General features: G+C 44.5%; 57 protein-coding genes and 1 pseudogene (2 of these 58 only partly in view). 39 read left to right on the top strand and 19 right to left on the bottom strand.

What is annotated here, in order from left to right; genetic code table 11:
• Both murQ (MHB63_01765) and nagE read left to right on the top strand, forming a co-directional pair.
• Positions 1-539 carry the 3' portion of an N-acetylmuramic acid 6-phosphate etherase gene (gene murQ, locus MHB63_01765; protein ID MEK3805314.1) on the top strand. 370 nt of this gene lie to the left of the window's left edge, so the window shows 539 of its 909 coding nt (coding positions 371-909); the start codon falls outside the window, past its left edge; it ends in the stop codon at positions 537-539.
• A 12-nt stretch (positions 540-551) separates the two neighbouring features.
• Positions 552-1925 (top strand): N-acetylglucosamine-specific PTS transporter subunit IIBC, encoded by a 1374-nt coding sequence (gene nagE, locus MHB63_01760; GenBank protein ID MEK3805313.1) that lies wholly within the window; start codon positions 552-554, stop codon positions 1923-1925.
• Between the two features lie 27 nt (positions 1926-1952).
• Here the strand turns inward: nagE and MHB63_01755 are convergent, their stop codons facing one another.
• Complete coding sequence (locus MHB63_01755; GenBank protein ID MEK3805312.1) at positions 1953-2768, bottom strand: alpha/beta hydrolase; 816 nt, start codon at positions 2766-2768, stop codon at positions 1953-1955.
• A gap of 345 nt (positions 2769-3113) precedes the next feature.
• Here MHB63_01755 and MHB63_01750 point away from each other — a divergent pair, with 345 nt between their 5' ends.
• Entirely contained in the window at positions 3114-3311 is a 198-nt protein-coding gene (locus MHB63_01750; GenBank protein MEK3805311.1) for a cold shock domain-containing protein, read from the top strand.
• Between the two features lie 937 nt (positions 3312-4248).
• On the opposite strand, the gene MHB63_01745 is transcribed toward MHB63_01750, so the two are convergent.
• Positions 4249-5784 carry an FAD-dependent oxidoreductase gene (locus MHB63_01745; protein ID MEK3805310.1) on the bottom strand — a complete coding sequence of 512 codons (1536 nt, stop codon included), beginning with the start codon at positions 5782-5784 and terminating at the stop codon, positions 4249-4251.
• A 133-nt stretch (positions 5785-5917) separates the two neighbouring features.
• Here MHB63_01745 and MHB63_01740 point away from each other — a divergent pair, with 133 nt between their 5' ends.
• Together MHB63_01740 and abc-f are read left to right on the top strand one after the other, a co-directional pair.
• Positions 5918-6052 carry an RAxF-45 family protein gene (locus MHB63_01740; GenBank protein MEK3805309.1) on the top strand — a complete coding sequence of 45 codons (135 nt, stop codon included), beginning with the start codon at positions 5918-5920 and terminating at the stop codon, positions 6050-6052.
• A 149-nt stretch (positions 6053-6201) separates the two neighbouring features.
• Positions 6202-8070, top strand: coding sequence for an ABC-F type ribosomal protection protein (gene abc-f / locus MHB63_01735; GenBank protein MEK3805308.1), 1869 nt, complete (start codon positions 6202-6204; stop codon positions 8068-8070).
• A 59-nt stretch (positions 8071-8129) separates the two neighbouring features.
• Here abc-f and MHB63_01730 read toward each other — a convergent pair whose 3' ends face one another.
• From MHB63_01730 to MHB63_01715, 4 genes are all read right to left on the bottom strand, one after another.
• Positions 8130-8486 (bottom strand): hydrolase, encoded by a 357-nt coding sequence (locus MHB63_01730; GenBank protein ID MEK3805307.1) that lies wholly within the window; start codon positions 8484-8486, stop codon positions 8130-8132.
• 64 nt (positions 8487-8550) lie between these two features.
• Positions 8551-9345, bottom strand: a complete 795-nt coding sequence (locus tag MHB63_01725; GenBank protein ID MEK3805306.1) for an ABC transporter ATP-binding protein — start codon at positions 9343-9345, stop codon at positions 8551-8553.
• Positions 9338-10315, bottom strand: a complete 978-nt coding sequence (locus tag MHB63_01720) for an ABC transporter permease (GenBank protein ID MEK3805305.1) — start codon at positions 10313-10315, stop codon at positions 9338-9340. Before MHB63_01720 ends, MHB63_01725 begins: the two co-directional genes overlap by 8 nt.
• A 12-nt stretch (positions 10316-10327) precedes the next feature.
• The gene (locus MHB63_01715) at positions 10328-11302 is read right to left on the bottom strand and encodes an ABC transporter substrate-binding protein (protein ID MEK3805304.1); all 975 of its coding nucleotides are present in this window, start codon (positions 11300-11302) and stop codon (positions 10328-10330) included.
• Positions 11303-11486: 184 nt separating this feature from the next.
• Here MHB63_01715 and MHB63_01710 point away from each other — a divergent pair.
• The 3 genes and pseudogenes from MHB63_01710 (at position 11487) to MHB63_01700 (ending at position 14780) form a co-directional block, all read left to right on the top strand.
• A pseudogene (locus tag MHB63_01710) lies at positions 11487-12897 on the top strand (sucrose-specific PTS transporter subunit IIBC).
• Positions 12898-13023: 126 nt separating this feature from the next.
• Complete coding sequence (locus MHB63_01705; protein ID MEK3805303.1) at positions 13024-13404, top strand: hypothetical protein; 381 nt, start codon at positions 13024-13026, stop codon at positions 13402-13404.
• 131 nt (positions 13405-13535) lie between these two features.
• Positions 13536-14780, top strand: coding sequence for a helix-turn-helix domain-containing protein (locus MHB63_01700; GenBank protein ID MEK3805302.1), 1245 nt, complete (start codon positions 13536-13538; stop codon positions 14778-14780).
• A gap of 72 nt (positions 14781-14852) precedes the next feature.
• On the opposite strand, the gene MHB63_01695 is transcribed toward MHB63_01700, so the two are convergent.
• A complete protein-coding gene (locus MHB63_01695) occupies positions 14853-15794 on the bottom strand; it encodes a S8 family peptidase (GenBank protein ID MEK3805301.1) in 942 nt (313 codons plus the stop codon).
• A gap of 189 nt (positions 15795-15983) precedes the next feature.
• Between MHB63_01695 and MHB63_01690 the strand changes: the two genes are divergently transcribed.
• The gene (locus MHB63_01690; GenBank protein ID MEK3805300.1) at positions 15984-16724 is read left to right on the top strand and encodes a TspO/MBR family protein; all 741 of its coding nucleotides are present in this window, start codon (positions 15984-15986) and stop codon (positions 16722-16724) included.
• 306 nt (positions 16725-17030) lie between these two features.
• Here MHB63_01690 and MHB63_01685 read toward each other — a convergent pair whose 3' ends face one another.
• Positions 17031-17498 carry a hypothetical protein gene (locus MHB63_01685; GenBank protein MEK3805299.1) on the bottom strand — a complete coding sequence of 156 codons (468 nt, stop codon included), beginning with the start codon at positions 17496-17498 and terminating at the stop codon, positions 17031-17033.
• An 85-nt stretch (positions 17499-17583) separates the two neighbouring features.
• A complete protein-coding gene (aldA, locus tag MHB63_01680) occupies positions 17584-19032 on the bottom strand; it encodes an aldehyde dehydrogenase (GenBank protein MEK3805298.1) in 1449 nt (482 codons plus the stop codon).
• 175 nt (positions 19033-19207) lie between these two features.
• Here aldA and MHB63_01675 point away from each other — a divergent pair, with 175 nt between their 5' ends.
• The 11 genes from MHB63_01675 (at position 19208) to MHB63_01625 (ending at position 31518) form a co-directional block, all read left to right on the top strand.
• On the top strand, positions 19208-19786 hold the full coding sequence (locus MHB63_01675; protein ID MEK3805297.1) for a TerD family protein: 579 nt from the start codon (positions 19208-19210) through the stop codon (positions 19784-19786).
• A 14-nt stretch (positions 19787-19800) separates the two neighbouring features.
• Positions 19801-20466, top strand: coding sequence for a VWA domain-containing protein (locus MHB63_01670; protein MEK3805296.1), 666 nt, complete (start codon positions 19801-19803; stop codon positions 20464-20466).
• 325 nt (positions 20467-20791) lie between these two features.
• Positions 20792-21700 carry an N-acetylmuramic acid 6-phosphate etherase gene (murQ, locus tag MHB63_01665; GenBank protein MEK3805295.1) on the top strand — a complete coding sequence of 303 codons (909 nt, stop codon included), beginning with the start codon at positions 20792-20794 and terminating at the stop codon, positions 21698-21700.
• A 12-nt stretch (positions 21701-21712) separates the two neighbouring features.
• A complete protein-coding gene (locus tag MHB63_01660) occupies positions 21713-22570 on the top strand; it encodes a MurR/RpiR family transcriptional regulator (GenBank protein MEK3805294.1) in 858 nt (285 codons plus the stop codon).
• A 24-nt stretch (positions 22571-22594) separates the two neighbouring features.
• Positions 22595-23965, top strand: coding sequence for a PTS transporter subunit EIIC (locus tag MHB63_01655; protein ID MEK3805293.1), 1371 nt, complete (start codon positions 22595-22597; stop codon positions 23963-23965).
• Positions 23962-24972 (top strand): MupG family TIM beta-alpha barrel fold protein, encoded by a 1011-nt coding sequence (locus MHB63_01650; protein MEK3805292.1) that lies wholly within the window; start codon positions 23962-23964, stop codon positions 24970-24972. Before MHB63_01655 ends, MHB63_01650 begins: the two co-directional genes overlap by 4 nt.
• Before the next feature lie 28 nt (positions 24973-25000).
• Positions 25001-26359: a penicillin binding protein PBP4B gene (gene pbp4b / locus MHB63_01645; protein ID MEK3805291.1), complete on the top strand. Its 1359-nt coding sequence runs from the start codon at positions 25001-25003 to the stop codon at positions 26357-26359.
• Between the two features lie 19 nt (positions 26360-26378).
• Positions 26379-28298, top strand: coding sequence for a glycoside hydrolase family 3 protein (locus MHB63_01640; protein ID MEK3805290.1), 1920 nt, complete (start codon positions 26379-26381; stop codon positions 28296-28298).
• A 56-nt stretch (positions 28299-28354) separates the two neighbouring features.
• Positions 28355-29563: a DUF1343 domain-containing protein gene (locus MHB63_01635; GenBank protein ID MEK3805289.1), complete on the top strand. Its 1209-nt coding sequence runs from the start codon at positions 28355-28357 to the stop codon at positions 29561-29563.
• Between the two features lie 797 nt (positions 29564-30360).
• Positions 30361-30879 carry a GNAT family N-acetyltransferase gene (locus tag MHB63_01630; GenBank protein ID MEK3805288.1) on the top strand — a complete coding sequence of 173 codons (519 nt, stop codon included), beginning with the start codon at positions 30361-30363 and terminating at the stop codon, positions 30877-30879.
• Positions 30880-30912: 33 nt separating this feature from the next.
• Positions 30913-31518: a chorismate mutase gene (locus MHB63_01625; GenBank protein ID MEK3805287.1), complete on the top strand. Its 606-nt coding sequence runs from the start codon at positions 30913-30915 to the stop codon at positions 31516-31518.
• Positions 31519-31807: 289 nt separating this feature from the next.
• Here the strand turns inward: MHB63_01625 and MHB63_01620 are convergent, their stop codons facing one another.
• A complete protein-coding gene (locus MHB63_01620; protein MEK3805286.1) occupies positions 31808-32437 on the bottom strand; it encodes a YitT family protein in 630 nt (209 codons plus the stop codon).
• A gap of 237 nt (positions 32438-32674) precedes the next feature.
• Between MHB63_01620 and MHB63_01615 the strand changes: the two genes are divergently transcribed.
• Positions 32675-33535 carry an STAS domain-containing protein gene (locus tag MHB63_01615; GenBank protein MEK3805285.1) on the top strand — a complete coding sequence of 287 codons (861 nt, stop codon included), beginning with the start codon at positions 32675-32677 and terminating at the stop codon, positions 33533-33535.
• A gap of 30 nt (positions 33536-33565) precedes the next feature.
• On the opposite strand, the gene MHB63_01610 is transcribed toward MHB63_01615, so the two are convergent.
• Positions 33566-34387 (bottom strand): glycerophosphodiester phosphodiesterase family protein, encoded by an 822-nt coding sequence (locus MHB63_01610; GenBank protein ID MEK3805284.1) that lies wholly within the window; start codon positions 34385-34387, stop codon positions 33566-33568.
• Between the two features lie 127 nt (positions 34388-34514).
• Between MHB63_01610 and MHB63_01605 the strand changes: the two genes are divergently transcribed.
• From MHB63_01605 to MHB63_01585, 5 genes are all read left to right on the top strand, one after another.
• On the top strand, positions 34515-35207 hold the full coding sequence (locus MHB63_01605; GenBank protein MEK3805283.1) for a response regulator transcription factor: 693 nt from the start codon (positions 34515-34517) through the stop codon (positions 35205-35207).
• Positions 35204-36562: an ATP-binding protein gene (locus tag MHB63_01600; GenBank protein ID MEK3805282.1), complete on the top strand. Its 1359-nt coding sequence runs from the start codon at positions 35204-35206 to the stop codon at positions 36560-36562. Before MHB63_01605 ends, MHB63_01600 begins: the two co-directional genes overlap by 4 nt.
• A 54-nt stretch (positions 36563-36616) precedes the next feature.
• Positions 36617-37306: a PepSY domain-containing protein gene (locus MHB63_01595; GenBank protein ID MEK3805281.1), complete on the top strand. Its 690-nt coding sequence runs from the start codon at positions 36617-36619 to the stop codon at positions 37304-37306.
• Positions 37307-37464: 158 nt separating this feature from the next.
• On the top strand, positions 37465-38010 hold the full coding sequence (locus MHB63_01590) for a PepSY domain-containing protein (protein MEK3805280.1): 546 nt from the start codon (positions 37465-37467) through the stop codon (positions 38008-38010).
• Positions 38011-38143: 133 nt separating this feature from the next.
• Positions 38144-38236 carry a YjcZ family sporulation protein gene (locus MHB63_01585; GenBank protein ID MEK3805279.1) on the top strand — a complete coding sequence of 31 codons (93 nt, stop codon included), beginning with the start codon at positions 38144-38146 and terminating at the stop codon, positions 38234-38236.
• 283 nt (positions 38237-38519) lie between these two features.
• On the opposite strand, the gene MHB63_01580 is transcribed toward MHB63_01585, so the two are convergent.
• Together MHB63_01580 and MHB63_01575 are read right to left on the bottom strand one after the other, a co-directional pair.
• Positions 38520-40040, bottom strand: coding sequence for a flotillin family protein (locus MHB63_01580; protein ID MEK3805278.1), 1521 nt, complete (start codon positions 40038-40040; stop codon positions 38520-38522).
• Between the two features lie 11 nt (positions 40041-40051).
• The gene (locus tag MHB63_01575; protein MEK3805277.1) at positions 40052-40588 is read right to left on the bottom strand and encodes a hypothetical protein; all 537 of its coding nucleotides are present in this window, start codon (positions 40586-40588) and stop codon (positions 40052-40054) included.
• 139 nt (positions 40589-40727) lie between these two features.
• On the opposite strand from MHB63_01575, the gene MHB63_01570 reads away from it, so the two are divergent.
• From MHB63_01570 to MHB63_01555, 4 genes are all read left to right on the top strand, one after another.
• Positions 40728-41810 (top strand): sugar diacid recognition domain-containing protein, encoded by a 1083-nt coding sequence (locus MHB63_01570; GenBank protein ID MEK3805276.1) that lies wholly within the window; start codon positions 40728-40730, stop codon positions 41808-41810.
• Positions 41811-41932: 122 nt separating this feature from the next.
• On the top strand, positions 41933-43201 hold the full coding sequence (locus MHB63_01565; GenBank protein ID MEK3805275.1) for a GntP family permease: 1269 nt from the start codon (positions 41933-41935) through the stop codon (positions 43199-43201).
• 12 nt (positions 43202-43213) lie between these two features.
• Positions 43214-44347, top strand: a complete 1134-nt coding sequence (locus tag MHB63_01560; protein MEK3805274.1) for a glycerate kinase — start codon at positions 43214-43216, stop codon at positions 44345-44347.
• Positions 44348-44532: 185 nt separating this feature from the next.
• On the top strand, positions 44533-45258 hold the full coding sequence (locus MHB63_01555) for a Bax inhibitor-1/YccA family protein (GenBank protein ID MEK3805273.1): 726 nt from the start codon (positions 44533-44535) through the stop codon (positions 45256-45258).
• Positions 45259-45587: 329 nt separating this feature from the next.
• On the opposite strand, the gene MHB63_01550 is transcribed toward MHB63_01555, so the two are convergent.
• Together MHB63_01550 and MHB63_01545 are read right to left on the bottom strand one after the other, a co-directional pair.
• Entirely contained in the window at positions 45588-46913 is a 1326-nt protein-coding gene (locus MHB63_01550; GenBank protein ID MEK3805272.1) for a DUF4179 domain-containing protein, read from the bottom strand.
• Complete coding sequence (locus MHB63_01545) at positions 46906-47427, bottom strand: RNA polymerase sigma factor (GenBank protein MEK3805271.1); 522 nt, start codon at positions 47425-47427, stop codon at positions 46906-46908. Before MHB63_01545 ends, MHB63_01550 begins: the two co-directional genes overlap by 8 nt.
• Positions 47428-47819: 392 nt before the next feature.
• Here MHB63_01545 and MHB63_01540 point away from each other — a divergent pair, with 392 nt between their 5' ends.
• From MHB63_01540 to MHB63_01510, 7 genes are all read left to right on the top strand, one after another.
• The gene (locus tag MHB63_01540) at positions 47820-48908 is read left to right on the top strand and encodes a Gfo/Idh/MocA family oxidoreductase (protein MEK3805270.1); all 1089 of its coding nucleotides are present in this window, start codon (positions 47820-47822) and stop codon (positions 48906-48908) included.
• 57 nt (positions 48909-48965) lie between these two features.
• Positions 48966-49988: a Gfo/Idh/MocA family oxidoreductase gene (locus MHB63_01535; GenBank protein MEK3805269.1), complete on the top strand. Its 1023-nt coding sequence runs from the start codon at positions 48966-48968 to the stop codon at positions 49986-49988.
• Between the two features lie 19 nt (positions 49989-50007).
• Positions 50008-50766, top strand: coding sequence for a sugar phosphate isomerase/epimerase family protein (locus MHB63_01530; protein MEK3805268.1), 759 nt, complete (start codon positions 50008-50010; stop codon positions 50764-50766).
• A 14-nt stretch (positions 50767-50780) separates the two neighbouring features.
• The gene (locus tag MHB63_01525; protein MEK3805267.1) at positions 50781-51749 is read left to right on the top strand and encodes a sugar phosphate isomerase/epimerase; all 969 of its coding nucleotides are present in this window, start codon (positions 50781-50783) and stop codon (positions 51747-51749) included.
• Between the two features lie 159 nt (positions 51750-51908).
• Positions 51909-52904, top strand: a complete 996-nt coding sequence (locus tag MHB63_01520) for a LacI family DNA-binding transcriptional regulator (protein ID MEK3805266.1) — start codon at positions 51909-51911, stop codon at positions 52902-52904.
• A gap of 70 nt (positions 52905-52974) precedes the next feature.
• The gene (locus MHB63_01515) at positions 52975-53307 is read left to right on the top strand and encodes a hypothetical protein (GenBank protein MEK3805265.1); all 333 of its coding nucleotides are present in this window, start codon (positions 52975-52977) and stop codon (positions 53305-53307) included.
• Between the two features lie 40 nt (positions 53308-53347).
• Positions 53348-53746, top strand: a complete 399-nt coding sequence (locus MHB63_01510; GenBank protein MEK3805264.1) for a hypothetical protein — start codon at positions 53348-53350, stop codon at positions 53744-53746.
• Between the two features lie 75 nt (positions 53747-53821).
• Here the strand turns inward: MHB63_01510 and MHB63_01505 are convergent, their stop codons facing one another.
• The 3 genes from MHB63_01505 to MHB63_01495 all read right to left on the bottom strand — a co-directional run bounded on the left by MHB63_01505 (position 53822) and on the right by MHB63_01495 (position 55415).
• Positions 53822-54517, bottom strand: coding sequence for a hypothetical protein (locus MHB63_01505; GenBank protein ID MEK3805263.1), 696 nt, complete (start codon positions 54515-54517; stop codon positions 53822-53824).
• A 233-nt stretch (positions 54518-54750) separates the two neighbouring features.
• Positions 54751-54906 (bottom strand): aspartyl-phosphate phosphatase Spo0E family protein, encoded by a 156-nt coding sequence (locus MHB63_01500; protein MEK3805262.1) that lies wholly within the window; start codon positions 54904-54906, stop codon positions 54751-54753.
• Positions 54907-54965: 59 nt separating this feature from the next.
• Complete coding sequence (locus MHB63_01495) at positions 54966-55415, bottom strand: MarR family transcriptional regulator (GenBank protein ID MEK3805261.1); 450 nt, start codon at positions 55413-55415, stop codon at positions 54966-54968.
• 114 nt (positions 55416-55529) lie between these two features.
• Between MHB63_01495 and MHB63_01490 the strand changes: the two genes are divergently transcribed.
• Positions 55530-55943 (top strand): organic hydroperoxide resistance protein, encoded by a 414-nt coding sequence (locus tag MHB63_01490; GenBank protein ID MEK3805260.1) that lies wholly within the window; start codon positions 55530-55532, stop codon positions 55941-55943.
• A gap of 42 nt (positions 55944-55985) precedes the next feature.
• On the opposite strand, the gene MHB63_01485 is transcribed toward MHB63_01490, so the two are convergent.
• Positions 55986-57113: a S8 family peptidase gene (locus MHB63_01485; GenBank protein MEK3805259.1), complete on the bottom strand. Its 1128-nt coding sequence runs from the start codon at positions 57111-57113 to the stop codon at positions 55986-55988.
• A gap of 282 nt (positions 57114-57395) precedes the next feature.
• Between MHB63_01485 and MHB63_01480 the strand changes: the two genes are divergently transcribed.
• On the top strand, positions 57396-57671 hold the 5' end (the start) of the coding sequence (locus tag MHB63_01480) for a helix-turn-helix transcriptional regulator (protein MEK3805258.1). The gene runs 978 nt beyond the window's last position; only the first 276 of its 1254 coding nucleotides appear in the window; its start codon is at positions 57396-57398; the stop codon falls past the right edge of the window.

Raw genomic sequence — 57671 nt, 5'->3', positions numbered from 1 at the left:
CCCACTCACTCGCTGAGCAGGATTGTGTCATCGGCATAACAGCCAGCGGTTCAACTCCGTTTGCTGTAAGCGGCCTTGAATATGCGAATCAGAAGGGTGCCTGTACAATATCGATCAGCAACAATGAACACTCAGTCATTTCCGAACTGGCTGATGTTGCCATCGAACTTAGAACTGGCCCTGAAGTCATACGGGGGTCCACAAGATTAAAAGCGGGAACTTCTCAAAAAATGGCTCTAAACATGATCTCAACAAGTGTCATGATACAGCTTGGGAAAGTATATGGAAACGAAATGGTCGATATGAAACTGATCAACCGCAAACTGAAAAAGCGGGCAGAAATGATTTTGGCGGAAACGACAGGCATTGATAAGGAAACAGCAGGACTAACTATGGAAAAAACACAGTACAATCTTAAAGAAGCCATTTTCATGACGGTTACACATGCTTCCGAAGAAGAAGCAGGCCTCTATATTCAGGAGGCGCAAGGGAGATTGAAACAAGCGATTCATCGCTTTTTCGATAATAAAAACAAGTAAGGGGGAACTATTATGTTGGGGTTTTTACAGAAAATAGGGAAATCACTGCAGCTTCCGATCGCCGTACTTCCGGCTGCCGGGCTTATGCTGCGCCTTGGACAGGATGACCTGCTCGGCATTCCGTTATTGGCGCAGACAGGCGATTTCATTTTTGCAAATCTGGCTCTTATCTTTGCCATTGGGGTTGCAATCGGCTTATCGAAGGATGGGCATGGTTCGGCCGCACTTGCAGGTACAATTGGCTACCTGGTGTTAACGAAGGGGATTGAAGTCATCAATCCGGATATTAAGCTGTCCGTTCTTGGGGGGATTATAGCAGGTATCATAGCGGGTCTCTTATATAATCGTTTTTCAGAGATAAAATTGCCTGAATGGCTCGCATTTTTTGGAGGGCGCAGGTTTGTTCCTATTATTACGGCTGCCGTGATGCTCATTCTTTCTCTTGCATTCGGCTATCTTTGGGGTCCTGTGCAGGAAGGGATCAACAACGTGGGTGTCTGGCTAACTGAGGCAGGTGCCGCAGGTGTAGCCATCTATGGATTCTTAAACCGAATTTTAATTCCAGTAGGACTTCATCAGTTTATAAATAGTTTGGTATGGTTTGTATTCGGTGAATATAACGGAGCGACTGGTGATCTTAACCGATTCTTCGCAGGTGATCCAAGTGCAGGATTTTTCATGTCAGGTATGTTCCCGATCATGATGTTCGGCCTTCCTGCAGCTGCAGCTGCTATGATTATGGCTGCTAAGAAGGAGCGCCGGAAAGCTGTATCAGGTTTGCTGATCGGTGTTGCTTTTACATCATTTTTAACTGGTATTACAGAACCAATTGAATTTATGTTCATGTTCTTATCTCCATTGCTGTATGTGATTCATGCTGTTTTAACAGGTGCGTCTATGGCAATAGCGCAAATGCTTGATATTCACCTTGGATTCACATTCTCTGCAGGAGCGATCGACTATGTGCTGAACTTTAATGCTCCTGCTGCGAAAAATGCTTGGCTGCTTCTTGTCATGGGAGCTGTGTATGCAGCAATCTATTTCTTCCTGTTCTACTTCCTGATCAAAAAGCTTGATCTGAAAACGCCTGGCCGCGAGGATGAGACAGATGAGGAAGCAATTGACGAGCCGGCTGCAGGCGGAGACAAATATGCTGCGATGGCTGCTAAATATATGGCAGGTCTTGGCGGCAGCGACAATCTGACAGAGATTGATAACTGTGTCACGCGCCTTCGTCTTAAAGTGAAGGACGCAGGAGCAATCGATGAAAAAGCACTTAAACAAGCTGGTGCAAGAGGCGTTATCAAGCTGACGAAAACAGATGTACAGGTGATCGTCGGAACAGACGTTGAGTTTGTATCCAATGAGCTGAAAAAACTGAAATAAAGAAGAATGCCTGAATCATCTCCTGATTCAGGCATTTTTTGTGCGGACAGAAAAGCGGTCTGTTTCGATCTTTTTTATAAATGAGACAGCATGTTGATTAAACCTGTCAGGCTGATCAATATTGCAGACGTGACCGGAATCAGCTATATACACTGCCTGTACGTCCTTGTTTTCCGCGGCAATCTCTTTTACCGGCTTTAAAAATAAATGGTCTTGTTCTCCCATTAAAAACAAGACGGGAATCTTGTAAAAGTCTTTTTGAAGCTCTATCAAGTACGGATTCACAAAACGAGTAAGTGAAAACCATTGAATAAACTCTTTTTGGCACATCTTCTTTGCCTGGCTGATGAACATCGTGCGGGATTCTTTATGAGTTGCATAAGGCATTATGATCCAGGCAAACAATGAATAAAGCCACATATAGGGCAGAATCCTTTTGCCGAGGTTGCCAATAACAAGCAGCATTCTCGTAAATACGTTCAATTTTGTGATGGCCCCGCCCAGAACCATGGAAGAAAGAAGCCTCGGCCTGATCTTCGCAATGGTTTGAATAACAATCGTGCCAAGTGAAATCCCGACAAAATGAGAAGAAGCTATTTTCAGCCGATCATGAACATGGATGACTTCTTCAGCAATTTCTGAAAAATCATCGCCGTCTTTCCACAGCCCTTTTGCGGATCTACCATGTCCGCGAAGATCAATGAGCAGGATGTTGAAATGCTTTTTAAATTCCCTTATTTGCTTGTACCAAATTGACGAGCTTCCGCCTGCACCATGAATAAAGGTAACCCACGGCTTTTTCTCGTGAAGTTTCAGGGTTCTGTAATATAAAATGTGTAACACCTGCCATCTGTTAAGATTATAGGTTCATAGGAACTTATATCTTAATATGATTGAAGAGCAAAAAGTATAAAAATAGGCCAATTGTAAGAAAAGTGTCACAATTGAGAGGCGGGCTCAAGGCACAGAAGAACTGACATGTGCGCTGCTGAGAATACGCACACAGTCAGTTAGATTCATACTTTAAAAAGATACTAGAAACGGTTGCGGGTTCTTTCGGCTTTTGTTATAATGAAAGTACTTATTTTTGTTCGTAATATGATTAAAAAGGCACTCGTCTTGAAGAATATTATTTAGAGCAGGGATAGTAATACAATTGTGCGCTTGGCGCACGAGGAGGATACACACATGTTACAAGGTAAAGTTAAATGGTTTAACGCAGAAAAAGGTTTCGGTTTCATCGAAGCAGAAGGTCAAGAAGACGTATTCGTACATTTCTCTGCTATTCAAGGCGAAGGCTTTAAATCTTTAGAAGAAGGCCAAGAAGTTACTTTCGAAATCGTTGAAGGCGCTCGTGGACCACAAGCTGCTAACGTTCAAAAGTAATGACTGAAAAAAGACTCCTGTAAAGGAGTCTTTTTTTTTGTGTGTTTTGGGGGAGTGAAGCACAATTAAATCACGGCAAGCGTTGGAATCCTACCCTCCAAAACCGAAAATCGATCTGGGAGGGTAAGCAAGCGTCGGAATCGTACCCTCCGAAACCGTAAAACGATGTGGGAGGGTAAGCAAGCGTCGGAATCGTACCCTCCGAAACCGTAAAACGATCTGGGAGGGTAAGCAAGCGTCGGAATCGTACCCTCCGAAACCGTAAAACGATCTGGGAGGGTAAGCAAGTGCCTGAATCGTACCCTCCGAAACCGTAAAACGATGTGGGAGGGTAAGCAAGTGTCGGAATCGTACCCTCTAAAACCGTAAATCGATCTGAGAGGGTAAGCAAGCGTCGGAATCGTACTCTCCAAAACCGTAAAACGATGTGAGAGGGTAAGCAAGCGCCGGAATCCTACCCTCCAAAACCGAAAAACGATGTGTGAGGGTAAGCAAGTGCGTGAATCCTACCCTCCAAAACCGAAAATCGATCTGAGAGGGTAAGCAAGCGTCGGAATCGTACCCTCCAAAACCGTAAAACGATGTGAGAGGGTAAGCAAGCGTTGGAATCCTACCCTCCAAAACCGAAAATCGATCTGGGAGGGTAAGCAAGCGTCGGAATCGTACCCTCCGAAACCGTAAAACGATCTGGGAGGGTAAGCAAGTGCCGGAATCCTACCCTCCAAAACCGTAAAACGATCTGGGAGGGTAAGCAAGTGCGTGAATCGTACCCTCTAAAACCGTAAAACGATCTGGGAGGGTAAGCAAGTGCGTGAATCGTACCCTCCGAAACCGAAAAACGATGTGTGAGGGTAAGCAAGTGCGTGAATCCTACCCACCAAAACCGAAAATCGATCTGAGAGGGTAAGCAAGCGCCCTGGTGCCACCCCTCCAAAACCTACTCTTCCTTTATCACCTTCAGCGGCTTATCAGCCGGCCCTTCTATTACATCACCCTTATAAGAAAATCTCGATCCATGACACGGGCAGTCCCAAGAGCGGTCTCCGCTGTTCCATTCCACTTCGCAGCCAAGGTGGGTGCAGGTCATGTCCACAAGGTGAAGCACACCTTGTTCATCTTTATAGCCTCCGGCTTGTTTCCCGTTTACCATCACCGCACAGCCTTCATCAGCATGAAGATCCTCAGGTGTCTTTGATGGACGCTTGATTTTACCTGCTATTAAATGCTTTGCCACATCGGCATTTGCTTTCAAAAATTCTTTTACACCAGGGTCAGAGTGAAAGCGGCTCGGTGTGAAAAGATCAAGATAGCGTGATTCTTTCTTCACAATTAAATCCCTTAGCATATGTGCAGCAAACGTGCCGTTTGTCATGCCCCATTTATGAAAGCCTGTAGCTGCATAGATATTGGGGTTGCTTGATGTAAGGGGGCCGATGTAAGGGATTTTATCCAATGTAAATAAGTCCTGTGCAGACCACCTGTGTGTAATTTCCTCCAGGCCAAAAATCTCTTCTCCAAAACCTTCTAGCTTTTCATACAGCCTGTGGGTATCTTTCTCCTGGCCTGCTTTATGGCCCTCGCCTCCGATTAAGACGACATCCTGACCGCTGGAGGATGCGGATCTGAGCGAACGTTTAGGCTCATCGACACTTAAATACATGCCGCCGGGATACGGTTTTGAAGTTTTTGCACTAATGACATAGGAACGATCGGCATACATTCTGGCAAAATAGAAGCCGTTTCCGTCGTAAAAAGGAAAATGAGTCGCTGCAATGACATGTTCACAAGTGATTTCAAATCCTTCATTTGAAAGCAGAACAGGCTCTTCCTTTGTTCCTTTCACGTCAATTATCGCTGAATTTTCATAAATCTGTACACCTGCCTGCATCATTTCTTCAAGCAGGGCCTGCAAATAATTCAGCGGATGAAACTGAGCCTGATTTTTAACACGCAGTGCTCCTTTAATCTCGATATCAAGCGGGATCTGATCCACGTATTCATAAGGAATCCCAATGGCATCGTAAGCATCTTTTTCCTTCAGAAGTTTGTCCAGAGATTCATCAGAAACGGCATAGAGAATGGCATCCTGAATACTGAAATCACATGTAATGTTTTTTTCTTCAACGGTGTTTCTAATAAAATCAAGTCCCGCCAGGTTCGCTTCATAATAGTGTTTGGCGCCATCTGTTCCGACATGCTGGGTCAGTTCGTGATAAATTAAATCATGCTGAATGGTAACTTTAGCAGTCGTATGGCCGGTCGTGCCATTGAGCAGACAATCAGAATCAATCAGTGCGACCTTAAGTCCTTCTTTCGCAAGAAGGTAAGCTGAAGTGATGCCGGTAATGCCACCGCCAACTACAGCAGCATCAACGGTTATGTGCTTTGAAAGCTTATGGAAAGCGGGAAGACTTGAGGTGTCTCTCCAGTAAGGTTCAGGAAACTGGGGCAGTTTCGAGTTCGTATTTTTCATATGTAATCCTCCTCCTGAGTCATCATTAGCGTATCCTCATGGCAAAAATACATGTATTTGGAAAAATGGATTGATAATTCTGAAAGCGGCGGGTTATAATAGGTATACTTTAAGGAACGGAGGTGGATGAGAGATGAACAGTTTGAATGTGATGCACGGGAAAGAATTATCATACCTTTATTTATGTCGTGCAATTTTTCATGCAATTGCTCTTAACGGGATACGTATGCCCTTTTTCAGCAACTGCATAGACACATTCAAACGTTAAGAAGATTCTCTTATCCACAAGTGATGCGGAGGGCTTATTAGCTCTCCGTTTTTTTGTTTTGGCGAATTCAGATAAACTCGCTGATGAACCGGGATAAGCAGGAAACTGCTTATTCTGGTTTTTTTTATATTTGAAAGGGGTTCCTAATTATGACGATTTGTTCGGTTCAGGGATTAACAAAATCATACGGAAGCCAGCTGATTTTTGAAAAGCTGAGCTTTGAAATAAATGAAGGCGAAAAGATTGGGTTTACAGGCAGAAATGGGACAGGGAAAACGACGATCTTTAAGTGTCTGTCAGGAATTGAACAGCCTGATGAAGGCACAATCGCGATTAAAAAAGGAAAAAAGATCGGCTATTTGGCTCAAATACCTGTTTTTCATGACGGTGCGACTGTGGAAGATGTGCTGAGAGAGGGGATCTCGGAACTGACGGAGCTTGCAGCTGAGCTATCTGAACTTGAGATGAAAATGGCTGAGGCAAAAAATCCTCATCTGCTTGAAAGGGTGATGGAGCGTTACGGCAGCTGCAGGCAGCAATTTGAATTGCTAGGAGGCTACGAAATGGATGCGAAGGTGCAGGCGGTTGCCTGCGGCCTGAAGCTTCAGGAACTTCTGAATGAAAAATTCCAGGCGATAAGCGGCGGAGAAAAGACGAAAGTTTCACTTGGCATGATTCTTTTAAAGCAGCCGGATATTCTGCTTCTTGATGAACCGACCAACCATTTGGATATTGCAGCTGTAGAATGGCTTGAAACCTATCTGAAAGAATATAAAGGGACCGTTGTCGTAATATCACATGACCGCGCATTTCTGGATGAGGTAGCAGGTGAAATCCTTGATCTCGAAGGCGGGGAAGTGACTGTCTACCACCATAATTATTCAGGTTTCATCACCCAAAAACAAAAAAAGCTGCTGGCGGAATTTCAGGCATACCAGGATCAGCAGAAAAAAATCAAAAAAATGAAAGAAGCGATTAAAAGGTTGAAAGAGTGGGCGAATCAGGCTAATCCGCCAAACGAGGGCCTTCACAAGCGGGCAAGAAATATGGAGCGTGCGCTCATGAGAATGGAGAAACTGAAACGGCCTGTCCTGCAGCATAAAAAAATGGACCTGTCCTTTGAAGGGACTGACAGAAGCGGAAAAAGAGTCGTAAGTCTTGATGGTGCTTCAAAAGCATTTGGAGATCGGACCATTCTAGAAGAGATTTCACTGGATATTCAGTACAAGGACAGAACCGCCATTGTCGGCGAAAACGGGTCAGGTAAATCGACTTTGCTGAAGATGGTCATGGGCCAGGTAGAACCTGACAGCGGGGCTGTGAAAATAGGCAGCAGCGTTAAGATCGGCTATCTTTCCCAGCAGCTTATGCTTGGTGATACAGACACATCTATTATTGATTTTTTCAGAGAAGATGTGCATGCATCTGAGGAAGAAGCCCGTCACATTCTTGCAGGATTTATGTTTTATGGTCCGGCAGTTTTTAAAAAACTGAAACATACAAGCGGCGGTGAACGGATGAGAATTCAGCTTGCAAAGCTTATGCAGCAGGATTTGAACGTGCTTATTTTAGATGAGCCGACAAATCATCTGGATATTGATTCCAGGGAAGTGCTTGAGGATGCAATTGAACAGTTTGAGGGAACAATCGTGGCAGTTTCCCATGACCGTTTTTTCCTCAACAAGCTTTTTACAAAGACCTGCTGGATCCATCAGCAAAAGCTCTTCTCCTTTGAAGGCAATTATGCGTGGGCGCGTGAAAAAATGCAGCCTGTGATGAATCAGTCTGCAAAAGGCATAAAAGAAAACCAGCCTTCAGTTATTAGAACGAAACAACCGAAAACACCAGTGCAGGAAAATGAAGAGGACGTGCTGAATAAAATTGAACAGCTTGAAAATGATGTGTATGAGATTGAACAGAATATGAATAAACAAAGTGAACTAAATGAGTTGATCCTTCTTAACCGCCGAAAAGAAGAAATAGTAAGCGAAATTGAACGTCTGTATAAAAGACTTTAGAACAAAAAAATCCGCTGCCTGTGCAGCGGATCTTTTTGGTGTTGAGTAAGTTCATGGAGTTACTTGAAATTTTCTACGCTTTCCGGATTATCCGAATGATTGTCTTTCAAAATGCCATTTTCTTCGATATGCCGTTTGGCTTCTTCATCGCCAAGCAAATAAATCATGCCGTATATTTTTCTCATCGAATCGTCATAGGCTTTATTTTCAGCATCATGGTGATATTCGCGGAATGGAACTTGTGCACGCTGGAAGGTCTGAAAGTCAGCCGAGCTGTTCTCGCTGTAATAGGACTTCAGCTGATCAATTTCAGCCGGAGTGGCATACAGTTTGAAGCTTGGACTTGATTCTGCAGGATTCTGAAGAATTTCTCCGCTTGCGACGTCAATATAGTACGTTTGTTTTTCCTGATTCATCCTATCCATCTCCTTTTAGTGATTTGTCTTTCTTTACCACTAATCGGAGAAATGTAACCCTCTATTAACTCAGCATGACTTTGTCTGACAGTGAGCTTCCGCCTTTTATTTTTGAAAATTCGTTCAGGAGGGAGGAAACAGTCAGTTTTTTCTTTTGATCTCCCTCAGCCTGAAAGATTATTCGTCCGCCGTCCATCATGACAAGGCGATTGCCAAGGTCGACTGCCTGCTGCATATTGTGTGTGATCATCAGAGTCGTTAACTGCCCTTCTGAGACAAGCTTTTCCGTGAGGTTTGTAATAAGGTCAGCCCGTGAAGGATCAAGTGCAGCTGTATGCTCATCAAGCAGGAGTATTCCGGGATTTGTGAACGTGGCCATTAAAAGGGAAAGCGCCTGCCGTTCGCCTCCTGAAAGCAGCCCGACTTTTGCAGAGAGTCTGTCTTCGAGTCCAAGGCCGAGCGTCGTTAGCTTTTCCTTGAAAAATGCTTTTCTCCTGGCTGTAACGCCGGGTCTCAGTGTGCGTTTATGGACACGTGCATAGGCTATGGCGAGATTTTCTTCTATCGTGAGCGCTGGTGCAGTTCCGGCCATCGGATCCTGAAAAACGCGGCCGAGGTATTTTGCGCGCTTGTGCTCGCGCAGGTTTGTGATCGCTTTTCCTTCAATCAGCACGTCCCCGTAATCAGGAAAAAGTCGGCCTGATATAACGTTCAGCAATGTGGATTTACCTGCTCCATTGCTGCCGATTACGGTTACAAAATCTCCTTTTTTAAGAGAAAGGGAAAGCCCGTTCAAAGCTTTTTTCTCATCGGGAGAACCTTCATTAAACACTTTTTCAATCTGCTTCAGCTCAAGCAATGTGAACATCTCCCTTTCTCCTGAGAAGTTTTTTCCTTTTTTCTTTCTGTTTTGCAAGCAGCTGCGGCACGACGAGCGCCGCGATGACGATGGCTGCCGTAATCATCTTCATATCGCCTGTCTCAAGGAAGTCTGCTCTGAGCGCAAGCGCAATAATAATGCGGTAGAGGATGGCTCCAATGATAACAGCGAGAGTTGCCCGGATAATCGTTTTTGTTCCGACGAGGGCTTCCCCGATAATGACAGATGCAAGGCCAATAATGATCATCCCGATCCCCATGCCAATATCGCTGAATCCCGAAAATTGGGCGATGAAAGCACCTGAAAAGGCAACAAGTGCATTGGAGATACCGAGACCGATAATTTTCAGAAGATCCGTATTGGCTGAAAAGCTTGAAATCATTTTTTCATTATCACCGACAGCGCGGATGGCAATGCCGATCTCTGTTTTAAGGAAATAATCAAGCGAAAGCTTTATAAGGACAATAAGGGCGCACATGGCTGCGAGAACCGACCATGTTTTCGGGATAATCGCTTCAAGACCTGCTGATACAAAAACAGACTGCATAAATGCGTCAATTCCAAGCTGGTTCCAGCCATCAAGCAAAACAGAAAAGACGGTGCTTTCCTGAAGCAGAGGGACGTTTGACTGGCCCATAATCCGCAGATTAATCGAATATAAGGCAATCATCATCAGGATCCCTGCAAGCAGGGGATTGATTTTCCCTTTCGTGTGAAGAATTCCAGTAAGACACCCTGCAATAAATCCGGCGGCAAGGGCCGCCAGAGTTGCGAAAAAAGGGTTAACTCCATTTACAATTAATGCAGCACATATTGCGGCACCTGTGACAAAGCTGCCGTCTACGGTGAGATCCGGAAAATCGAGAATCCTGAAGGAAAGATACACACCAAGAGCCATGATGGCGTAGATCAGTCCGGATTCAACAGAAGAAAATAGGGCAGTAAACATGGTGTGTCCTCCTTAATCAATCAATTCAGCGTCTTTAAAGTCTTTCATTTCAACATTTATCGCTTCAGCCGCTTTTTTGCTGACCTGCAGTTTTAACTTCTGCGGGTAATCGACAGGGATTTCTCCCGCTTCTTTTTCTCCCTTAAGGATGTCAGCTGCTTTTAAGCCTGCTTCATATCCAATATCCTCGTAGTCAAATCCGTAAGCTGCAAAACCGCCTCTTGCTACAGAATCAAGCTCCCCGACAAACAGGGGCAGGTCTTCATCCCCTGCGACAGAAATAACAGACTCCAGCGCGGATACAACCGTATTATCAGTAATAATATAGAAAGAATCTACTTTTCCGACTAAGCTTTCAGCGGCCTGCTTCACTTCGGCTGAAGTTGAAACAGATGCTTCAACAATTTCAAGGTCTGTTCCCTTTGCTGCTTTTTTAACAAGATCAATTTGAGCTGCCGAATTTTGCTCACCGGAGTTATAGATCATTCCAATCTTATTGCCGTCCACATTTTCATCTATAAATTTGACCGTATTTGGAATGGCATCAGGGTGAGTATCTGTCGTTCCGGTAATGTTTGCACCCGGTTTTTCAAAGCTTTCGACAAGGCCCGCCCCAATTGGATCCGTGACTGAAGTGAAAACAATCGGTATGTCTTTTGTTGCATTGAGTGCGCTTAGAGCACTTGGTGTGGAGTTGGCAAAAATCAGATCAACGCCGTCGCCGACAAAGTTGCTTGCAATGGTCTGATTATTATTCTGATCGCCGCCTGCAATCTGGACGTCATAGTCAACCTTGAGACCTTCATCTTTCAGAGCTTTTTGAAACCCTTTTAAAGCAGCATCAAGAGAAGGATGCTCGACAATTTGAGTGACACCCACCTGATAAGTCTTTTCGCCGCTGTTTCCGGCCGTTTCTTTACTTCCGCAGCCTGCAGCTATCAGCATGCTTGACAGTGCAATTCCCATTCCGATGTTTTTCCAGTTCATTAGACATTCCCCCGTTTTATTCGCTTTTACGCTTTTATGCTTTTATTCATTAAATTATACCGCAAGATTTTGTTTCGACAATCATTATTTTCTGATTTGAGTGAAATTTCAGCTATTTTTTCTGTTTAAAAGAAGATAAAATGAGGGAAATTACAGGTATGTCAAATACATCCAGGAGGATTCCATGTCAGACACCCGGAAAATTGCCGAAGAAGTCATCGAGGCACTAGGAGGCCGTGAAAATATCATATCTGTGTCGCATTGTGCCACAAGGCTTCGCGTAATGGTAAAAAGGAAAGAAGGCATCGATCAAAAAAAAAGCGGAGTCCATTGATAAAGTAAAGGGAGCTTTTTTTAATTCAGGGCAATATCAGCTGATTTTCGGAACAGGCACGGTGAACCGCATCTATGAAGAGATTGCTGCTCTTGGTGTAACGGGGTCTGAAAAGGCTGAACAGAAAGAGGCAGCAGCAAGAAGCGGCAACTTGTTTCAAAGAGCCGTCCGCACGTTCGGGGATGTATTTGTTCCAATCATTCCAATTCTCGTTGCTACAGGGCTTTTTATGGGGATTAGAGGACTTATCCTCCAGGAGCAGGTGCTTGCTTTTTTCGGTATGAAACCTGAACAGATTCCGCAAAATGTCATTACGTTTTCAGAGGTGCTGACGGATACAGCCTTTGCTTTTCTTCCAGCACTCGTTGCATGGTCTGCGTTCAGGGTTTTCGGGGGGAATCCGGTCATTGGAATGGTGCTTGGTTTAATGCTTGTAAGTCCTGCCCTTCCAAATGCCTACGATGTGGCGGCAGACAAAGCCGAGGCTCTGACATTTTTCGGTTTTATACCGGTTCTTGGCTATCAGGGTTCTGTCCTACCTGCATTTATCGCAGGACTTATAGGAGCAAAACTTGAGCGATCGATCAGAAAACATACAAGAGAATCGCTTGATTTGATTTTGACTCCGTTTTTAACGCTTTTATTCATGATCATTCTTTCTCTTTTTATAATAGGACCTGTTTTTCATACAGTTGAAGAGGTTATCCTGAACAGCACAGTAGCCATTTTAAACTGGCCGTTTGGCATAAGCGGTCTCATCATAGGTTCATTAAATCAGCTGATCGTTGTAACAGGCGTCCATCACGTGTTTAACCTGCTTGAGATACAGCTGCTCGAGCGCTTCGGATACAATCAGTACAATGCGATTATTACGTGTTCTGTCGTTGCGCAGGGGGGAGCGGCGCTTGCTGTAGGCCTGAAAACCAAGTCGAAAAAACTGAAGGCCATTGCGCTGCCGTCTTCTTTTTCTGCTTTGCTTGGAATTACAGAACCTGCCATCTTCGGTGTGAACCTCCGCTATATTAAACCGTTTATCATGGCGCTGATCGGAGGCGGCATCGGAGGGTTTGCTGCATCTCTTGCAGGCCTTAAAGCGACAGGAATGGCGATAACGGCAATCCCGGGAGTCCTGCTGTATCTAAATGGCCAGATTATCATGTACCTGGCTGTCAATTTTCTTGCAGTCGCAGCGGCATTTGTCCTGACGTGGCTGTTTGGTTTTTCAGATAAGATGATTGATTTTGACGATGAAAAGAAATAAACTCCTAAAAATTCACAGATATATAACAAACGGGTAAAAACTATATTACAAAATGATGATATGAAACATTGGGCCTAAGACAATATGTATACTGAATTGTAACAGATTGGATTAGGTGGCATAGAAATGAACATAAATGAGAGAGCATTAGTACATCTATCGGGCATCTATTCAAAGATATTGGGGTATTTGCTGGTTCATCGGGATGCCGACGGAAATGTCTCATATGACATCAGTGAGCTGTCGGATGAACTTGGATTGTCAAAGCGGACCGCTATTCTCAGAATGCAGCAGCTTGAGCAGTTTGGGGCCATTCAGACAGAAAGGCAGGGTGTGTGCAGAATTATCACCACCCGCATTGAAAAAACACCGATAAGCCTTTGCTATCAGGCTTTATATGCTTTGAAAAGAAAGCCCGGCCTTGCAGAAGATCCTTTGAAGCTGGCTGATGAAATGAATGTGGATGAAAAAGATGCAGAAATGATTCTGCACGTTCTTTCAAAATAATGAAAATGAATACCTCCGGGCTGCCGGGGGTATTTTTGGTGTCAAAAAAAATATTCTTCCTGAACACGAACCAATCAATTGGGCATGCCGTTATAATAATTTTATAGAGATGCTTAGGGGGATGACACACCATGCTGGAAGGGAAAATCATAAAATTTTACCGTGAACTCTACAACATTAAGCAAAAGGACCTTGGGGATGCAATCTGTTCAGCAACGCACATCAGCAAAATAGAACGCGGGCTGACAGAGGTATCGAAAGAAACCATTCAACTGCTCTGCGAGCGGCTTGGGATCAGCATCGAATCAGAAATTGAGAACTACCATAAGATTAAAAAACTTCTTAATGAATGGCATGAAGCCATCATCCACAAAAGCCATTCAAAAACCGAAGCGGTTAAACAGCAGCTGGAAAGCAGCCGCCTGCTTCAGATTCAGGACTTTCACCGTACATATACGCTTATTTTAGCCAGATACTATCTTTCATCTTCTAAAAATGAAGAAGCAGGTGCCCTTTTAAACGAGATGCGCCTTTGGAGCGGCCTGTCCCCATATGAACAAAATCTTCTGCTGCATATCCAGGGGAATTATCATTTGAGAGCCCAGAATGACTACTTTAAAGCAATTGCCGTGTTAAAAGAAATTAATCTTGCAGAATATTCTAACCGTGAATATTATTACGACCTGGCACTGGCTTACCATTCCATCCATTCGAATGTCCTTGCGTATTTTTATGCGGGTAAAGCCCTGCAGTTCTTTACAGAAAACAGAAGCCTGTCACGAATAATTGAAACGGAAATGCTTATGCTGATTCAGCTGGAGCAATCAGATGATGCTGTTTTTCAAAACAAAGAATATCAGCGTCTCATAGAGATGTCAGGAGATTACGGGCTGGATCATCAGCAGGCGCTGCTGCACCATAATTTCGGATATCATCAGCTCAGGCAGGGGGAATTTACAGCTGCTGCAGAATACTACAAAAAATCTGCCGATAAACGGCAGCCCGGAGATCCCAATTACCTTGGTTCTTTTGAAGGATATGTGAATGCTCTGTCCAAAGAGGGGCTGACAAAGAAGGAAGAACTGGCAGCCCTTGCAGAAAAGGGTCTGTCACTCGCCGAAAAAGACGACAATCGGACTTTTATTCATTTCTTTACGATGCACCTATTCAAAATAAACGGGGAAATCGAATCCTACTATGAGTACATAGAAAATCATGCCTATCCGCATTTTAAAGAACTTGGATATGTTCTTCCGGCACAGCATTACGGTTTATTGCTGTTTGATTATTACATGGAAAAGGGCGATTTGATAAAGGCTAATGACTTCGCTAAAGCGCTTATAGAGAAGTTCAGGAGGAACAATCAATTTGTTTGAGCGGATTTTTTCAGATGAGTACTTGAGATCATACAAAAAGAGCCATCATCTTATGCGGATGATGGCTCTTTCTTATTCTTCTGAAGCTCCTTCGGCGGCTTCGCGGAGCAGGTCAGGCGCTGTCAAGTAGAGCAGCCCATTGCCTTCCAGCGTTTTTGGATTGCCATGCGGAACCGTGCGCTTAATCAGCTGAGCGTAAACTTCAGCTTCAGTCAGCGTCCTGTCAAATTCTTTTTCTTCAAGCTCTTTTATTAAAGCAAGTGCACCTGAAACGTGCGGGGTGGCCATAGAAGTCCCGCTGAATGCAGCATATTCACCTCCGGGTATAGTAGAAACAATCCGCTCACCCGGTGCAACTAAATCCAGTTCATTGTTTGAATTGGAAAAAGGGGAAGACACCCTGTTAAATCCAACTGAGCCAACCGAAATCACTTCATTATATGAGCCTGGATAAGAATATTCCGATGTTCCGCCGTCCTGGTCTCCTTCATTTCCCGCAGCACAGACGATGGAAATCTGATTCGCAGCGGCTTTTTTTACCGCTTTGCGAAGCTCAGAATGATCAGACGGTCCTCCAAGTGACATGGAAATAACATCCACTTTCTGTTCAATGGCGTAAAGAATGCCTTTTACAATCCAGTCGTACTCACCGCTTCCCGTGTCTCCTGCGAGTACTTTTACAACGAGAATTTTTGCCTGCGGGGCAACACCCACATATTTTGATGCGGCTATTGTTCCTGCGACATGAGTACCGTGGCCGTGGTAATCAGTCACCCGGTTTTGGTCCCCATTGTCATCGGTCGTAAAATTCCGCGCGCCTGCTATATTGCCGCGCAGATCAGGGTGATTGATGTCACAGCCGGTATCGAGCACTGCGATGGTGATGCCCCTTCCGCGGATTCCCTTTTCCCAAAGCTTTGGGGCTTGGATCATTTGAACACCTTCTGAATTGGTTTTCACATTTTTAACGATCGGACCATATTTATGGGGGAGCAGCCTTACTTGTCCTCTCATCTCTCCCTCTCCTTTACTCGTAATGCTTTAGATATATGATAGCGTGAGCAAAAGCATGATGAATGATCAGAAGAAACTCATGACTCGTTCAAAATTCCCAAATGTGTTTTGATTATTTTAATTTGACTAATAAAGGGTATGAAAAAAAGACAAGCAAAATACACTAATTGTGAAAAGGAGGAGGTCATCATGAAGAGATTTTCCGGTTTTGCCCTTCTGAATGCGGCGGGATATGTTCTCGTCATTGTCGTTAACTATCTCGCAAATGCCCTGCCGCTAAATGGACAGACATCAGCTGAAGTGTCTGACAGTATTCCGGTTTTATTCACGCCTGCAGGCTATGCATTTTCCATCTGGGGACTGATTTACCTGCTGCTTGGAATTTGGACGGCAAGACAATTTTTTGTGAATGAAGAAGAACGCATGAACTATGCGAAGATTGGCATTTGGTTTTTCCTTAGCTGCATCTTTAACAGCCTATGGCTATTTGCTTTCCATTATGAACTGTTTCCGGTCTCGCTGCTTGTCATGCTGGCACTGCTGATTTCCCTGATTGTCGTGTATACACGCATTCAGCGTCTTCCAGAACGGAAATGGCTGATGAGAACACCGTTTTCGATTTATCTAGGTTGGATTTCAGTTGCAACAATCGTAAACTTTTTCATTTTCTTTTATACGGCGGGCATCGAGTCATTCCTTGGCTTGAACGAGCTTGCCTGGGCAGTTATTATGCTGATTGTCGGCGCCGTGCTGGCCGTCTTGTTTACATTTAAAAATGATGATGTCTATTATCCGCTTGTCTTCATCTGGGCGTATATTGCCATATATGTTATGCAGGATCCGGCCGCCATAAAAAGAACCGTTGTCATAACCGTGATTGTGATTGCAGCGGCTGTTCTGTTAAAACTCATTCAGAAGCTTCGGAAATAAAGAAAGTGATGCTGAGACCTAACAATTTCAGCAATGAAAAACACCGAACCAGGGTATACTGGTTCGGTGTTTTTTTATATTAAAGGATTAGAAAAAGACGCATCAATCGGGATAGAGCTGTCACTTTTATCGGAAAAGAAACCTAAATAGTGGCGTGATTAGGGAGAGTGGCGCATTTTTTTAAAAAAAGAACCTCATTAGCGGCATCACTCGGATTAGTGGCGCCATGCCGTAAAGCAGCATCGTTTTTACGTTTCTTCAATTGAACTTCCCGACTATTCTAAATAACATGTTTTGTCCAAGTCCCTATGATGATTCTTTTTTAAAACTTCCTTCCAGTATCTTCTGATAGCCATAATTCAGAGCAGCATAGGAAACGGAAAGTGCAAAGAGGCTGTGCTTATTTAATTTCTTAAGCTTATATAAACCTGTTTTTTCGAAAAGGTAAGTCAGAGGATAGGCCAATAGGAAATCCATGGCCGCATTGAGCAGCATAAACCTCCAAAATCTTCCGTATGTAAGGTGGAATATCCAGAGGGTTCCTGAAATGAACGGGCCGAATATAAAGCTCAGATCTCCCCATAAGCGGTTCTTTCTGCCGCCTTTAATTGTCCACAGCTGATAAGGTCCTGCAATCATTGTCTCAACTGCCAAAAGCAATGAGACCAGAAAAGAGGCAGGAGAAAAGCGAAGGATAGAAGCTGGCTTTAATAAAAACAGGCTTCCCCATGAGAGAATAAGAATGATGATTCTGATCGGTTTTGAATAAGTCACAAAAAATCCCTCCTGTTATTCATCATGCTCGAATGGGGGAGGAATTATGAAAAAACGTCCAGGCAATTGCCTGAACGTTTTTTTGTTATGCTTTTTTGTCGTCATACTGCATGTAAACAGCGTGTGTGACGGTAAAGTCCTCAATCCCGTGTTTGCCGTCAGCTCCGCCAAGCCCTGATTTGCGTAGGCCGGCATGATAGCCTTGAATGGCTTCGAAATTTTCACGGTTTATGAAGGTCTCGCCGAACTTCAGTTCATTGGCAGCCCGCATGGCTTCATGGACATTATCTGTATAGATGGAAGATGAAAGACCAAAATCTGAATCATTTGCAAGCTCAATGGCTTCATCAAGGGTTTTGTAGGTCATAATCGGGAGCACCGGACCGAAGATCTCTTCCTGAATGATTTCTGAGTCCTGACTCACGTTCGTAATGACTGTAGGTTCATAAAAGAAACCTGAAGTCATCTCTGCCCGTTTGCCGCCTGTAAGAATTTTAGCACCTGCCGCAACAGCGTTCTGAACCATTTTTTCTACCGTTTCCAGACGATCCATACTGACGAGAGGTCCCATTTCAGACTCCCTGTCTGAAGGCATTCCAACCTTCGTATCCTTCATTGCCTGCGTCATCTTCTCAATGAATTCCTCAGCTACGTCTTCATGAACATACACACGTTCAGCATTTGTGCAGGCCTGTCCGGAATTTGTGATTCTCGATGTTTTGATGCTCTTAACGGCAGTATCCAAATTGGCATGCTTCGTAACGATGGCAGGTGCTTTTCCTCCAAGCTCAAGGTTGACCTTGGTAATGTTTTTAGCAGCGGCTTCCATCACCTTTGTTCCTGCTTTTACACTTCCTGTCATGGTAATGATGCCGACTTTCGGGTGGGAGGCCATCACATTGCCGATTGTTGAACCTTTACCGGTGATGAAATTATATACTCCCGTCGGAATATCCTTCATTTCATCGATGATTTTTGTGAATTCTGCCGCCGTATTTGGTGTCTGCTGACTTGGCTTAAGGACGATTGAGCATCCTGTAATCAGAGCGGTTGCGACCTTTCTTGCCAGTATAAAGACCGGGAAGTTCCAGGGAACAATTCCTGCCACAACCCCTATCGGCTTTCTGAACATCAGAATGTTCTCGTTCGCCCGGTCGCTTGGGATAATTTCTCCCTCTATTCGCCTTGCCCATTCGGACATATAGTAAAAATAATCAATGGCCGTGTCGATTTCTCCGCTGGCCTGTTCATAAGGCTTGCCCTGTTCTTCCATCAGCAGCTCTATAAAGGTATCGCGGCGGTCTTTTACTCTGTCTCCAAGAGCTCTTACAATTTTCCCTCTTTCTGCTGAGGGAACCTTTTCCCATTTCTTCTGTGCTTCAAAAGCTGCTTCAATTGCCTTATTTGCATCTTCCTCTGTTCCTGCAAAAATGGACGAAATGACTTCCTCTGTCGCCGGATTGACGACCTCAATTGTTTCCTTTGATGTTGAATCGATGTATTCACCATTAATATATAATTTATGTGTCTTCATGATTGGCCTCCTTCTATCATTCTTCTAAACTGTTCCACTCACGCTTTTTCTTTAAACATCATCAGCACGGGGAATGTGCAGCGAAAAAATGGAAATTGAAACTTTATTGTGTTAGATTCGTAGTACAATAGAAGCGGAATTCCTTTATTGGAAAATACTTTTAGGGGTGATTTACTTGTCAATTTCTTTATCAAAAGGTCAGCGCATCGATCTTACAAAGACAAATCCGGGATTAACAAAAGTCATAATCGGACTGGGCTGGGATACGAATAAATATTCAGGCGGCAGAGATTTTGATTTGGATGCCTCGGCATTTATGGCAAATGCAGGCGGAAAGGTTCAAAACGATCACGAATTTATTTTTTACAACAATCTGAAGAGTCCGGACGGGGCAGTCGAACATACTGGCGACAACCGAACAGGTGAAGGAGACGGAGATGATGAGCAGATGATCATCGATTTTTCCCTGATGCCGTCCCATGTTGAGAAAATAGGTATTACCGTAACCATCCATGACGCAGATGCACGAAGCCAGAATTTCGGACAGGTTTCAAACGCATTTGTACGTGTTGTGAATGCCGACACCTCTGAGGAAGTTCTCCGCTATGATCTAGGAGAAGACTTTTCGGTAGAAACAGCAGTTGTCGTCTGCGAATTGTACAAGCACGGCCAGGACTGGAAGTTCAATGCCATCGGCAGCGGTTTCTCCGGAGGACTTGGTGCGTTATGCCGAAACTATGGACTTGATGTCTGAGAGGAGACTTTAAAATGAGCTCGATCAATTTGATGAAAAAAACAGCAGGAATCGTACTTGAGAAGAAAAAGCTCACCGGAGTCGTCGCCCGGGTAGGCCTTGTTCTTGATATTTCCGGTTCAATGCGGACCCTCTACAAGGATGGAACCGTGCAAAAAGTAGTTGAGAGAATTCTTGCAGTGGCAAGCCAGTTTGATGATGACGGGATGCTTGACGTCTGGGTGTACGACAATGAATTTACAAGACTTCCTTCAGTCACAGAAAGAGATTTCGAAAACTATGTAAACAGGGAGATTCTCTTTAACGATTCTATACATAAATTCGGGCGCAACGATGAACCGCCGGTCATGTTTGATGTCATGACAAAATATTTAAAGGAAGAGCCAAGCAGAGATCCTGCGTTTATCGTTTTTATCAACGACGGAGGCTGCAAAAGCACCATTAAAAAACCGGTTGTCTCATCTTCTGATAAGCCGCTTTTCTGGCAGTTTGTCGGGATTGGAGATTCCAATTTTAAAGTGCTTGAAAATCTTGACACCATGGAAGGCAGGTTCATCGACAACGCAAACTTCTTCCATGTGCAGAACATCGATGCAATGACAGATGAAGAGCTGTATGACCGCTTGCTGAATGAGTTTCCGGACTGGATCAGAGAAGCAAAGGGCAAACGAGTATTGTAAATTTGAGGCCACAGGGCGTAATCCTGTGGCCTTTTTTTGAAAAATCATTCCTTTTTCCTGTTTGCATGAGAAAAGCGGCAAAGAAACCAATCTTTTTTCATGCAAGGTTCTCAATAAATGAATCAAATGACCCGAAAAAAGCGGACTTTTACATAATTTACAATTTAAAAAACAGGCCGGCACCTCTTGCTGTCTGGTCATAAAAGCGCTATCATGGACGTATAATCTGAAATGTAATTTCAAAATAATTAAGTTTAAATTGAAATTATGTTTAGGTTAAAATATACTGAATAGTAAGAATTTTGTTAGGAGGCAACATCCTTTTATGGAAAAACAGCTGCGTTCATTAACGACAGAATTGAGAAATGAACAAACAATGAAGATTGACAGCGCAAGCACGCTTGAAATCCTCTCAATCATGAATAACGAGGATATGAAAGTAGCGGTGGCAGTGCAAGAGGTGCTTCCTGAAGTGAAGGCGGCCGTAGAGTTTGCCTATGAATCTCTGAAAAAGGGAGGAAGAATCATTTATATTGGCGCAGGCACAAGCGGCAGGCTCGGAGTCCTCGACGCTGTCGAATGCCCGCCAACCTTCAGTACATCTCCGGATACAGTCATTGGACTGATTGCCGGGGGGGAACGTGCTTTCGTTAAAGCGGTAGAAGGAGCAGAAGACAGAGAAGATTTTGGAGTGAATGATTTAAAATCCATCCAGCTTACAGCTAATGATACGGTAATAGGCATTGCCGCAAGCGGAAGAACGCCATATGTTTACGGAGGCCTTCAATATGCTAAAAGCATCGGGGCTAAAACAGTCGCTCTTTCATGCAACAAAGATGCGAAAATTTCGGAGGCAGCGGAAGTCGGCATAGAAGTGATTGTAGGCCCTGAAGTTGTAACGGGTTCAACAAGAATGAAAGCGGCTACTGCCCACAAGATGGTTTTAAACATGATCTCAACAGCATCCATGATCAAAATCGGAAAAGTGTATGAAAATCTGATGGTTGATGTGAATGTGAGCAACTACAAGCTTAAAGAACGGGCTGTCAGCATTATTCAGACGTTAACTGGAGCAGATTACGAGACGGCTAAAGAGACACTTGAAAAAGCGGAGCTTAAAGTAAAGCCGTCCATTGTGATGATTAAAGCGAAAGTCGCGTATGACGAAGCATCTGATTTATTGCTTCGCGCAGACGGAGATGTCCGAAAAGCCATCTCACTTCATGAAGGATAAGGAGCGGAAGCTATGACAACCGGAGCTCTCTCCATTATCCAAACGATGCTTTCCAAGCTGCCGCAATCTGAACAAAAGCTTGCCGAATATATTCTCAAACACCCGCATGAAGTGGTAAACAGCACTGTAAGCGAACTCAGCACATCTGCAAAGTCAAGCGGCGCAGCTGTTGTCAGGCTCTGCAAATCACTTGGACTCAAAGGATTTCAGGACCTGAAAATGAGAATTGCCGGCGACCTGATGAAGTCTGTTGAACAAGGCTACCGTGATATTGAGCCTGGTGAATCTCTTTACAGAGTTGTTGAGAAAACGACAAGCAATACGATTCAGATTATAAGAGATACAGCGGAAATCATTGATCATGATAATCTGAAAATGGCAATCAGCATGCTCATGAAGGCGAAAAACGTTCACTTCTGCGGGGTAGGCGCATCAAACATCGTCGCGCAGGATGCCCAGCAAAAGCTGATCCGCATCAACAAAGGAGCAACTGCCTTTACAGATATGCATCTTGTTGCAACATTGATAGCAAATGCACAGCCGGACGATGTGCTTTTCGCCATTTCGTTTTCGGGTGAAACGAAGGAAATCGTCAATGTGATGAAACTTGCAAGAGAAAGAGGAGTGAAAACGATTGGACTTACCCATTTCGGGCAGACAACCGTTTCCTCACTCAGCGATGTCTCGCTTCATACTTCTTTCTCAAATGAAGCTCCTTTCAGGAGTGCTGCGACGTCATCACGGCTTGCGCAGCTGTATATGATTGATATTTTGTTCCTCGGAATGGCGACCGAGCAGTATGATAAGACCGTTCAATATATTGACAATACAAGAGCGGCGATCAAATCAATGACAGAAAAAATGAAATAGGCACTACAAAAGGGGGATTACAGGATGGCTAAGGGGAATAACAGAAACTTACTCATTGCCGAGCAGCTGCTTGAGCATCTTGGAGGAGCAGGAAACGTCAGTGCTTCTACACACTGCATGACGAGGCTGAGAGTTTCTCCGCATGACAAATCAAAAGTAAATATGGATGCCATTAAAAAAACAGACGGTGTTCTTGGGGTTGTAGAGGAAGAGACGATTCAGATTATCCTTGGACCCGGAGCTGTCAACAAAGTTTCGGCCGAGTTTGAAAAGCTGCTTGCAGCAGCGGATGGATTCGACTTAAAGGATGCCGCATCGAAAAACAAATCCGAAATTGATAAAAAAAATGCAAAGCCGTTTAAACTGTTTCTCAGAAGAATTGCAAGCATCTTCATTCCGCTGATTCCGGCACTTGTCGCCTCCGGTTTGATTACCGGTATTACGAAAGCGGTTGTTCAGGCAGAGTGGCTTGCAGCCGATTCGCAGCTGGCCATTATTTTAACGGTTATCGGTTCAGGACTGTTCGCTTACCTTGGAATTTTAGTCGGTACAAACGCGGCAAAAGAATTTGGCGGTTCGCCGGCGCTTGGCGCACTCGCAGGAATTCTGGTCATTAACCCTGCAGTTGGCGATATTGCCCTGTTCGGCGAGAATCTTCTTCCAGGACGCGGCGGCTTAATCGGAGTCCTTTTCGCTGCCATCTTTATCGCTTTCGTTGAAAAGCAGGTGCGCAAATTTGTTCCTCAGTCTCTTGATATTATTATTACACCTACAATTGCACTTTTAATTACAGGGATCGTAACTTATATCGTATTCATGCCTGTTGGAGGTTTTGTATCGGATACGATCACAAAAGGACTTCTCAGCGTACTTGATCTTGGAGGAGTAGTAGCCGGCTTTGTACTTGGAGCTACGTTCCTTCCGCTTGTTGTAACAGGCCTTCATCAGGGTCTGACACCTGTACATCTTGAGCTGATAAATTCAATCGGCGATGATCCGCTTCTTCCGATTCTTGCAATGGGAGGCGCAGGTCAGGTAGGGGCAGCCTTTGCCATCTACTTTAAAACAAAGAAGAAAAGCCTTAAGCGCGCAATTGGCGGCGGCCTTCCATCAGGAATGCTCGGAATCGGCGAACCGCTGATCTTCGGTGTCACACTGCCTCTTGGCCGTCCGTTCCTGACAGCATGTCTTGGAGCAGGAGTAGGGGGAGCCTTCCAGGCCCACTTTGATATTGCGACAATTGCAGTCGGTGTATCCGGCCTGCCGCTGACATTCCTGGTCCACACAAACCAGATTATTCTTTACCTTGCCGGACTCGCCATCTCTTACGCTGCAGGTTTCATCTTTACGTATCTATTCGGATTTAAAGACGAAATGGCAGCTGAGTTCAAGTGATCGGCATATCATTTTATCTTCAGGACCCGCATGCAGAACAGCAGATTCTGCATGCGGCAGCATCAGGCGTGAAGCGGGCGTTTACCTCGCTTCACATTCCTGAAGAAGAGGGAAACCTGAAGCAGAGGGCAAAAGAGCTGCTGGAACTTGCAGAAAAACATGACATTGAGATCCAGGCCGATGTATCACCTTCCACACTAAAGCATCTTGACATACATAAATTCGAAGAGCTTTCTGCATTTGGAGTCAGGGGAATCAGACTAGACGACGGATTCGATGAAGCAGCGATTAAGTCACTTTCATCCGTTTTTTCCCTCTCTATTAATGCGAGCACAGTCACAGAGTCTGAGCTTTCAGCTTTGCTTGAAAACGGCTTGGAACCTCAAAAAATCATCGCATGGCACAATTTCTATCCGAGAAGAGAAACCGGTTTAGACGAAGAATTCTTTCATTCTCAAAATGAGCTGTTCAGAAAATACGGCATTGAGACAGCAGCTTTCATTCCAGGTGCAGGGACAAAAAGAGGACCGCTGTATGATGGACTGCCAACTTTAGAGAAACATAGAAACATATCCTCCTATGCAGCCGGTGTCGAACTGCTTCTAAAGGTCAATCACGTCTATATAGGCGACCCGGGTACAGAAGACAGCCTGATTGAAAAATTATCTCTTTATAAAAAACAGAATATTCTCACTCTAAGGATACTTTCAGACCAGTTTACAGGCGGCTTTTATCAGTTTCGGCCAGATGCATCAAGAGATGTTTTCAGACTAAAAGATACGCGATTGGCTGAAGAGGTAAAACCATGCAATACGATCGAACGGCAAATAGGAATGATTACGATGGATAACAGCGGATACGGCCGCTACAGGGGAGAAGTCCAGATTTGCAGGCGGGTGTTAGCGGCAGATGAAAGAGTGAATGTCATCGGGAGAGTGATAGATGAGGATTTGCCGCTTTTGAATCTTGCCCTGTCCGGTCAAAAAGTGAAGATCGACGCGGTTTAAAAAAATACGGAAAACAAAGGGGAAACGTATGAAAAAATGGACAGCCAGCGCACTTAGTTCAGTTCTTGCTCTATCGATTATCGCACCATCAGCATCGTTTGCAGAAATCGCTGAAAAAGCCTCGCCTAAAGCTAAAACCGAGTACACAGTTCTGACGAAAGCAAAAAAACCTGAAGAAGCGGGTTTCTCTTCTGAAAAACTTGAAAAAGTAGACCAGCTGATTGAAAAAGAAGTCGCAGCCGGGTTTCCCGGAGCCGCTCTGATTGTCATAAAAGACGGCAAAATCGTAAAAAATGAAAGCTACGGCTACAAACAAAAATTTGATGGACATACACCGCTCAAGAAATTCTTGAAGATGGAGAACGATACATTATTTGACCTCGCCTCCAATACAAAAATGTATGCTGCAAACTTTGCTCTTCAAAAACTGGCAAGCGAAGGAAAACTGGATGTCTACGACAAAGTTCAAACGTACATTCCGGAATTTAAGGATTCAGAGTCTGATGTGATAAAAGGCAAAGATACGATGCGCATTATAGATGTCCTCCATCACACAGCAGGATTTAAGCCTGACCCGCAATATCATAACCCTGCAGTATCAAAGGAACTGTATTCGCAGGAGCGGGAAAAAACAATCGCCAATATCAACAAGACGCCTCTTACATATGAACCGGGAACAAAGAATATTTACAGCGATGTAGATTATATGCTTCTTGGCACAATCGTTGAAAAAATTACCGGACAAAAGCTTGATCAATACGTTGAAAACGAATTGTACAAGCCTTTGAAATTGAAGGATACAGTCTTTAATCCGCTGCAAAAAGGGTTTAAACAGAAGGAAATCGCAGCAACAGAACTGATGGGCAACACCCGTGACGGCATCATCAGCTTCCCGAACATCAGAACATATACGCTTCAGGGGGAAGTTCATGATGAAAAAGCCTTCTATTCTATGGAAGGTGTATCAGGACACGCAGGTTTGTTTTCAACCACACAGGACCTTGCCGTTCTTCTTCAAGTGATGCTTAATGGTGGAGGCTATGGAAACGAGAAGCTTTTTGACAGAGAGGTTATTGAAGAATTCGTAGAGCCTTCTGACATGAATGGAACGTACGGACTCGGGTGGAGATTAAATGGAAACGACAGCATGGACTGGATGTTCAGCGAATATGCAAGCGACAGCGCATATGGTCATACAGGCTGGACAGGCACTGTCACGATCATTGATCCTGAGTATGACCTTGGCATCGTTCTTTTAACAAATAAAAAGCACTCTCCGCTTGTGAATCCGGCTGCCAATTCCAACCAATTCTTCGGCGATCTGTTTACAACAGGCAGCTATGGAAGTGTAGTAACCGCTGTTTATGAAGCTATGGAAACCAATTAAAAATAAGGGGATGGGTAACATGGGGAAAAAGAAATGGATATCCGCCGCTCTTGCAGCGGTCCTGTCAGTATCAGCTTTAGCCGGAATCAAGCCGGCAAAAGCTTCGGCAGAAACAGATGTGAAAGCCATTGTAGAAAATATGTCCGTTGATGAAAAAATCGGACAGATGCTGATGCCTGATTTCCGCAACTGGAAAAAAGAAGGGGAAAGCAAAGCGACAGGCTTCACGGTTATGAACGATGAAGTCGGCGGCATCATTCAGAAATATCACCTTGGCGGAGTGATTCTTTTCGCAGAAAACGTTGTCGGGACCGAACAGACAGCACGGTTAACGGACGGCCTTCAGCAGGCAAGCCCTGATATTCCGCTCTTCATTACAATCGATCAGGAAGGCGGGATTGTCACACGTCTTCAGACAGGGACAAACCTTCCGGGCAATATGGCACTTGGTGCTGCAAGAAGTGAAAAATATGCCTATCAAACCGGTGAAATTGTCGGCAAAGAACTTTCCTCTCTCGGAGTGAACGTTAACTTTGGTCCGTCGGTTGATGTGAACAATAATCCGGGGAATCCGGTAATCGGCGTCCGTTCGTTCAGTTCCAATCCAGAACTTGTTTCAAAGCTCGGCATTCAGACAATTAAAGGACTGCAAAGCCAGAACATGGCTGCAACAACAAAGCATTTCCCGGGACATGGCGATACAGCGACAGACAGCCATTACGGACTTCCTATCGTGACGCATGACAAAGAAAGGCTTCGTGCCGTGGAGCTCGCTCCATTCCAAAAAGCCATTGATGAAGGCGTTGACATGGTCATGACGGCTCATGTTCAATTCCCGGCATTTGACGATACAACGTACATCAGCAAAAAAGACGGTCAGGAAATTTTAGTTCCGGCAACCCTTTCCAAAAAAGTTCTTACAGGACTGCTTCGCGAAGAAATGGGCTTTAACGGCGTCATTATTACGGATGCGTTGAACATGAAAGCCATCGCTGACAACTTCGGTCAGGAAGAAGCTGTTGTTCTTGCACTGAAATCCGGTGTGGATATCGCATTAATGCCTGCACAGGTAAATTCTCTTGATATGGAACAAAATCTCGCATCTGTCTTCAATGCTGTGAAAGAAGCAATCTCAGAAGGGGAACTTCCGATTGAGCAGGTGAATGCATCTGTTGAGCGCATTCTTAAACTGAAGGAAAAACGCGGCATCTTAACACCTGATTCAACTCCAATTGAGGAAAAAGTAGAAAATGCACTTGAAGTGGTCGGAAACAAAGATCACCTGAAAAAAGAAAAGAAAATGGCAGAAGATGCTGTCACACTTTTGAAAAATGAAGACAAAACACTTCCTTTCAAGCCGAAAAAAGGCGAAAAAGTATTGGTGCTTGCACCGTTTGCAGATCAAGTAGAAGCGATGACACGCAGCATCAAAGAATTAAAAGGCAAGAAAAAAGATGTTGAAGTCTCAGGCTATGCTTTCTCGGGAAAAACATTCGGTCCTGAAACAGCTGCGATGATTGATCAGGCTGACTATATCATCACCGGTTCCTATGTGGTGAAAAACGACCCTGCTGTAAACGACGGCGTCATTGACGACTCGGTTCAGGATTCAAGCAAATGGGCAACAGCTTTCCCGAGAGCAGTCATGAAAGATGCACAGTCAAAAGGCAAAGATTTTGTTCTTATGAGCCTGCGCAATCCGTATGACGCAGCAAATTTTGAAGAAGCAAAAGCTGTCATGGCCGTTTACGGCTTCAAAGGCTATTCAAACGGCGCATACAGACAGCCAAACATCCCGGCCGGAATCAGAACAATTTTCGGAGAGTCAAATCCAAAAGGTAAGCTTCCTGTCGACATTCCATCCGTCACAAATCCAGAAGAAACGCTGTATCCGTTCGGATACGGACTGGACATCCGCTCAGGCAAACAGCTTAAATAATCTGATGTAAGGGAGAGGCTGAAATGAAACGAATACTTGTGCTCATAACGGTACTGATGCTTGCACTCAGTGCGTGGCCGGCTGAAAAAGATGTTTCTGCCCATAAAGAGAAAAAGAAAAACAAAGTCACACCGGGTGTTGAAGTATTGCTGAAGGATGAGAAAGAACTTCTTAAAGGTAAAAAAGTCGGGCTGATTACAAATCCGACGGGAATTGATTCAAAACTGAACAGCATCGTTGACCAGCTGCATAACGATCCTGAAATCGAACTTACGGCCCTTTTCGGCCCTGAGCACGGTGTCAGAGGCGATGCTCAGGCCGGATCGTACGTCGAGTTTTACATTGATGAAAAAACAGGGCTGCCTGTTTACAGCCTGTATGGAGCGACGAAAAAACCGACTCCTGAAATGCTCGAGAACGTAGAGATTCTTCTTTTTGACATCCAGGATGTCGGAACGCGCTACTACACATACATTTACACAATGGCTTATGCCATGGAAGCAGCAAAAGAAAACAACATTCCGATAGTCGTGCTCGACCGCCCGAATCCGCAGGGAGGGGACAGTGTCGACGGACCTGTCCTTGAACCTGAAGCTTCGTCCTTTATCGGACTTTACCCGATTCCGACCAAGCACGGCATGACGGTTGGAGAGCTTGCTTCTCTCTTTAATGAAGAATTCAACATTGGAGCCGATCTCACAGTCGTGAAAATGAAAGGCTGGAAACGCTCCATGGATTATGATGACACGGGCCTTCCGTTTGTTCTGCCTTCGCCAAACATGCCGACTGTCTCTACAGCATTTGTCTATCCTGCAACAGGTCTGATTGAAGGAACAAACCTGTCTGAAGGACGCGGTACTACAAAACCGTTTGAGCTGATTGGAGCACCATTCATTAACAGCACAGACCTTGCTGCGGAGCTGAACGCACTCAGCCTGCCGGGCGTGAAATTCCGGGCTGCATCATTTACACCGATGTTCTCTAAACATGCAGGCAAACTCAGCCACGGAGTAGAAGTCTATGTGACCGACAGAGAAGAATTTGATGCCGTGCCAACCGGCCTGCACATCATCAAAACCGTCCATGACATGTATCCGGAAGATTTTCAGTTCTTGTCAAACAATTTCTTCGACAAGCTGATCGGCAACACATGGACAAGACCGATGATACTTGAAGGAGCAGCTGTCTCTGATATCACAGACAAATACAAAAAAGACCTTGATGCATTCAAAAAAGTACGAAAAGAATATTTGATTTATAAGTAAGCACAAAAAGGATGGAATCTTCGGATTTCATCTTTTTTGTTGCCCTCCAGCATTTAAAACGGTTAGGGAGGGTAAGCAAAAGCCGGAATCGTACCCAGCAAGAGCGAAAACCGGTTAGGGAGGGTAAGCAAAAGCCGGAATCGTACCCAGCAAGAGCGAAAAACCGGTTAGGGAGGGTAAGCAAAAGTGTGAATCGTACCCAGCAAGAGCGAAAAACCGGTTAGGGAGGGTAAGCAAAAGTGTGAATCGTACCCAGCAAGAGCGAAAAACCGGTTAGGGAGGGTAAGCAAAAGTGTGAATCGTACCCAGCAAGAGCGAAAAACCGGTTAGGGAGGGTAAGCAAAAGTGTGAATCGTACCCAGCAAGAGCGAAAAACCGGTTAGGGAGGGTAAGCAAAAGCCGGAATCATACCCTGCAAAACCGTAAAACGATCTGGGGGGGTAAGCAACAGAGTGAATCCTACGTGTGAAAGCACATTCTGTTTAAACTCCGATTCAGCTGCAATCCAAATAAATAACAACAGGATGCAGGATATATATGGAATACAGAGAATGTTTTAGATAAGTAAATGATGTTCCTCTTTAACGGTGCTGAAAGCGAGACTTATTATAAGCAATCAGGTAAATAGGAAGGCATTGCAGCAACCATAACGCGAAAGAAAGAAAAAGAAGGCAGCATAAAATAAGGAAATGCACAGGGGCAGCCGCGATTCATTCCATCTTCTTGCTTTTTGCTTTTTATTTTTTCATCAGTATCTCGTATGGTAGCAAGAATAAATTGGAAAAGCGGTGGACATGTTGATTGAATCGAAGAGGTGTCAGGCGTTTCGAATCCGAATAACAGATTTAGAAGAAGTAAAACAGCTCTATTTAAATCCGGAAGTGCGCAAATATCTTGGAGGAGTGCGCGATGAAGAGTCGCTTGCACCAATGATTGAAGCTGTAAAGGTCGCAGAAGGCCAGCTGCCTTATTGGGTTGTAAGGGAAAAAATGACGCAGCAGTTCATGGGTACTGTCTCTCTTGATGTTCACCATGAAGGCGTGCATACCGAAATCTCCTATCAGTTCCTGCCGAAATGGTGGGGAGCGGGGTATGCTTCTGAAATAGTCCGTGCCGTGATAACGTATGCTTTCGAAGAGATGAATCTTCCGGTGATCCTTGCTGAAACGCAGACAGCCAATCTGGCATCTTGCAAAATGCTTGAGAAGATCGGCATGAAGCTTGAACGCAAACTGCTGCGCTTTGGGGCACAGCAGTCGCTGTATGCTTTGGAGTCATGCAGCCAAAAGGAAAATCCGAGGATATTATATAAGTAGGCGGACAATTATTAATAAGGCGGTGGGATACATTTGAAAAGACTTCAAAATAATAGTTCCGACCATTACTATTTTGAAAATATCCAGCAGATAGATGAACGAATATGCCAGTTGCTTATTGAAAGAAGGAAAGCTGCAAACAAGAATCCGGTATTTCCTCCACAGGAGATGATTTCTTCATGGGCAAAACAATATGATATATATGAAGATTTGTTGGAAGCTTTGTTCGGTTTGCTGAGAAATGAAGATGAATGCCGCCCTCCGGTAGTGCCTCAAGGTTTTATTAAAAACGTCCAAGTATTAAAAACTGCCGAAAAAGGAGAGTTTTTATATACAATTCCATTTATCAGGCAATATGAAAATGCCAGTGTTGTCTCTTTTCAAATTGACTGGGAATTGACGAGCATGGAGATGGAAGAACGCATGCATATGCATAGATACTGGGAGTTGTATATTGATGAAGCATATGACTGCCGTATAAAAGGCGGAGGCGGATCAGACGGACATCTCGCTTATCAGTTTACAGTTTCCCCTCCATTGCCTGATGATCTTTCAGGAACTACCTTTAAATTTAAAGAATACAGCGAGCCGTATACAGGAGTTCCCGCAAACTCAATTATCGAATTTAACTTGGAGTAAAATGATAGCCGCTTCCTGGAAATTTTATTGAAAGCTGTGCATTGAATGTAGTCCAACCTTCTTAAACATATAATAATATATCCTTTAATAGGAGGTAGGAGTAATTCGGTGAATAGTGAAGATGAAAAAACAAAGGTGAGGAACGATGCCTGGAACCGGACCTTTTACGGGAGTCCGACAATAGGGGGGTTCATAGTCTTTGGGAGCATTGCTGGAGTTATTATTTATCAGTGGCTGTTTGGATGAACAAAAAAGGAATCGGAATAAAACCCGGTTCCTTTTTTGTTTTTCACGCTGTTGCCGAAACGCTGTTCTCTTCTGCTTCAGCATGACCGCTTTCACGCTCAAGCGGAGCTTTTTTATGGTATCTTCCAAGAATTGCCGTCATGACGAAGATGGCAATGGCTGAGTAGACAATTTGCAGGGGACCGAAAACAAGCAGCGCTGATCCGACGATCATCAGGTCGGTGATAAGCATCGTTCTGCCTGGGTTAAATCCAAATTTCTTCTCGAGAAAAATACAGAGAATGTTCATGCCGCCAAGTGACGACCCGTTTCTGAATAAGAAGATCAGACCGATTCCGATGGAGATTCCTCCAAGTATGGCTGCGATGGCAGGGTGAGGAAAATGGACAATGAATGATTGCTGCAGAAATTCTGAGGTGATGGACAAGATGCTGACGCTGATAAACGTCCTTAGGGTAAAGGCTATGCCCAGCTGTGTGACGGCAAGTGCATAAAAAGGCAAGTTAATGACAAAAAACAGAGTTCCAAATGAGTAAGCTGTAAGGTGCTGTGCTATGATTCCCATCCCTGCAGTTCCGCCGATGACAAGCTCTGAGGATGAAAGCAGGTGAACGCCGAGCGACACGGCAAAACAGCCGGTGATGATGCTGATCCAGCGAATAACAATGTGCATGCTTTCCGTACGACTCCTTCTATAGATGATAAAATTCATTATACATGAAGATATCCGAAAACCATTTGTTATTGAAAAATGGAAATGTTATGAAAATTGATTGGTTAACTGCACGCACACGGGCCTGATAAATAGTCAAAAATCATGTTTGATTGGTTAATGCAATGGGTATTGGTTATAGGTTATGTGGGACGGGCACAAACAAACGACGACCTTCAGAAGGGCTGGTGAACAGAAGTGACAGACACGCTTTTAGGTTTGAGCAAGCCGATAAAGAAATTTTCAAATTTTGATGAAGCTTCTGAAAGCATTCTTCAAATGATGAGCAAGTTCATTGAAATTAACACCTTATTTATTGCAAAAAATGATCAGCAGCATAATGAAATTGTGAAGGTTTTGAATCAGGATTCAGTACTCCTCGAGGAGGGCTCTGAGCTTCCATTCAGGGAAACATTCTGCAAGCTGAGCGTCGATCAGGGGAGAGAGGTTCTGATTATTCCCGATTTGGCAGGCAGCAGCTTGACGAAAGATCTGGATGTGACGAAAGATTTAGGCGGAGGATGTTTTATCGGTATTCCGATTTACTATGAAAACGGAGAGAATTACGGAACAATATGCGGACTCGATACAAGGTCTTTTCCTTTTACAGATAAGCATGTTGAGCTCTTTGAAACGATGGCAACCCTGCTTTCGTATGTACTTGAGCTTGACCGGGCGAACAAAGAGATCATTCACTTGTCAGCTCCGATTGTCCCGATCACCAAAGGGGTGGCTATTCTTCCGATCATTGGTGATATCAGCGAATACCGTGCAGAAAAGATTATACATACGGCACTTACCTCAAGTGCAGATTTGTCATTAAGCTACCTGATCATCGACTTATCAGGGATTCTTCAAATAAATGACGATGTGAGCTTTCATTTGCTTAACCTTGTCAGAATGCTTGAGCTGATCGGGGTGACACCTGCCCTGACAGGGATTCGGCCGGATCTTGCGATGAAGGCTGTTCAGCTGAATCTTGATTTGGATAATGTCCTGATTGGAGGAGATGTCGAGGGGGTTTTAAGTCATATCGGCTTTTCTCTGAACCGCAAATAAGTGTAACTTTAAAAGCATGAAGCCGCGGCTTCATGCTTTTGCTGGTTTTATATAATCCGGAAAATCGGTTGTAATGCCGTCCAGATCAAGCTGAAGAAACGCATTTGCAGATCTTCTGTCACGTATGGTGTAGGGAATGATTTTCATGTCATGTGCGTGAATACGGGAAATCAGCTTCTTTGTCACCAGACGTTTGTTTGGATTTACATAGTTAGCATATTTTTTGAACGCTTCCAGCTGAGCATTTGATATGCCCTTTGGTGTGAATTTTACAAGTACGCCAATTGGAACAGTTGGCGCGATATCATGGAACAGTTTCATTGAATTTGTATCAAACGACTGAACGATGATTTTGGGTTCCCGGTTTTCAATGAGCCCCCTGCTTGCAAGGGCGTCATAGACTTTCTGCTCAATTCCTGGATAAAGGGCAGGGCTTTTGAGTTCAATCAGCAATCCGCATTTTTGAGGATACCGGTCGAGAACTTCATCAAACGTTGGGATGCGCTCTCCTGCAAAAACGGGATCAAACCAGCTCCCTGCATCCAGAGCCTGAAGTTCCTGGCTGGTCAAGTCGCGTACATTGCCTTTGCCGTTTGTTGTCCGCTCGACAGAATCGTCGTGAATCACCATCAGTCTTCCGTCTTTGCTCAGCTGGAGATCAATTTCGATAAAGTCGGCTTTCATGTCCATCGCCTTGTCAAAGGATGCCAGGGTGTTCTCGGGTGCATATCCCGAAGCTCCCCTGTGGGCAATTGTCAGCATTGATTTTGCTTGCCCGCGGTGTGAAGTCTTTTTTATGAAATAAATAACTGCCAGTAAAATGACTGCAGCAGCAATCACAATTGTTTCCATAAATCTGTCCCTCCCGTTCAAGCTTGTCTTTTTATAGTACCCCAGTTTAGGAATGTTTGCCAGCTGGACGGTAAGAGTTATCATGGAACTGTGATATACTGCAAGTAAAAAATACAGGGGAGTTAGTATGGAAAAAATTCTGGTCGTGGAAGATGAAGTGAAAATTGCGCGTGTTCTGAAGCTTGAGCTGGAATTTGAAGGGTACAGCGTCCATTCTGTACATGACGGCCTTGAAGCGCTCGAGGAAATCCGTTCTTCTTCATGGGACTGCATCCTTCTTGATGTCATGCTGCCCGGGGTTACTGGTTTAGAAGTGCTGAGACGGCTCAGGGCACAGGATGGACAAACACCGGTAATTCTTTTGACAGCCCGTGATACCCTGCCGGATAAAGTGAGCGGACTTGATCAGGGAGCAAATGATTATATAACAAAGCCTTTTCAGATTGAAGAACTCCTTGCAAGGATCAGAGTGTGCCTTCGTGCAGCGAAGCCTGCAAATGTTCTGAAGGAAGCAGACATTCTAAAGGCGGGAAATCTTATGGTGAACATAAAAACGAGGGACGTAACACGAGGTGATGACTCAATTGAATTAACGCCGCGTGAATTCGATCTTCTTGTGTACTTGCTTTCACATAAAAATCAGGTTTTAAACAGGGAGCAGATTCTAAACGCAGTGTGGGGATTTGATTACTACGGCGACACAAATGTTGTTGATGTGTACATACGTTATCTGAGGAAGAAAATCGACAGCAGCTATCATCAGCCTCTCATCCACACTTCAAGAGGAGTCGGGTATTCCATCAAGGAGCCTGCAGAATGAAAATCAGCCATAAAATCCAGCTTTTTTCAACGGTATGGATGCTGATTATTGTCCTTGGCATTCATGCGGCCATCTATTTTCTTTTTTTAACAATCACTCTTGATCGCGAGGTTGAACGAACCGAGAATCAGGCTCATGCCGTTGCAGCAGCTTTGAAGGAAGAAGACGGCAGAACGATGAACACAACGAATCTTTTAAGAGCGTATTTACCGGCAGATGGAATGATCCGAATCATTGATGAGTCGTCCAGGCAGTTTGCCACTGTTTCTAAAAAAGGAGAATACCGTTCAGATTTTGATCCGGATTACTCAGCTTCTGAAATAAGCGGCACTGTCAAATCCGGTGGTGATACCTTCTCCAGGGCGGCCATTCCTCTCATCTGGACGGACGGAGAAGTTGTCCAGCTTGAGGTGACAGAAAACCTCTCGCATGTTGATGAAGATATGGACCGGCTGAAGGTCGTCCTTGCTCTGGCTTCGCTTTTTATGCTGCTGCCGATCTTTGCAGCTGGCAGCACATTAAGCAGAATCATCCTGAAACCCATCCACACGCTAATACAAACGATGGAAGAAATTCAAAAGAAAGAAACGTTTAAAAAAATAGAGACAAACAGCGGTTCAAAAAAAGATGAACTTCATCAAATGACCGAAACGTTCAATAAAATGATCGGGCTGATTCAGACGAATTTTGAAAAACAGCAGCAGTTTGTGTCTGATGCAAGTCATGAACTGAAGACTCCCCTGACTGTCATTGAAAGCTACGCTAACCTGCTGAAACGATGGGGCTCTAAAAAGCCCGAAGTGCTTGAAGAAGCAGTAGAAGCCATTTATTCCGAAGCGGTAAGAATGAAAGAGATGACAGCGCAGCTCCTCCTGCTTGCAGAAAATGATGCACACATGCAGGCTGAAACGAAAAGGACAGATGCAGCAGCTCTATGCCGACAAACAGGGAAAAGCCTGGAACAGGTGTATCAAAGAAGGGTGGTCTATCACTTTTTCAAGCCGGAAGTAATGGTGTTTGCAGATGAATTAAAGCTGAAACAGCTGCTGTTTATCTTATTTGATAATGCCTTTAAATACAGTGAAGAAGAAATTGAATGCACAATAGATCAAAAGGGGCACATGATTCATTTATGCATCAGTGACCGCGGGATCGGCATCCCCAAAGAAGATCTCCCTTTTGTTTTTGACCGGTTTTTCAGAGTGGATAAAGCACGTACAAGAGGAACTGGAGGAACTGGGCTTGGCCTGTCGATTGCCCGGAAAATTGTCACTGCACATGACGGCGAGATCCGCATTGACAGTTCAGAAGGACAGGGGACAGAAGTTCATGTGTATTTGCCTGCTTTCTCATGAAGTTTTAATGTTTGCGGGTTATGCTGAACGTATATTCACATAAGGGGGGAGCTCATGCCAAACAAGTGGACGGTGCTGATAATTTTGGTTCTTTTAGCAGGTGCAGCATCACTGGCTGTTTTTGTTTTTTTCAAGGATGAGCCTCTCACTGAAGCAGAGGCAAGAGCCCTTGTTAACAGCCAGTACTCTGGAACAATCACTTCACTCGAAGAGTCACGAGCAGACGGAGAGCATCTTTTCATTGCCGAACTTGAGGAAAAGGGAGCCTTGTACTCGCTGTCCGTAGATGCTGAGGCCGGAAAAATTATGGAACTGAAAAAAATGAAAGATCTTGATGAGAAAAGAAGCGTTTCAGTTACAAAGACAGAAGCGAAAAAAATCGCTGAGGAGCACTATCAAGGAAAGATAGAATCATTGTCCTACGTTGAATCGGAACAGGCATACAGCATCCGGCTTGTAACCGGCAAGGATGAAATTTCGCTGAAGATGGATGCGTCCAGCGGGAAGATACTATCTGAAGACCGGAAAACAATAGGTTCAAACAATCCGAAGGTGAAGCTGACAGAAGAACAGGCGATTGAAATTGCAAGGAAAGAAGCAAAGGGTGAGGTTGGTGATCTTGACCTTGAAGAAGAGGACGGCAGGCTTTATTACGAGATTGAAATTGAAAATGGCGAGAATGAGACAACCGTTCAAGTCGATGCTTTTACAGGCGCTGTCCTTTCCATATCTGTTGAAGATTAAAAGTGAACCTTTTGTACGCAAAAGGTTCTTTTTTTTTATCGCGAATATGAATTTACACCAGAACCTAATCAATTTCTCATCAATTTCTAATCTTTCTCTCTCTTGTTTATCATTTTTCAGATGTAGGATAAATGTATACAAATCAAGGAGGAATTCAGATGAAAAAAACAGCAGCTATTCTAACTGGGGCTTTACTTGTCGGAGGAATTGGCATAGGTTCACAGTTTATCACGCCTGGAGATAAAGCTCAGGCTGAAAAAACAGCAGAAGAACAAAACTTGAAAATCAGCTATGAAAAAGCAAAAGAAATCGTTCTGAAGGAGAAAAAAGGCAGTATTTCAGAGATGGAGCTTGAGCAGGGGGCAGAAGGATGGGTTTATGAAGCCGAAGTGAAGTCAAAAGGAAAAGAATACGATTTTACCATTAACGCCGATACCGGTGAAGTGACAGAAATGCATGAGGATAGTGACAGCAGCGATGACGCCAAGGTAAATCAGGATAGGGTTAAAGTGACGATGGAAGAGGCGAAAAAAATCGCTTTAAAAGAAGTGAAAGGCGAGGTCACTGAAGCGGAGCTTGAAAGTGATGACGGCCAGGCTGTCTACAAGTTTGAGATCATGGCAGAAGACGGCAGAGAAGCTGAAGTAGAAATTTCCGCTGAAAGCGGAGAAACGGTAAAAACGGAATGGGAAGATGAAGACTAATACAAGTTCCCTTAAGTGCCCTAAGGGCGTTTGAGGGATTTTCTCAAATCTCCACTCTTGTCCTATATCAATCTCTATCATTCTACATATTTTGATAAGGAAAGTGAATAAGAGGTGAAATGGAGGAAGAGACATGTCTGAAGGACGCGGTTATGGAAATGGCTTTGCGCTAGTGGTTGTATTGTTTATTCTTTTGATCATTGTTGGAGCTTCATACTTTAACTAAACTGAACATGATAAAGAGGAGCTGCTGATGAGTAGATCAGCAGCTTCTTTTTATGTTTTCTGACAGGCGGCAGCTTCGGTGCGGGGGATTTCCATTGCACATAAAGGCAATTGCTGATTTTTGGCGGAATTTGTTAAAAATGGACAAATTCCACATAGCAATCTCCTGTACGCTGAATAGGATATGCTATGAGAAGATATTTTTTCTCATAAGCCTCATGTTTGTAAGACACCTCTTCCTGCTTGCGCATGCCGACACCGGCATGCGCTTTTTTTCGCTGAAATTATTCAGCTTGATCTGCCTCTTTTTGTCTTAATGAAAGCTGATCGATGCTTTGTCTGATATTCCCTTTGCCGGAGTAGTTTTCTATCAGTTCTTTCATATCAATGCCGGATGATGCCTTCAGTGTTTCCTGCAGTGAGCTCATGAGATTTGTAGCATAGCCTGTGATTTTATTTGCTCCGCTGTTTTCTCCGCCGCCTCCAGTGTCCACGACAGTAATTTTATCAATATTGGATAGGGGAGCAGCTACTTGCTTGGCATATTCAGGAAGCATTTTCACAATCATATCGAGTACGGCTGCCTTGCCGTATTGTTCAAAGGCTTCTGCAATTTTTTCCTTAGCTTCAGCTTCTGCAAGTCCTTTGAGGCGGATGATTTCAGCTTCTGTTTCCCCTTGAGCACGTTCAGCTTCAGCCTTTGCGAGACCGTCCATGCGGATTCGTTCAGCTTCTGCTCTTGCAAGTGCCTCAATGCGGTATTGATTTGCGTCTGCATCTGCAAGCTGTTTCGCTTTTTCTGCTGCAGCGGCTTGTTCTACTGAATAACGGTCAGCGTCTGCTTTTTTCTTTACTTCAGAATCGTATTGAAGCTCGCGGCGCAGGATTTCTCTTTCTTCAAGCTCGATCTGCTTCTGGCGTTCAATGATTTTGACCTGCATTTCCTGTTCAGTGACCTTCTGTCTTGCTTTTGCGGCTTCAAGATCATAGGCTTGGTCAGCGTTTGCTTTAGCAGTATCCTGGTCTCTTCTGTACTCTGCCATTTTCAGCTGATTCATTTTTTCAGCTTCTGCAATTTCTGTTGCTCTCTCAAGCTCTGATTTTTTTGCTTCTTTTGCTGCCTCAGCACGTTTAATGCGCGTTTCTTTCTCGGCTTCCGCTGTTGCAATATCTGCGTCCCGCTTTACCTGTGCGATACGGGGCTTTCCAAGCGAATCGAGATACCCGTTTTTGTCCCGGACATCTTTAATGGTAAAGGAGACAATGACAAGACCCATTTTTGCCAGGTCTTGAGAAGCTACCCGCTGTACTTCCTGTGAAAACTTCTCCCTGTTTTTGTAGATTTCCTCTACCGTCATAGAGCCAAGAATGGAGCGCAGATGCCCTTCAAGAACTTCACGAGCCTCCTGCTCTCTGTCTGTTTTTGATTTCCCGAGAAATTGTTCGGCAGCGGTTGCGATCTCGCTGATAGAACCTCCGATTTTAATAATTGCTGTGCCGTCTGCCATGACCGGAACGCCTTGTTCTGTATACACTTCCGGAGTTGATACATCAAGCTTGCTTGACAGGAGGCTCAGCGGTTCAGCCTGCTGAAAGACAGGCAGTACGAACGTTCCTCCTCCGCGTACAATTTTAATTTTATTGCTGTTTTCATCCATGTGGACATTTTTGCTGCCCAGATAGCTTCCCGTCACGATCAATGCTTCATCAGGTCCTGCAGTACGGTACTTGGCAACAAAAACTGCAAGCAGAGCGATTAGGACAAATAGAGCAATTCCAGCAATGACAATGATAGTAGTTAACATAAAAATTCCTCCTAAAGAGTTTCTTCGAATGGCTGATAGGGTGCTACATAGACGATGCTGTTTTTGCTTTCAATCACCAGTATTTTCGTGCCTCCTGCAATTGGTGTATGATCAAAGCTTGAGGCCGTTTTTGAAATGGACCCCACGCTGCTTGTAAGCAGCACTTCTCCAAAGCCGTCTGCAGGAATAGATGTAATGACCTGTCCTGTTCGGCCTTTTAAATCCGATTCATGATAAGAAAGAGACTCTTCTGCAGATGACAAAGGCACGAGGACGAAAAAATGAAGAAGAGCAACAAGGACACAGGATGCCATAACGGAAAGAACAGCAGAAAATATGGAAGAGAAAATGCCGGTTACTTCAAAGATGTATCCGCCCGCACAAAAGAATGTGATAAAAGCGAGAACAAGTGTGGGACTGAAAAAAGGGACGGCTTCGCTGATTCCTTCAACGATGTCTCCGAAAAAGACGAAGATAAGAGTCAGAACACCGGCAATAATGAGTCCTGCAAGGTAAATGGCCTCAATAGTATGAACTGAAATGGTGATCACCCCCTGACCGTTTTAAACTGCGGAAGAAAAGGAATAGGCCTTCAATCAGTAATACGCTCCACTTGACAGAAAGTTTCATTAATTCCGAATAATGGAGCTGTGGTAAGATAAATCAAAAATCAGCAGGTGACAGACAATGAATGAAAAACTCGCAAACGAAATCGTATCAAGGACAATGTCCATCATTCCATATAACATCAATGTCATGGACAAAGACGGCACAATCATTGGTTCAGGAGATAGAAAAAGGCTTGGGGACATACATACCGGTGCAATAAGTGTCATTCAAACCGGGAAAAAAGCCGTTGTGTCAGAAGAAGACGGCAAGAAACGGATGAAAAAAGGAGTAAACCTGCCAATCTATTTTCATCATGAATTAATTGGAGTCATTGGCATTACCGGAGATCCGGATGTTGTAGGACCGCTTGGAGAACTTGTGAAAATGGCGGCAGAACTGACCATTGAGCAGGCTTATTTGTCAGATCAAATACGTTGGAATGAAACGTTGAGGCAGGAAACACTGATCCAGCTGATAAAAGGAAAAATAATCGACAGGAGAGAATTTGCACAACGTGCCCAAAGGCTGAGGATTAATCTGGACATTGAAAGGCAGGCAATTGTCTTTGTTCTAAAAGAGGATATGAATTTAAAGAAGCGGAATCTCTTCTTAAAACAGCTTGAAGACGCTGCAGATGCAGATGGCTTGATTGTCATTCCGGGTGCTGCGGAAATTGTCCTTCTTAAAGACTGCCGCTCAAGTCAAAGCCCTGCATTTTTAATGAAAATGGCGGAACTTTCGCAGCAGTACGCGCATAGAGGGGCAGCGGGGTACGTTTATAAGGGGTTTAACGGTCCTGCCCTGTCGTATGAAAGTGCAAAGGATGCCCTAGCTTCAGGAGGAGCGCGAGAAGGTTCGTTTATTCAGTATAAAGAAATGGCGCTGCCTGTATTAATTCGCAGGGGATATGACAAACAAAAGGATGTTTACTTACAGGATATTAAGAACGCTTTTGATGAAATGGACAAAAACGGTGAGCTACTTGACACTCTGCGATTATTTTTCAATCAGAACGGAGATATGAACCATACAGCAGAAGAGCTGTTTATTCATCGAAATACACTGAGATACAGGCTTGATAAAATAGAAGAATCGACCTCTCTGAATCCAAGGAAAATGAAAGATTTACTGACGCTGTATACGGCTTTGCTGGTTGTCTGATTGTGCATATGCACAAAAAAGAGGCACTGACAGGCCGTCTTTTTTTGTCTGTATGGACAATGATTTCACAAAAGTAAGCGGTTACAATGAAAGGAGCAAAAAGAGAGAAGGAGGAAATCACGATGGATATTCAAGTAAGCGCTTTCGGAGCGTTATGCGCACTCATTGCAGCCATTTTTCTCATTCTGAAAAAAGTTCCTCCCGCGTATGGAATGATGGCAGGAGCTCTTATTGGGGGGCTTCTGGGCGGAGTGAATCTGACAGAAACCGTTGAGCTGATGATTGCGGGAGCAAAAGATATTACCCCCGCGGTTCTAAGAATTCTGGCTGCAGGAGTACTGGCTGGAGTACTGATTGAATCAGGATCTGCCTCGGTGATTGCTGATACAATTATAAAAAAAATCGGAGAGAAGCGTTCGCTTCTTGCTCTGGTCTTATCAACCATGCTGCTTACTATGGTTGGTGTTTTCGTGGATGTGGCCGTCATTACAGTGGCACCGATTGCCCTGGCCATCGCATATAAAGCGAAGCTGTCAAAGCCTGCGATACTCCTTGCCATGATCGGAGGAGGCAAAGCGGGAAATATTATGTCGCCGAATCCGAATACGATAGCAGCTTCTGATGCGTTTAATGTTCCTTTAACATCGGTCATGGCGGCAGGTGCCATTCCTGCCATTTTCGGTGTGGCCGTCACATATGTGCTTGCTAAGAGAATGGTGAGAAAAGGCGAGCAGATCAAGTCGGAAGAAATCATTTCAAATGATGGAGGCAGCCTTCCATCATTTGCGGCAGCTGTCAGCGGGCCGGTTGCAGCAATTCTGCTTCTTTCCCTGCGGCCTGCCTTTGATATAGCCATAGATCCGATTATTGCATTGCCTGCAGGGGGGCTGATCGGTGCAATTGCTACAAAAAATATGACGCGTTTAACAGAGTTTGCAGCATCCGGGTTACTGAAAATGTCAGGTGTTGCGATCATGCTGATTGGAACCGGTACACTGGCAGGCATCATCGCAAATTCCGGTCTGAAAGATGTCATTGTTGCAGGGCTCAATGCTTCCGGTCTGCCTGCCTATATTTTGGCGCCTGCCTCCGGGATTTTAATGTCAGCAGCAACAGCCTCTACAACAGCAGGAACAGCTGTTGCGAGCAGTGTGTTTGCTCCGGCGATTTTGGAGATTGGAATACCTGCACTTGCAGGTGCGGCTATGGTTCATGCGGGCGCAACAGTCCTTGATCACCTTCCGCACGGAAGCTTCTTCCATGCAACAGGAGGCAGTGTGTTTATGGGAATGAAGGAGAGAATGAAGCTTATTCCTTATGAATCACTTGTCGGGCTGACACTTGCGGTGATTTCTACCCTGATCTTTGGTGTATTTAAACTGTTTGGATAGGAGATGTTCGAGATGAAGATTGTCATCGCACCTGATTCTTTTAAAGAAAGCATGACGGCCCTTGAAGTATGCGAAGCGGCTGAAAGAGGTCTTAAACAGACGTTTCCCGGGGCGGAAATTGTAAAAGTGCCTGTTGCAGACGGCGGAGAGGGGACTGTGCAGGCGCTTGTTGATGCCACGAACGGCACGATGACGAAACTGTCTGTCACGGGGCCGCTTGGCCATCCTGCAGATGCGGAGTACGGCTGGCTTGGTGACGGAAAAACGGCAGTTATCGAAATGGCATCTGCCTCCGGCCTGCATTTAGTGCCGGCGGAACGGAGAAACCCTCTTATAACGACAACGGCAGGTACTGGAGAGCTGATCAGGGATGCGGTCAAAAAGGGAGCTGAACATATCATCATCGGCATCGGCGGCAGTGCAACAAATGACGGCGGAATGGGGATGGCAAGAGCACTCGGAGTTCTCTTTCTGGATAATCAGAAAAAGGAAATCGGACATGGCGGAGGGTCATTGGCGGAGCTTGCGGAAATTGATGTTTCAGGCTTAATGCCTGAACTTTCAAAAGTGAAAATAGAAGTAGCGTGCGATGTGGACAATCCTTTAACAGGGCCAAATGGTGCATCTGCCATATTCGGCCCGCAAAAGGGGGCAACGGCCGAATCGGTTGCTGTACTTGACCGCAATCTTGCCCATTTCGCATCCCTTTTAAAACAGACAACCGGGGCAGATGTGGCGCAAACAAAGGGAGCTGGCGCTGCCGGAGGGCTGGGAGCGGGACTGATGGCCTTCTTAAACGCTGAACTTAAAAGTGGAGTGGATATTGTATTAACTGCAGTGAATCTTAAACAGCACATATCAGATGCAGACCTTGTCATCACAGGGGAAGGCAGAATTGACGGCCAGACCATCCATGGCAAGACTCCTGCGGGCGTATCAAAGCTTGCGAAGGAACACGGAATTCCTGTAATAGCTCTTACCGGTACAATTGGAGAAGGATATGAATCTGTTTATGAAGCTGGGATTGGATCTGTATTTTCTATTGTGCCAGGCATAGTCACACTCGAAGAAGCGCTGAGAAAGGGTCCTCAGTATGTAGAGCAAACAATGGCAAATATCGGGCACATTCTGAAGCTGAAGCAATAAGGAGACCGCATGCGGTCTTCTTGTTTTTGTGATGGAACACCTCTAATACCCCTTGAAGAACTTTGCGGCAGAAGATTTTCATAATAAGAGATCATTGCGATATAATGAAACTAGTAAGCTGCGTTCACTGTGAAACTTTTTCCGCATCTGTACGTATTACAAGTTGAGAAAAAGGAGTTGATCTTATGAGAACATCGAATCCTGCTTTGAAAGCTTTTGCAAAACGGGAAGGTTCTTATTCCAGCCAGCCGATGACGCTGATGGGTGCCATTAATAAATCGTTTCTGCTGCTCTTTATTTTAATAACGGCCGCAGGAGCTGCCTGGTATTACAGTGCACAGGGGCAGGACGTATCTGCCATCATGATCGGAGGGGCAATCGGCGGGTTTGTCATTGCACTGATTGTAAGCTTTGTTCCGAAAACAGCGCCGGTGCTTGCGCCCGTGTATGCGGTCCTTGAAGGAATGTTTGTAGGGGGCATCTCAGCCTATTACGCATCCCTCTATGAAGGTATCGTGATGCAGGCGGTCCTTTTGACGGCAAGTGTGTTTTTAGCTTTGCTGCTGGCTTATCGCTTCAGACTGATTAAAGTGACGCGCAACTTCAGGCTGGGTGTGTTTGCCGCAACCTTTGGCATTTTAATTATGTATTTGCTGTCGTTTATTCTTGGGTTTTTCGGTGTAGCCATTCCGTTTTTGCATGATGCAAGTCCGATTGGAATCCTCATTTCGGTTGCAATCGTGATTGTCGCATCTCTAAACCTTGTTTTGGATTTTGATTTTATTGAAAATGGGTCGAATGCAGGGCTTCCTAAGCACATGGAATGGTATGCAGGCTTTGCACTTCTGGTCACGCTTGTCTGGCTGTACCTGGAGATATTGCGCCTGCTTGCAAAACTGCGCCGCAACTGAAAAGGATGAGGCTGGGACAGGAATAAAGGGTGAATTTGATTATAAATGATCAAACTCACCCTTTTTTATGTTAGTTATACTAGACTATTTTGTAATCTGTTCTCGGGCTTTTAAGCTTACGATTTATCCTCTTCATACGGTATAATCAGCGAACTGTGTTCATATAGCATAAGATTCAAGCGTTATCATACGGTATAATCTCCAGCCGGTGTTCAAATAGCATAAGATAAACGGCTTTTTGTTTCAGCTCTGAGCCAATTCTAAGTACAGCTTATCAATGTTACATTTGGTGCGATTCAACCTGTTCTATGTTTCGTCCCAGTCCCTTTTTATTTGATGTTGATTTTTGTTTTTTCCTTAATAAAGCCGGGGTAGTCTATAAACTTCATAGTCAGGGGGCCGCTGCCTGCTTTTCGGCGGTCAAATCGAACAGAGAACCGTTTCTTGCTGTCTCCAAAGTCCTCATTGTAAGAGTGGACATAGACGCTTTTTCCATTAGCATCAGTCACGTCATTAATCAGCATGCTGGACATTTCTCTATCTTCGGTATAGGTGAAGGAAACTTCATTTTCAGAAACTTCTATAAGGCTGAAAACATTGTCTTGCGGCTGTTTAACTACTGTTTTTTTGACAGGATCGATGATAACCTCCAGATCATTTTTACTCACTCCCCGTATCCTGCTGAATTCCAGATACAGCTCCTTTGGTGTTTCAAAGTAATTGCTCTCCAGATAAATCACATCTTCTGTGGCGCTGACTTCCGTTCCCACTAAGCCATTTTGGAAAAGAGACCACGGCTCGCCTTTTTCATCTGTCAGCCTGATATCATCGAAGGCGAATAACTCCATCGTATTCTCTTGATCATATTCCACGTAAAGGGCTGAAGAGAGAGGAGTAATTTCAAGTTTTCTGAATGTGATCTTCTGGTTTTCTACTGAAACGGTTTTGTTCATCTCAATCTCTCTCATCTTTTCCTTCACTAAATCCTGATCCAGTTTAAACTCGAATTGAAACGTATCTTCTTGAGCTCTTGACAGAGGTCTTTGTGTCTTCACAACAATGTTCAGCTTGAAATCCTCATGGTTCATTGGTTCAGCAAAGTCGTAGTCAATCGACGAATGTTCGCTTTCATTATGCGCGATCGTTTCATCGGTATGGCCGTAACTAAACATCGCATTTTCGTTAAGATTGTTTGTTCCGGATGTTAGTTTGACATTCTCCAATCCGACATCAGCTTTTTCTGACTTGTTTTGAACTGTATAGAAGATACGGAGCTTTCTCTGGTCGACAATGGCCGAGTTCAGGGTGATTACTATGCCGTTTTTCTCATCAGACACACCGATTTCCTGTACAAAATCATTTTCGGCGGCAGACATTAACCCTTTATTGTATCTGATGATTTCGACTACATGTTCCATGCCCGGGATTGAACTGACATAGGAAGCAAATGCTGGAGAAACTCTGACTAAGGTGATAAACGTAAAAATGAATAATGAAGCAGCTATAGCGGCCCATTTTAATGAATACGGCCTTTTTTCCGTTTTCGCTTTCTGATATCCGGCCATGATGGCATCATCGAGTTCGTCAAAAGGAACGGCAATCATGTCTGTTTTCGTCCTGATCTGCTTCAGCTTATATTCTTCCTTTTCAAACATGACCATCACCTCCGTTTTCTTCCAGCTGCTGTCTAAGCAGGGCAAGCGCTTTTTTCAGTCTTGTTTTAACAGTGCTTTCCGGACAGTTTAACTGTTCGGCTATTTCTATTATTTTCAGATCCTGGAAATATTTCATGACGATGACAATCTGATATTTTTCACTGAGGCTGCTTAGCGCCTCCTGAATTTCCACGGAATGCAGGGAATCTGCAGCCGTACCCGATGAGGCAAGCTTTTCGTCAAGCTTCACTTTCCTTTGACGATTCAGCTGATCATGGCAGTAGTTCATCATGATTCGGATCAGGTATGTTGTAAAATAAGACGGCTCCTTCACTTTTTTGAGTGATTTATACGCACGGTACGTTACTTCCTGAACAGCTTCAATCGCATCGTTTTCATTTTTCAAATACAAATAGGCGGTCCGGTAAAGCTGTTCTTTATGCTGTTTCATTACGAGCAGAAAGGCCCGGTCATCGCCCCTGATCGCTGCCTTGGCGAGAGTGGGATCTGTCAATGGGGATTCCTCCTTGATGGGGTCATATATCCTGTTTATAAAAAAAGCAAGTTTGACATGAACCTAGTTTCTTGTGAAAGCTTTTTCCTCTTTATTCATTAGACTTCAAACGTCTGAAAAAGTTTTCAATTTTCATTCTTTTTTAGCTTACAAGAAAACGATTGTGAGAGATAAATATTTTTTAATTTTTTGTTTGATTAAAAGCGCTTTCATGTTAAAATGGGTTTGTCGAAACGTTTCACATTGATTTAGAAGAACAGGAATAAGGGATTTATACATAAATGCCCCATATCTTGTGAAACGTTTCAAATCACTTATAAATACGGCAGCGGCTTAAGCACGCTTCCAGAACGGGTCCTGACAATGGGCCGGAATGAACCCGGAGGTGGACAATGAGTACGATTGTTCGAGTTGGAATTATCGGGTGCGGAGGAATTGCAACCGGCAAGCATATGCCTGCTCTCGCACGCCTGAAGAATGTTCAGATGGTGGCATTCTTTGATCTTGTGGAAGAAAGAGCCATCGAAGCAAAAATGCAGTTTGGTTCAGAGATGGCTGAACATTACACAGATTATAAGGAATTGCTTGCAAATCCGGGTATTGATGTCGTTCATGTCTGCACACCGAATGATTCCCATTCAGATATTTCAATTGCAGCCCTTGAGGCAGGCAAGCATGTTATGTGTGAAAAGCCGATGGCAACATCAGCTGCAGAAGCGAAAAGAATGCTTGAAACAGCGAAGCGCACAGGCAAAAAGCTGTCTGTTGCTTATCAGAACCGCTACCGCGCAGACAGCCTTCACCTGAAAAATCTCTGCGAAGAAGGGGAGCTTGGCGATATTTATTTTGCGAAGGCCCATGCAGTCAGAAGACGTGCAGTGCCGACTTGGGGAGTGTTCCTTGATAAGGAGAAACAGGGAGGCGGACCGCTGATTGACATCGGCACTCATGCCCTGGATCTGACACTTTGGATGATGGATAATTATGAGCCGAAAATGGTTATCGGAACAGCTTTTCATAAGCTTGGACCTAAGGAAAATGCGGCAAACCTCTGGGGACCATGGGATCCTGAAAAGTTTCAGGTGGAAGATTCGGCGTTTGCCTATATTACGATGCAAAATGGCGCAACCATTTTCCTCGAATCAAGCTGGGCATTGAATACCGTTAATATCGGTGAAAGCAAGTGCACGCTGATGGGAACAGAAGGCGGAGCGGATATGGACAGCGGTCTCCGCATTAACGGAGAGCGCCGCGGAAAGCTTTATACGACAAACGTTGATCTGGATGAATCCGGAGCATCTGTTGTGGACGGAAAACTCGAAAGCGAAGCAGATATTGAAGCACGGCTTTGGATTGAAGCAATTGTCGAAGACAAAGATCCAGTTGTAAAGCCTGAACAGGCCCTGATTGTAACGGAAATTTTGGAAGCGATTTATAAATCGTCCGAAACCGGAGAACCAGTATACTTTGAGAAAAAATAAGAGATTTCTGCAGCAGGAATCGATTTCATCTTTTTAACTACTAGGAGGAAAAGAAACATGAAAACGTTAAAAATCGGAATTATCGGATGCGGAAGCATTTCAAAACACAGACATCTGCCTGAATGGGCTGGAAACAAATTTGCTGAGATCGTTGCTGTCTGCGACATTAACGAAGACCGTGCAAACCTTACTGCACAGCAGTACAATGCAAAAGCATTTACAGATTACAGAGAGCTTCTTGCCCTTGAAGAGATCGACGCTGTAAGCGTTTGTACTCCGAATGCCCTGCATGCGCCAATGTCAATTGATGCGCTGAATGCAGGCAAGCATGTTCTTTGTGAAAAGCCGATGGCTACTTCAAAAGAAGAAGCAGAAGCAATGATTCAAGCCGCTGAAAAAAACAACCGCAAGCTTATGATCGGTCACAACCAGCGTTTTGTGCCTTCTCATGAGAAAGCAAGAGAACTGATCAAAAACGGAGATATCGGAAAAGTATTTTCTTTCCGCACAGCATTTGGCCACGGCGGTCCGGAAGGCTGGAGTGCTGATGGACGCGACAGCTGGTTCTTCAAGAAAGAAGATGCGTTTATCGGCGCAATGGGAGACCTTGGTGTTCATAAAGCTGATTTAATGCGCTACATTCTTGGCGAAGAAGTGACAGAAGTAGCAGCATTTGTAGATACGGTAGCAAAAGAGGGAGCAGACGTTGATGATAACGCTGTCTGCGTGGTTAAAACAGAAAGCGGCATCATGGGAACGCTTGCTGCAAGCTGGTCATACAGCAGGGAAGATAATGCGACGGTTATCTATGGTGAAAAAGGAGTGCTTCGTTTAGAAGATCACCCTCAATTCTCTTTAATCGCACAATATACGACTGGTGAAGTAGTAAACTACGAGCTTGGCAAAATTCAGTCAAATGATGAAGGCGGACAAACCTCATCTAAAGTGATTGATAAATTTGTCGACAGCATCATCGGCAATACAGTGCCAGCAGTATCAGGGGAAGAAGGCTACAAATCTCTGAAAATCGTACTTGGTGCATTAGAGTCGAACGAAACGAAAACGATTGTAAAACTATAATCATAAGGGGGATTATGTCATGACGAAAAAAGGACTTCAGCTCTATACAATCAGAACGCTGCTCGAAAAGGATTTTTTCGGCACATTAAAACAAGTTGCCGAGTGCGGGTACGAAGGGGTGCAGTTTGCAGGCTATTACGACACGCCGGCAGACCGTCTGAAAGAGGCATTAAACGAGTATAGACTGAAGGCAGCGGGGAGTCATGTGCCTTATGAACAAGTGACAGGGGACGGGCTCAGCCAAGTCATTTCCTACAATAAAGAAATCGGCAATGATTTAATTATTGTTCCTTATTTAACAGAAGAGCAGCGCACGGACCTTGATGCATATAAACGCGTTGCGCAGGAACTGAACAAAGCAGGAGAAGTGATTAAACAGCAGGGGCTGCAGCTTGCGTACCATAACCACGATTTTGAATTTCAATCATTTGGAGAGCAGACGCCATTTGACGTCCTGCTTCAGGAAACAGACCGCAATCTGGTCAAATTTGAGCTTGACTGTTACTGGGTGACTTATGCCGGCTATGACCCGCTTTCCCTGATTAAAGAACAGCGGGACCGTGTTGCAAGCCTCCATATTAAAGATATGAAAGAAACAAACGGTGTTAAGCACAGCACAGTCATTGGCGAAGGAACCCTTGATATGAAAGGCCTGCTGACTCTTGGAAAAGACCTTGAACTGCCATGGTTCATTGCTGAGCAGGAGCATTTTGAAGGCGAGTTAATGGAAGCCGTTGCGCTTAATTCGAAAAAAATGGACGAACTATTAAAAGCATAGAAAGGAAGATCAAGATGAAACTAGGAGTATTCACGGTTTTATTTTCAGATAAAAACCTCGATGAAATGCTGGATTATGTGAAAGCATCAGGTGTGGAAGCTGTTGAGATTGGAACAGGCTGCTATCCTGGAAATGCACATTGTTCTTTAGAAGAGCTTCTTGGCAACAAGGAAAAGCAAAATGAGTATTTGGAGAAAGTTACTTCCCGCGGACTGACAATCAGCGCATTCAGCTGCCACGGAAATCCGATTTCACCTGACTCGGCTTTTGCTGCTGAGTCTCATGAAACACTTGTCAAAACGATCAAGCTTGCAAACGAAATGAACGTTCCGGTTGTCAACTGCTTTTCAGGTACTGCAGGTGACCACGAAAATGCTAAATATCCAAACTGGCCGGTTGCCCCTTGGCCGAACGAATATGGCGACATTCTGAAGTGGCAATGGGAGCAAAAGCTGATTCCTTACTGGAAGGAAGTCGGCGAGCTTGCTCAAAGCCTGAACGTGAAAATCGGATTAGAGCTTCACGGAGGGTTCCTGGTTCACACTCCTTACACGCTGCTGAAATTGCGCGAGGAAACATGTGAAGCCATCGGTGCCAACCTTGATCCAAGTCACTTATGGTGGCAGGGAATTGATCCTGTTGGAGCGATTAAAATCCTTGGAAAAGCGGGAGCGATTCATCATTTCCACGCTAAGGATACGTATCTTGACCAGGACAACATCAACATGTATGGTCTGACAGACATGCAGCCATACGGAGAAATTCAGTCCAGAGCATGGAATTTCCGTTCAGTCGGCTGCGGACACAGCATGCAGGAGTGGTCAGATATGATCAGTGCGCTTAGAACATACGGCTATGACTATGTGGTAAGCATTGAACATGAAGATCCGATCATGTCGATTGAAGAAGGCTTCCAGCGCGCAGTATCAAACTTAAAGAGCGTACTGATTAAAGAACAGCCTGCAAATATGTGGTGGGCATAAGAACTTCTTTATGGGATACACTGTACAGGCGGGTTTGATACCTGCTTGTACGGATTATTTTCAAAGAACCATTTCCTCTCTTTATTCACCCCAAGCATCCCGCGCATAAAACTCTGTTGGAGCAATTCAGAAGAAGCCATGAAAGTAAGGTGGAGTAGAATGGCCACAATCAAAGATGTTGCAAAATTGGCCGGTGTTGCTGTTTCCACAGCATCCTATGCATTAAACAATAATTCAAGAGTGAATTCAGAAACGGCAAAACGTGTTCTGGAAGCTGCCAAAACCCTGAACTATCAGAAAAACGGGATAGCCAGGGATTTAAAGCGAAGCAAAACAGAAACAATCGGCATCATTGTCCAGGACCTGTCCGGCCCTTTTTATTCAGAACTGATGAGAGGCGCGCAGGATACCCTCCTCACTCACAAATACGGGCTGATTGCCTGCAGCGCCATCGGCGGAAATGTAACCACTGCGACAAAATTTTTAAGAGAACGAAGAGTGGACGGAGTCATCATTCTTGCTGAAAGCCTTCCGGATGAGCTGATTCTGCAGTCCGTCAGGGAAGATTTTCCGATTATTGTTCTCGACCGGAAGCTTGACAGTGACAGCATCATTCATGTCCTCGTCGATAATTTTTCAGGCGGGTATCAGGCAACGCAGCATCTCATCGACCTTGGCCATAAAGAGCTTGCCTACATTGGGGGACCGTCGCATAACCGGGACAATCAGCTCCGTTTTGAAGGATATAAGCAGGCTCTGAAAGACTCAGGAATTCATCTCCATCCAAGCTGGATTCTTCAAGGCCAGTATACTCGTGAAGGCGGATACTCTGCGGGCAAAATTCTTATGATGCAGGGGAACGCCCCGTCTGCTGTTTTCTGCGCAAATGACGAAATGGCGGTAGGAGCGATTAAAGCCTTTAAGGAAGCGGGTTTAAAAATACCGCATGATCTCTCTATCATTGGATTTGACGACATTGAAATCTCTCAGTATATCTCTCCGCCGCTATCAACCGTTAAGCAGTCCAACTACGAAATTGGGTCTCTCGCGGCCCATTTGATCTATCAGGCGCTGAATGAAGGGATAGAAGGCAGGGATTATCTGCTGCCGACTGAACTTGTGCTGAGAAACTCGACAGCCCTGAGGCAGCTTTAAACAGCATAGCCGGGAGGAGAAATGGTGCTCTTTTTATGTTATAATTGAAGGCATCTTAAAGAGGAATGGAGTGAGATCGTTGAAAAAAGGCCCATTTTTCGTGAAAATTTGGTCAAATGGTCAAGTGATGATTCCTTCCTATATCCGCAAAAAATTAAACATACAGTCAGGTGAGCGTGTCATTGTACAAACAGACGGCAGAACGATACAGCTGATGAAAAATGACAGCAGCACCTTTGAAAACGAAACCATTATAAGCAGCAAAGGAACCGTGACCATACCAAGCGAAATAAGAAATCTCTGTGATATTGATGTTGGCGAGAAGCTGAAAATAGACTGGAACGAAGCCATGCAGAAAATTACGTTCAGCTTGCCGGATCACATGTCCACATTATCAAGCTGACACAGGAGACGTGTCGTTTGCACCATGCAGGAGGACTATAGTGAAAAAAGTTACGCTCTTTCTCATGACAGCCTTATTTGCTTTTCTTCTGTCAGGCTGCAAGGACGAAGACGAAGGAAGAGACCGGAGGCTTGTTGCAGCAGAAGATATGTTAGAGGCAATTTTGGAAGAAGATGAAAGGGAGATGAAAGACCTTTACCTCAAAGGGGCTTATCATACACCCGAAGAATTGATTTCCCTCAAGAAAAAATGGGGAATTGACAAGCTGGAACTGAAGGATTTTAATCTTCAGGAAGAAAGCTTTTACGTTTACCGCGCCTATTATGACGAGGATGACCAAACGGAGAGAAAAGCGATTGTTCTTCGCGTCAGGGAAACGGATGATGACCGGATCATTGTTGATTTTGTTGATCAGATAGCCGAAAAGAGACAAGAGTGATGCGAATAGAAGGAAGCGGTTGATGAATGTTAAAAACCAGGCTCAGATTTTCGGGCCTGGTTTTTTGTATGGATGTCAGCGAAACTTTAACCGTTCAATCAAGCTGATAATCTCCTGGCCATCCCTTGGTTCGATATGCACCAGTTCTGTGTTTTTGAGGATATCTTCTGTATCTTTTTGCAGCTCTTTTTCATCTGCATCAGGCGGAGGAGCTTCCCAGCGCATCGGGGTTGCGTACACGTGAATCGTCCCGTCGCCATTCCCTCTGTAAGTAACCGAACCGTCAATTAATCGGGAGCCGGATAATTGGATGACACCGCCTGGAAAGACTGCGCTGTTGTCTATATTTGGATTGACCGGCTCTCCCGGGGGAATGTGCCTGATATTCAGTTCATCAAGCTCCTGATTTGGACCAAGCTGTGTCCAGACCCTCGCATATTCAATTTCTTCTCTGGAATAGCTGTCCAGTGGATCACTTGTCTCCTTGGAACTGTCATTATCAGTCCCACTCTTTTTGGGGGTTTGGGAGCTGCTTCCTTCTTTGGATTGGGTTTGGCCGCTTTTTTCAGCTGTTGAAGCTGTATCCTGCGGAAGGGATTCTTCCGTTTCATTTGAAGCTGTGCTTACATCTTCGTCATCGGTAGTGTTCTCTGCTGATGCTGCAGGCGGACTTTTTTTCGTGGAATCCTCTGGTTTGGCAGTATCTTCGGTGCATCCTCCAAGCAATGCCAGCAGTCCGAGAAGTAAAAATAGCATTGATGCCTTTTGCATTTGTAATATCCTCCTTACCATCCAGTAAAATCCTGATGCGGGTGTTGACTATCCAAAACCGAAACCGGTTAACATGAATAGCTAGGCCGAATCCATTTTCCATTATGACACGATTTTCCTCTTTTTTATATAAAAAATCCCAATTTTAAGCTTATTATCCAATCTGGAAAAGGAACAAAAACAAAGCCGGGTGATACCTGATTGGTTTCACTCGGCTTTGTTTTTGCATGAATTCAATTAGACGCTTCCTGCATTCTGACGCCAATGTTTAAGAGGCGGTCAAGCTGCTGGCTCGCTCTGATGGTAGAAGGGGAACTGAGTCCCTCTCGTCTTGCACTCTCAAGCATTTTCTGACGGTACTTTTCAATTAATAGATCTACTCGGCTCAAAACCATCACCGCTTTCCCGCATGTGTTTATAGTTTAACTATCGGCCGATTTTTCCTATTTTAAACCTTTTTCTGGGAGGAGGTGAGTTTTTTTAATAAATGCCTGAACTCCGTGTTCAGCCGCTCATAATCCTCTATTGTAAGTCCGCTTGCTGCAGCCATGTACTCGGGGACGCGTGAGGCATCCGCCTGCAGATTCCGTCCTTGTTCTGTCAGACAAATGTTCACTTTTCGTTCGTCTGCTTTTGACCGGTTCCTCTGAACGAGTCCCGCTTCTTCAAGCCTTTTTAAAAGAGGTGTCAGAGTGCCCGAATCAAGAAACAGTTCTTTTCCAAGTGCATTTACACTCATCTCTTCCTGCTCCCATAACACTAGCATGACCAGGTACTGGGGATAAGTCAGCTTAAGCTCCTGCAGGATGGGCCTGTACAGCTTAGTCATTTCCCTCGAGCATGCGTAAATAGAAAAGCAAAGCTGCTGCTCCAGTCTGAGAGATTGCTCTATAGCCATCATACATTCTCCTGACATTTCTTATTTGACAAGACCAGTATACCCTTGTTATATTAGTTTTGCAAAAATAAATTGTGCACAATTAAATTATACAAAATTAAAGGAGAGATTCACATGCAAAAGCTATACACTGCAACAGCATCAGCCATTGGCGGCAGAGAAGGACGGGTGCAGACCGCCGACAATTTCCTGGACCTTGCAATTGAAATGCCGAAAGCGCTGGGAGGACGCGGCGGAGAAGGGACGAACCCGGAACAGCTGTTTGCTGCAGGGTATGCAGCATGTTTTGACAGTGCGCTGAACCTTGTTGCCCGTACTGAGCGTGAGAAAATTGGCCAGACAAAAGTCACTTCCCACGTTTCGATCGGAAAAGATGACTCCGGCTTCGGACTGTCGGTTGTGCTGGAAATTCATATCCCGGATGTGTCAGAAGAACGCGCAATGGAGCTTGTTCAAAAGGCTCACGGCGTATGCCCGTATTCAAAAGCGGTCAAAGGAAATATTGAAGTTGAATTAAAAATTGTTTAAAGATGGAAAAGAGCTCACGTTTAGGACGTGAGCTCTTTTGCTTTATTGGATGGCGGCCTGGACATTAATTAATCCCGCACCATAATAAAATGGGTCGCCCAAAGGCAGAGCAGTGTTTTTCAGCCTGCTTCGGACTTCTGTATTGGACATGGATGGGTATTTTGACAAAATAAGTGCTGCAGCACCAGCAACATGAGGAGAAGCCATTGAAGTTCCATTAAAAGATGCATACTTATTTCCCGGAACCGAACTTAAAATATTTACACCTGGAGCCATCACTTCAAGTTCGCTGCCGACACTTGAAAATGAAGCTCTGGCATTTGCTGAATCAACGGCTCCAACAGCAATGACAGAACTGTATTTGGCAGGGTAGCCAATTGTATTCCGTTTGCCCTTTGATCCGCTGTTTCCTGCAGCAGCAACAACCACTACTCCTCTGCTGTAAGCGAGGTCTGCGGCCTGTTTAAGAGCTGTTGAATCCTGACTGCCGCCGAGGCTCATGTTAATAACATCCATACCATTAGCAACAGCCCATTCAATTCCCTGTGCGATTCCGCTGTAGCTGCCGCTTCCTGTTGAATCAAGAACCTTTACTGCATAAAGAGAAACGTCCGGTGCAGTACCGAGCACCCCAACTGTATTATTTAATGCTGCTACAGTGCCGGCTACATGAGTCCCGTGACTATCGCCATCAATAAACGGATCAGGCTCATTTGGGATAAAGCTTGCTCCGCCTGAAACATTCAGATCTTCATGGGAAGCGTCAATTCCGGAATCGAGAATGGCAACCTTTACACCGCTTCCTTTTACCCCTGACGACTGAACGGCGTCTGCTTTAATTTGTGTGATTCCATAAGGGACGGATTGTCCAATGGCTTTTGCTTCGAAATCTTCTTCAACAAACAGAACGTTCGGGTTTTTCTCGAGCGCTGCCGCTGCCTGATCCGGCAGGGAGGCGTGAACAACATTCATATATTTATATTGATGCTTGACCTTGCCCCCGAAACCGGAGATGATCGATGCTTTCATTTTAGAATCTTTAACAGTTGGTTTCATTCCGATGAGGTAATCTTTCTTTACCGTTTCCGCTTCTGCCGGCTGCATGGAAAATGCCATTGTGAATGCTAGAATAGCAGCAAGAAGCAGACTGAAAATCTTTTTCTTTTTCATCAAATACCCCCTAGGTAGAAATGATTGAATAGATTGACTATTCTATTAATTATGCTACCATTTTAATAGAAGGTCTTGTATTGGGAAAAATGAGCCTTTTTTCACCGTTTAATGCAGAAAAGCAGAGGGGTGTTTCCTTACAACTTTTAATATTGGGAAATAAGGTTGTATTTTTTCGTTTAATTTCGGAAAATTAAGTCTATTTTCCCAATACGAAACGACAAGGAATCGTCATAATAAAGAGAGAATGACATATACAGATTAGTAGATGAGGTGCTGCCCATGGAAATCGGAAGTCGGATAAGGTTCTATCGCATACAGCAGAATATGACCCAGGAGGAACTGTCTAGAGGCATCATTTCCACTTCATACTTATCGAAAATTGAAAATAACCAGACCACAGCAAGCATCGAGGTATTGGATTTCCTCTGCAGCAGACTTAAGATCAACCTCATCGAAGAAGAAGAAATTCCGCTCATGAAGTCCCTGTTTGACTGGTACCATGATATCGTTCACCGCCGGCAGGATACTCTCAAAAAAAGATATGAAGAGCTCCGG

This window comes from Bacillus sp. FSL H8-0547 (genome assembly GCA_038002745.1).
Taxonomy (GTDB): domain Bacteria; phylum Bacillota; class Bacilli; order Bacillales; family Bacillaceae; genus Bacillus_P.
This window is presented reverse-complemented; position numbering and strand designations above follow the sequence as displayed.

Coding starts and splice junctions, on each gene's coding strand:
- MHB63_01600 (MEK3805282.1), top strand. CDS start 35,204: ATGAAAATCAGCCATAAAATCCAGCTTTTTTCAACGGTATGGATGCTG.
- MHB63_01570 (MEK3805276.1), top strand. CDS start 40,728: ATGAATGAAAAACTCGCAAACGAAATCGTATCAAGGACAATGTCCATC.
- MHB63_01535 (MEK3805269.1), top strand. CDS start 48,966: ATGAAAACGTTAAAAATCGGAATTATCGGATGCGGAAGCATTTCAAAA.
- MHB63_01565 (MEK3805275.1), top strand. CDS start 41,933: ATGGATATTCAAGTAAGCGCTTTCGGAGCGTTATGCGCACTCATTGCA.
- MHB63_01730 (MEK3805307.1), bottom strand. CDS start 8,486: ATGAATCAGGAAAAACAAACGTACTATATTGACGTCGCAAGCGGAGAA.
- MHB63_01590 (MEK3805280.1), top strand. CDS start 37,465: ATGAAAAAAACAGCAGCTATTCTAACTGGGGCTTTACTTGTCGGAGGA.
- MHB63_01695 (MEK3805301.1), bottom strand. CDS start 15,794: ATGAGAGGACAAGTAAGGCTGCTCCCCCATAAATATGGTCCGATCGTT.
- MHB63_01640 (MEK3805290.1), top strand. CDS start 26,379: ATGGGGAAAAAGAAATGGATATCCGCCGCTCTTGCAGCGGTCCTGTCA.
- MHB63_01690 (MEK3805300.1), top strand. CDS start 15,984: ATGAAGAGATTTTCCGGTTTTGCCCTTCTGAATGCGGCGGGATATGTT.
- MHB63_01485 (MEK3805259.1), bottom strand. CDS start 57,113: ATGAAAAAGAAAAAGATTTTCAGTCTGCTTCTTGCTGCTATTCTAGCA.
- MHB63_01740 (MEK3805309.1), top strand. CDS start 5,918: ATGAACAGTTTGAATGTGATGCACGGGAAAGAATTATCATACCTTTAT.
- MHB63_01610 (MEK3805284.1), bottom strand. CDS start 34,387: ATGGAAACAATTGTGATTGCTGCTGCAGTCATTTTACTGGCAGTTATT.
- MHB63_01670 (MEK3805296.1), top strand. CDS start 19,801: ATGAGCTCGATCAATTTGATGAAAAAAACAGCAGGAATCGTACTTGAG.
- MHB63_01560 (MEK3805274.1), top strand. CDS start 43,214: ATGAAGATTGTCATCGCACCTGATTCTTTTAAAGAAAGCATGACGGCC.
- abc-f (MEK3805308.1), top strand. CDS start 6,202: ATGACGATTTGTTCGGTTCAGGGATTAACAAAATCATACGGAAGCCAG.
- MHB63_01585 (MEK3805279.1), top strand. CDS start 38,144: ATGTCTGAAGGACGCGGTTATGGAAATGGCTTTGCGCTAGTGGTTGTA.
- MHB63_01520 (MEK3805266.1), top strand. CDS start 51,909: ATGGCCACAATCAAAGATGTTGCAAAATTGGCCGGTGTTGCTGTTTCC.
- MHB63_01660 (MEK3805294.1), top strand. CDS start 21,713: ATGACAACCGGAGCTCTCTCCATTATCCAAACGATGCTTTCCAAGCTG.
- MHB63_01705 (MEK3805303.1), top strand. CDS start 13,024: ATGAACATAAATGAGAGAGCATTAGTACATCTATCGGGCATCTATTCA.
- MHB63_01715 (MEK3805304.1), bottom strand. CDS start 11,302: ATGAACTGGAAAAACATCGGAATGGGAATTGCACTGTCAAGCATGCTG.
- MHB63_01555 (MEK3805273.1), top strand. CDS start 44,533: ATGAGAACATCGAATCCTGCTTTGAAAGCTTTTGCAAAACGGGAAGGT.
- MHB63_01750 (MEK3805311.1), top strand. CDS start 3,114: ATGTTACAAGGTAAAGTTAAATGGTTTAACGCAGAAAAAGGTTTCGGT.
- MHB63_01580 (MEK3805278.1), bottom strand. CDS start 40,040: ATGTTAACTACTATCATTGTCATTGCTGGAATTGCTCTATTTGTCCTA.
- MHB63_01550 (MEK3805272.1), bottom strand. CDS start 46,913: ATGTTTGAAAAGGAAGAATATAAGCTGAAGCAGATCAGGACGAAAACA.
- pbp4b (MEK3805291.1), top strand. CDS start 25,001: ATGAAAAAATGGACAGCCAGCGCACTTAGTTCAGTTCTTGCTCTATCG.
- MHB63_01745 (MEK3805310.1), bottom strand. CDS start 5,784: ATGAAAAATACGAACTCGAAACTGCCCCAGTTTCCTGAACCTTACTGG.
- MHB63_01655 (MEK3805293.1), top strand. CDS start 22,595: ATGGCTAAGGGGAATAACAGAAACTTACTCATTGCCGAGCAGCTGCTT.
- MHB63_01605 (MEK3805283.1), top strand. CDS start 34,515: ATGGAAAAAATTCTGGTCGTGGAAGATGAAGTGAAAATTGCGCGTGTT.
- aldA (MEK3805298.1), bottom strand. CDS start 19,032: ATGAAGACACATAAATTATATATTAATGGTGAATACATCGATTCAACA.
- MHB63_01620 (MEK3805286.1), bottom strand. CDS start 32,437: ATGCACATTGTTATTCGCTGGATCAGCATCATCACCGGCTGTTTTGCC.
- MHB63_01720 (MEK3805305.1), bottom strand. CDS start 10,315: ATGTTTACTGCCCTATTTTCTTCTGTTGAATCCGGACTGATCTACGCC.
- MHB63_01530 (MEK3805268.1), top strand. CDS start 50,008: ATGACGAAAAAAGGACTTCAGCTCTATACAATCAGAACGCTGCTCGAA.
- MHB63_01505 (MEK3805263.1), bottom strand. CDS start 54,517: ATGCAAAAGGCATCAATGCTATTTTTACTTCTCGGACTGCTGGCATTG.
- MHB63_01540 (MEK3805270.1), top strand. CDS start 47,820: ATGAGTACGATTGTTCGAGTTGGAATTATCGGGTGCGGAGGAATTGCA.
- MHB63_01635 (MEK3805289.1), top strand. CDS start 28,355: ATGCTTGCACTCAGTGCGTGGCCGGCTGAAAAAGATGTTTCTGCCCAT.
- MHB63_01700 (MEK3805302.1), top strand. CDS start 13,536: ATGCTGGAAGGGAAAATCATAAAATTTTACCGTGAACTCTACAACATT.
- MHB63_01595 (MEK3805281.1), top strand. CDS start 36,617: ATGCCAAACAAGTGGACGGTGCTGATAATTTTGGTTCTTTTAGCAGGT.
- murQ (MEK3805295.1), top strand. CDS start 20,792: ATGGAAAAACAGCTGCGTTCATTAACGACAGAATTGAGAAATGAACAA.
- MHB63_01490 (MEK3805260.1), top strand. CDS start 55,530: ATGCAAAAGCTATACACTGCAACAGCATCAGCCATTGGCGGCAGAGAA.
- MHB63_01495 (MEK3805261.1), bottom strand. CDS start 55,415: ATGGCTATAGAGCAATCTCTCAGACTGGAGCAGCAGCTTTGCTTTTCT.
- nagE (MEK3805313.1), top strand. CDS start 552: ATGTTGGGGTTTTTACAGAAAATAGGGAAATCACTGCAGCTTCCGATC.
- MHB63_01525 (MEK3805267.1), top strand. CDS start 50,781: ATGAAACTAGGAGTATTCACGGTTTTATTTTCAGATAAAAACCTCGAT.